At 70.5% G+C, this 57,671-nt stretch carries 36 protein-coding genes (1 of these 36 cut by a window edge); 24 read left to right on the top strand and 12 right to left on the bottom strand.

What is annotated here, in order from left to right; genetic code table 11:
- Window positions 1-575: 575 nt before the first annotated feature.
- From WME95_RS40750 to WME95_RS40685, 14 genes are all read left to right on the top strand, one after another.
- Window positions 576-1,952, top strand: a complete 1,377-nt coding sequence (locus tag WME95_RS40750) for a salicylate synthase (protein ID WP_437904656.1) — start codon at window positions 576-578, stop codon at window positions 1,950-1,952.
- Between the two features lie 82 nt (window positions 1,953-2,034).
- Complete coding sequence (locus WME95_RS40745) at window positions 2,035-8,580, top strand: amino acid adenylation domain-containing protein (RefSeq protein ID WP_437904655.1); 6,546 nt, start codon at window positions 2,035-2,037, stop codon at window positions 8,578-8,580.
- Window positions 8,581-8,691: 111 nt separating this feature from the next.
- On the top strand, window positions 8,692-14,232 hold the full coding sequence (locus WME95_RS40740) for an amino acid adenylation domain-containing protein (protein WP_437904654.1): 5,541 nt from the start codon (window positions 8,692-8,694) through the stop codon (window positions 14,230-14,232).
- A complete protein-coding gene (locus WME95_RS40735; RefSeq protein ID WP_437904653.1) occupies window positions 14,229-16,001 on the top strand; it encodes an ABC transporter ATP-binding protein in 1,773 nt (590 codons plus the stop codon). Before WME95_RS40740 ends, WME95_RS40735 begins: the two co-directional genes overlap by 4 nt.
- A complete protein-coding gene (locus tag WME95_RS40730; protein ID WP_437904652.1) occupies window positions 15,998-17,737 on the top strand; it encodes an ABC transporter ATP-binding protein in 1,740 nt (579 codons plus the stop codon). The genes WME95_RS40735 and WME95_RS40730 overlap by 4 nt, the downstream gene beginning before the upstream one ends.
- The gene (locus WME95_RS40725; protein WP_437904651.1) at window positions 17,734-18,843 is read left to right on the top strand and encodes a saccharopine dehydrogenase NADP-binding domain-containing protein; all 1,110 of its coding nucleotides are present in this window, start codon (window positions 17,734-17,736) and stop codon (window positions 18,841-18,843) included. Before WME95_RS40730 ends, WME95_RS40725 begins: the two co-directional genes overlap by 4 nt.
- Window positions 18,840-21,002 carry a methyltransferase gene (locus WME95_RS40720; RefSeq protein ID WP_437904650.1) on the top strand — a complete coding sequence of 721 codons (2,163 nt, stop codon included), beginning with the start codon at window positions 18,840-18,842 and terminating at the stop codon, window positions 21,000-21,002. The genes WME95_RS40725 and WME95_RS40720 overlap by 4 nt, the downstream gene beginning before the upstream one ends.
- Window positions 21,003-21,022: 20 nt before the next feature.
- Window positions 21,023-23,326 carry a methyltransferase gene (locus WME95_RS40715; protein ID WP_437904649.1) on the top strand — a complete coding sequence of 768 codons (2,304 nt, stop codon included), beginning with the start codon at window positions 21,023-21,025 and terminating at the stop codon, window positions 23,324-23,326.
- Window positions 23,323-24,513 carry a cytochrome P450 gene (locus WME95_RS40710; RefSeq protein ID WP_437904648.1) on the top strand — a complete coding sequence of 397 codons (1,191 nt, stop codon included), beginning with the start codon at window positions 23,323-23,325 and terminating at the stop codon, window positions 24,511-24,513. The genes WME95_RS40715 and WME95_RS40710 overlap by 4 nt, the downstream gene beginning before the upstream one ends.
- Window positions 24,510-25,655: a Gfo/Idh/MocA family oxidoreductase gene (locus tag WME95_RS40705; RefSeq protein WP_437904647.1), complete on the top strand. Its 1,146-nt coding sequence runs from the start codon at window positions 24,510-24,512 to the stop codon at window positions 25,653-25,655. Before WME95_RS40710 ends, WME95_RS40705 begins: the two co-directional genes overlap by 4 nt.
- 30 nt (window positions 25,656-25,685) lie before the next feature.
- Window positions 25,686-26,417 (top strand): VOC family protein, encoded by a 732-nt coding sequence (locus WME95_RS40700; protein ID WP_437904646.1) that lies wholly within the window; start codon window positions 25,686-25,688, stop codon window positions 26,415-26,417.
- Window positions 26,418-26,453: 36 nt separating this feature from the next.
- Entirely contained in the window at window positions 26,454-28,070 is a 1,617-nt protein-coding gene (locus WME95_RS40695; protein ID WP_437904645.1) for a (2,3-dihydroxybenzoyl)adenylate synthase, read from the top strand.
- Between the two features lie 66 nt (window positions 28,071-28,136).
- The gene (locus tag WME95_RS40690) at window positions 28,137-28,946 is read left to right on the top strand and encodes a thioesterase II family protein (RefSeq protein ID WP_437904644.1); all 810 of its coding nucleotides are present in this window, start codon (window positions 28,137-28,139) and stop codon (window positions 28,944-28,946) included.
- A 72-nt stretch (window positions 28,947-29,018) separates the two neighbouring features.
- Window positions 29,019-29,708 carry a tRNA-uridine aminocarboxypropyltransferase gene (locus WME95_RS40685; protein ID WP_437904643.1) on the top strand — a complete coding sequence of 230 codons (690 nt, stop codon included), beginning with the start codon at window positions 29,019-29,021 and terminating at the stop codon, window positions 29,706-29,708.
- Window positions 29,709-29,733: 25 nt separating this feature from the next.
- On the opposite strand, the gene WME95_RS40680 is transcribed toward WME95_RS40685, so the two are convergent.
- The 4 genes from WME95_RS40680 to WME95_RS40665 all read right to left on the bottom strand — a co-directional run bounded on the left by WME95_RS40680 (window position 29,734) and on the right by WME95_RS40665 (window position 32,122).
- Entirely contained in the window at window positions 29,734-30,594 is an 861-nt protein-coding gene (locus WME95_RS40680) for a CAP domain-containing protein (protein WP_437904642.1), read from the bottom strand.
- A 75-nt stretch (window positions 30,595-30,669) separates the two neighbouring features.
- Window positions 30,670-31,137: a hypothetical protein gene (locus WME95_RS40675; protein ID WP_437904641.1), complete on the bottom strand. Its 468-nt coding sequence runs from the start codon at window positions 31,135-31,137 to the stop codon at window positions 30,670-30,672.
- A gap of 48 nt (window positions 31,138-31,185) precedes the next feature.
- Window positions 31,186-31,710, bottom strand: coding sequence for a hemerythrin domain-containing protein (locus WME95_RS40670; protein ID WP_437545504.1), 525 nt, complete (start codon window positions 31,708-31,710; stop codon window positions 31,186-31,188).
- 184 nt (window positions 31,711-31,894) lie between these two features.
- Window positions 31,895-32,122: a hypothetical protein gene (locus WME95_RS40665; protein ID WP_437904640.1), complete on the bottom strand. Its 228-nt coding sequence runs from the start codon at window positions 32,120-32,122 to the stop codon at window positions 31,895-31,897.
- 281 nt (window positions 32,123-32,403) lie between these two features.
- On the opposite strand from WME95_RS40665, the gene WME95_RS40660 reads away from it, so the two are divergent.
- Window positions 32,404-33,687: a hypothetical protein gene (locus tag WME95_RS40660; RefSeq protein ID WP_437904639.1), complete on the top strand. Its 1,284-nt coding sequence runs from the start codon at window positions 32,404-32,406 to the stop codon at window positions 33,685-33,687.
- An 18-nt stretch (window positions 33,688-33,705) separates the two neighbouring features.
- On the opposite strand, the gene WME95_RS40655 is transcribed toward WME95_RS40660, so the two are convergent.
- From WME95_RS40655 to WME95_RS40640, 4 genes are all read right to left on the bottom strand, one after another.
- The gene (locus tag WME95_RS40655) at window positions 33,706-34,599 is read right to left on the bottom strand and encodes a class I SAM-dependent methyltransferase (protein ID WP_437904638.1); all 894 of its coding nucleotides are present in this window, start codon (window positions 34,597-34,599) and stop codon (window positions 33,706-33,708) included.
- A gap of 140 nt (window positions 34,600-34,739) precedes the next feature.
- On the bottom strand, window positions 34,740-36,293 hold the full coding sequence (locus WME95_RS40650; protein WP_437904637.1) for an AAA family ATPase: 1,554 nt from the start codon (window positions 36,291-36,293) through the stop codon (window positions 34,740-34,742).
- A gap of 119 nt (window positions 36,294-36,412) precedes the next feature.
- Window positions 36,413-36,922, bottom strand: a complete 510-nt coding sequence (locus tag WME95_RS40645; protein WP_437904636.1) for an AAA family ATPase — start codon at window positions 36,920-36,922, stop codon at window positions 36,413-36,415.
- 246 nt (window positions 36,923-37,168) lie between these two features.
- Entirely contained in the window at window positions 37,169-37,876 is a 708-nt protein-coding gene (locus WME95_RS40640; protein WP_437904635.1) for a TVP38/TMEM64 family protein, read from the bottom strand.
- 68 nt (window positions 37,877-37,944) lie between these two features.
- On the opposite strand from WME95_RS40640, the gene WME95_RS40635 reads away from it, so the two are divergent.
- Window positions 37,945-38,688 carry a TetR/AcrR family transcriptional regulator gene (locus tag WME95_RS40635; protein ID WP_437904634.1) on the top strand — a complete coding sequence of 248 codons (744 nt, stop codon included), beginning with the start codon at window positions 37,945-37,947 and terminating at the stop codon, window positions 38,686-38,688.
- Window positions 38,689-38,727: 39 nt separating this feature from the next.
- On the opposite strand, the gene WME95_RS40630 is transcribed toward WME95_RS40635, so the two are convergent.
- Window positions 38,728-39,000: a DUF2277 domain-containing protein gene (locus WME95_RS40630; protein WP_437295277.1), complete on the bottom strand. Its 273-nt coding sequence runs from the start codon at window positions 38,998-39,000 to the stop codon at window positions 38,728-38,730.
- 353 nt (window positions 39,001-39,353) lie between these two features.
- Between WME95_RS40630 and WME95_RS40625 the strand changes: the two genes are divergently transcribed.
- Complete coding sequence (locus WME95_RS40625) at window positions 39,354-42,128, top strand: hypothetical protein (RefSeq protein WP_437904633.1); 2,775 nt, start codon at window positions 39,354-39,356, stop codon at window positions 42,126-42,128.
- 88 nt (window positions 42,129-42,216) lie between these two features.
- Here WME95_RS40625 and WME95_RS40620 read toward each other — a convergent pair whose 3' ends face one another.
- Window positions 42,217-43,656, bottom strand: a complete 1,440-nt coding sequence (locus tag WME95_RS40620; RefSeq protein WP_437904632.1) for a PAS domain-containing protein — start codon at window positions 43,654-43,656, stop codon at window positions 42,217-42,219.
- A gap of 666 nt (window positions 43,657-44,322) precedes the next feature.
- Here WME95_RS40620 and WME95_RS40615 point away from each other — a divergent pair.
- The 7 genes from WME95_RS40615 to WME95_RS40585 all read left to right on the top strand — a co-directional run bounded on the left by WME95_RS40615 (window position 44,323) and on the right by WME95_RS40585 (window position 53,014).
- Window positions 44,323-45,537, top strand: coding sequence for an ATP-binding protein (locus WME95_RS40615; RefSeq protein ID WP_437904631.1), 1,215 nt, complete (start codon window positions 44,323-44,325; stop codon window positions 45,535-45,537).
- Between the two features lie 461 nt (window positions 45,538-45,998).
- Complete coding sequence (locus WME95_RS40610) at window positions 45,999-47,558, top strand: cation:proton antiporter (protein WP_437904630.1); 1,560 nt, start codon at window positions 45,999-46,001, stop codon at window positions 47,556-47,558.
- A 1-nt stretch (window position 47,559) separates the two neighbouring features.
- The gene (locus WME95_RS40605; protein WP_437904629.1) at window positions 47,560-48,264 is read left to right on the top strand and encodes a potassium channel family protein; all 705 of its coding nucleotides are present in this window, start codon (window positions 47,560-47,562) and stop codon (window positions 48,262-48,264) included.
- A 17-nt stretch (window positions 48,265-48,281) separates the two neighbouring features.
- Window positions 48,282-49,607, top strand: coding sequence for a monooxygenase (locus tag WME95_RS40600; RefSeq protein WP_437904628.1), 1,326 nt, complete (start codon window positions 48,282-48,284; stop codon window positions 49,605-49,607).
- 82 nt (window positions 49,608-49,689) lie between these two features.
- Window positions 49,690-50,679, top strand: coding sequence for a DUF2169 family type VI secretion system accessory protein (locus WME95_RS40595; RefSeq protein WP_437904627.1), 990 nt, complete (start codon window positions 49,690-49,692; stop codon window positions 50,677-50,679).
- Entirely contained in the window at window positions 50,672-51,940 is a 1,269-nt protein-coding gene (locus WME95_RS40590; RefSeq protein WP_437904626.1) for a hypothetical protein, read from the top strand. The genes WME95_RS40595 and WME95_RS40590 overlap by 8 nt, the downstream gene beginning before the upstream one ends.
- Before the next feature lie 30 nt (window positions 51,941-51,970).
- The gene (locus WME95_RS40585; protein ID WP_437904625.1) at window positions 51,971-53,014 is read left to right on the top strand and encodes a hypothetical protein; all 1,044 of its coding nucleotides are present in this window, start codon (window positions 51,971-51,973) and stop codon (window positions 53,012-53,014) included.
- A gap of 121 nt (window positions 53,015-53,135) precedes the next feature.
- Here the strand turns inward: WME95_RS40585 and WME95_RS40580 are convergent, their stop codons facing one another.
- Window positions 53,136-57,257, bottom strand: a complete 4,122-nt coding sequence (locus WME95_RS40580) for a DUF6531 domain-containing protein (RefSeq protein ID WP_437904624.1) — start codon at window positions 57,255-57,257, stop codon at window positions 53,136-53,138.
- Between the two features lie 34 nt (window positions 57,258-57,291).
- Window positions 57,292-57,671: the 3' portion of a hypothetical protein gene (locus WME95_RS40575; RefSeq protein ID WP_437904623.1), read on the bottom strand. It continues 2,080 nt past the right edge of the window; 380 of the gene's 2,460 nt are visible here — the last part of the coding sequence; its start codon lies beyond the right edge, outside the window; it ends in the stop codon at window positions 57,292-57,294.

Here is a 57,671-nt window from a genome sequence, read left to right as displayed (position 1 = left end):
CGGCGCTCGCGAGGCCACGCTCCACGGGCGTGGTGTCGCGAGCCGGGAGGGGTACATTTGCGATAGCTGTCCATGACAGGTCGGCGTGAGCTCCGACCCGCAGATCGCGGGGGCGGGCGCTGTCGTATTGTCATGTCGTGACGAGAATCTCGTCTGGATGGGTGCGACCGCACAGGCCTGCGAACCCTCGCAGGGCCCGCGGGGCGATGCTGGAAGGCGCGCGAAGAGGAACGCTTCGACCCTCTGCCGCTGGGTCGACGTGTTTACCGTGACGCCTGTTCCCGATTCGAAGGCTCGCCACCCGAGCACGAAGCGGGGGCGCGACCGTGGCTCGCGCCTGGAACACTGCCCGTAGCGAGCGGGGCGTGGGCTGAAGAGCTCACGTGCTCCTCCTGCTCCTCACGTCTCGGTTGCGGCCTCTCGTACCAGAGGTGACCTATGTTGCAAAAGCAACTTTTGTGTAAATACAACAGAAGCGATGCGGGGCGACAGGGTGGATGTGCCATCCTTCGCTCCCCTCGAAGAGATCGAGGCGCAGGCAGCCCGGGACGGCATCACTCACGTGCGGGGCGAGCATGAACATCTCTCATCAACGGCACTACTTCGAGCGCCGCGTCTCGATCGGCGCAGACCCCATCGACCTCGCGGCGGCGCTCGCCAGGTCGGGCTCGCACGCGACGTACTTCGTGTACGAGCGCGACGGCGAGTGGAGCGTCGCCCTCGGCGCGGCCTTCGAGCTCACTGCAGACGTACACGGCGTGCACCGCGTCGACGCGACAGGAAAGCACAGCTGTCCCGGGGACTGCCTCGCCGCGGTCGAGGCGGCGCTCGCGTCGATCCCGCTCCGTGGCTGGCGCGCGTACGGCACGGCTTCGTTCGAGTTCGCGTACCTGCTGCACGGCATCGAGGCGAACCTCGGCACGGAGCCCCTGCTTCACCTGACCATCCCGGAGGTCGAGATCCGCCTCCAGCGCGGCACGGCGCTGGTTCGAGCGCTGACCTCGGACGAGCTCGAGCGGATGGTGGACGTCCTCGCGTCCTCGAGCCGGCGCCATGCGCGCGGGATGAGCGACGTCGCCGGCCTCCCCCCCGTCCCGTTGCCGGAGGTGCTCCCCGCGAGGCTGCTCGAGACGACCGGCGCGGCGAAGTACAAGGAGCTGGTGGCCGCGGCGACGAACGAGATCGCGGCGCGCAAGCTCCACAAGGTCATCGCGTCGCGCGTCGTCCCGGTCGCCGCGCCGGTCGATCTCATCGCGACGTACGTCGCCGGGCGGCGACAGAACACCCCGGCCCGATCGTTCGTCGTCAACTGCCGCGACCTGAAGTTCGCCGGATTCAGCCCGGAGACCGTGCTCGAGGTGACCGCCGAAGGGCAGGTGATGACGCAGCCGCTCGCCGGGACCCGGGCGCTCGTCTCGGACGACGATGAAAACGCGCGCTTGCGGGCCGAGTTGCTCAGCAATTCGAAGGAGCTGGCGGAGCACGCGATGTCCGTGAAGCTGGCGTTCGAGGAGCTCAGCCGCGTCTGCAAGCACGGGAGCGTGACCGTGAACGAGTTCATGGCGATATCCCGCCGCGGGACCGTTCAGCACCTCGCCTCGCGGCTCTCGGGCATGCTCGAGACGGGCAACACGGCCTGGACGGCGTTCCAGGTGCTGTTCCCCGCCATCACCGCGTCCGGGATCCCGAAGAGGGAGGCTGTCGACTGGATCCGGAGGCACGAAGCGGAGAGCCGGGGCCTCTACTCGGGCGCGGTCCTGACGCTGGATCACGACGGCGCGATGGATGCGGCGCTGGTGCTGCGGACGATCTTCCAGCGGGGGAGCAGCGTCTGGCTGCGCGCGGGCGCCGGGATCGTCGCGGAGTCGACGCCCGAGCGAGAGCTGGAGGAGACCTGCGAGAAGCTCCAGAGCGTGGCGCGCCACCTGGTGCCGTCGGAGTTCGCCAGCTAGCCGGTGTGACGCAGCGGACAGGGTGCTCCGGACCTGAGCTTGCCTTTTCACGAGTCAGCCAATGCACGAACAGACACAGCGAATGCACGACGAAGTCGCCTCTTCGGATCTGAGGGAGACGGTCGCGAGCGTGCTCGGCGTGGTGGCCGAGACCGTCCGTGAAGACAGCAACCTGATCGAGCTCGGGATGGACTCGATCACGATGATGCGCCTCGCCGGCAGGTGGCGGCGGCAAGGCATCGAGGTCGACTTCGCCGAGCTCGCGGCGAACCCGCGGGTGTCCGCCTGGAAGGCGCTGATAGGGGAGCGAAGCTGTAGCAAGGGCGAACGCGACGAGCGTTCGCCCGCCGCGGCCACCATCGACGAGGCGGCGCCCTTCGAGCTCGCGCTGATGCAGCACGCGTACTGGGTCGGCCGCGAGCAAGGCCAGCAGCTGGGCGGCGTCGCCGCGCATTTCTACAACGAGTTCGATGGCGAGCGGGTCGACCCCGCGCGGCTGGAATCTGCCGTGCGGGAGCTGCTCGCGCGGCACGGCATGTTGCGCGTGCAGATCCTGAGCGATGGCCGCCAGCAGATCCTGCCCGACAGCCGCGGACGTGGGCTGAAAGTCCACGATCTGCGCGCCCTGTCGGCCGAGGCGGCGCAAGAGGCGCTCGCCGAGCTGCGCCGGACGCTGTCGCATCGGACGCTGGATCTGGCTGCCGGCGAGGTGTTCGATGTCCAGATCTCGCTCCTGCCGGACGCGATCCGCGCGGGCGGCACGCGCCTGCATGTGAACCTGGACATGGTGGCCGCCGACGCGCTCAGCCTGCGGGTGCTGCTGGCCGACCTGGCGCACCTCTATGCCGGCTCGCAGCCGCTGCCTCCGATCAACACGAGCTATCCGCGCTACCTCGCGGAACGCGAGGCCCGCCGCGCGAGCGTCAAGGGCCAGCGGTCGCAGAACGCCGACCGAGCGTACTGGCAAGCTCGCTTGAGCGACCTTCCCGCCGCGCCGGAGCTGCCCGCCGCTCCCTACCACGTGAACGTGGGCGCCACGACGGTTGTGCGGCGCCATCGCTGGCTCGCTCCGGAGCAGGTGCGCGCCTTCGCGTCTCTTGCGGCGCGCCACGGCCTCACGCCGGCCATGGCGATGGCGGCGGTGTTCGCGGAGACGCTGACCGCCTGGAGCGCGGAGCCGCGGTTCTTGATGAACCTGCCGATGTTCGACCGAGAGCCCTTGCACCCGGACGTCGGGATGCTGGTGGGCGACTTCACCTCCTCGGTGCTCCTGGCATGGGATGGCGCGGCGCCCGGCACCTTCGCTGAACGCGCGCAGCGCCTGCAGGCCCAGTTCCACGCGGACGCGGAGCACGTGGGTTATTCGGGCGTCGAGGTGCTGCGCGACCTTTCCCGGCAGCGAGGCGAGCAGGTGCTGGCGCCTGTCGTGTACACGAGCGCGCTCGGCCTGGGCGAGCTGTTCCCGGAGGTGGTGAAGCAGCGCTTCGGGACGGCGTCCTGGATCATCTCCCAGGGGCCGCAGGTGTGGCTGGATGCGCAGGTCACGGAGCTCGACGGCGGCCTGCTGGTCAACCTGGATGCGCGTGAAGACGCGTTTGCGCCGGGCGTGCTGGACGCGATGTTCGACGCGCACGGCCGCCTGCTGGAGCGCCTGCTGGCGTATGAGGAAGCCTGGCGGCAGCCTGTGCCCGCGCTGCTCCCGGGAGAGCAGCTGAAGGTGCGCGTCGCCGCGAACGCGACAAGGACGGCCGTCTCGGGCAAGCGCCTTCACGACGGCTTCTTCGAGCTCGCGAAGCGACAGCCGGAGGCGCCTGCTCTCCTGTGGGGCGAAGGCGGCAGGGTCTCGTACGGGGAGCTCCGGCAGCGCGCGCTGCGCGTGGCGGGCTACCTCCGCGAGCACGGCGTGAGCGCAGGCGACGTGGTGGCGATCCAGCTGCCCAAGGGGCCGAGCCAGATCGTCGCCGTGCTTGGCGTGCTGGCCGCCGGCGCCACGTACCTTCCGATCAGCGTGGATCAACCCGCGCTGCGCCGTCAGCGCATCCTCGACGCTGCCGGCGCCGCCCTCGTGCTCGATGACGTCCCGGAGGGGCAGGCCTCGCTGGCGGAGCCGCTGGCCGGCGAGGACTCGGATCTCGCCTACATCCTGTTCACCTCGGGTTCGACGGGCGAGCCGAAAGGCGTGGAGATCACGCACGCCGCAGCGATGAACACCATCGATGATCTGAACCAGCGCCTTTCGCTGGGCGCGGCCGACCGGACGCTCGCCCTGTCCGCGCTGGAGTTCGATCTGTCGGTGTACGACATCTTCGCGCCGCTGTCGGCCGGCGGCGCCGTGGTCTGCGTCGAGGAGTCGGCGCGTCGCGACGCAGCGGTCTGGGTCGAGCTGCTGCGCCGCCATCGCGTGACCGTCCTCAACTGCGTGCCGGCCCTGCTCGATATCACGCTCGCTGCGGCCGGCGACGGTCCCGGTCCGCTGCCGCTCCGCGCGGTGCTCCTGGGCGGCGACTGGGTGACCCTCGATCTGCCGGGCCGCCTCGCTCAGCGCGCTCCGCGCTGCCGCTTCATCGCGCTGGGCGGCACCACCGAGACAGCCATCCACTCCACGATCTGCGAGGTCACCGAGGTGCCTCCGCACTGGAAGTCGGTGCCGTACGGCAAGCCCCTCGGCAACGTGCAGCTGCGCGTCGTCGATCCTCTGGGGCGCGACTGTCCGGACTTCGTCCCGGGCGAGCTGTGGATCGGCGGCGCCGGCGTGGCGCGCGGCTATCGTGGCGACCGAGAGAAAACGGCGAACAAGTTTCTCCAGGCGGACGGGACGCGCTGGTACCGCACCGGGGACCGCGCGCGTTACTGGGCCGACGGCAGCGTGGAGTTCCTCGGGCGCGCGGACTTCCAGGTGAAGCTGCGCGGGCACCGCATCGAGCTCGGCGAGATCGAGGCCGCGGTCGGAGGTTATCCCGGCGTCAGCCAGGCTGTCGCGGTGCTGGGTGATCGCGGGCTCTATGTGGCCATCACCTCGGATGATCCGAGGATCGATGTGCCCGAGGCAGGCGAGATCATCGATCTGCGGCAACCGCCGCCGGAGCTCGCGGATCTGCGCGAGTTCCTGGTGAACCGCCTCCCCGCCGTGATGGTGCCGGATCACCTGTGGCGCTGCAGGAGCTTGCCGCTCACGCCCAACGGCAAGATCGATCGCAAAGCCTTGCAGCGAGCGGTGAACACCATGGCCCTTCAGGCCAAGGCGACCGTGACCGCGCCGGTCGGCGAGGTGGAACGCCGGGTCGCCGGGGTGTGGGCCGAGCTGCTGAAGGTGCCGGAGGTGGGCCGCGAGGACAACTTCTTCTCCGCGGGCGGCGACTCCCTCCTGGCGACACGCCTCGTGCGCCGGCTGCGCGAGGTCGGCCTCGACGGCGTCAAGCTGGCCGATCTGTTCGCCCGTCCGACGCTGGCCGAGTTCGCTGCCACGTTGTCGCTCGGCGCGGGCGCTCCGGCGCTGCCGGCCCTGGTCGCCGATCCGGAGAACCGCCATCAGCCCTTTCCGCCGACCGAGGTGCAGCGGGCCTACTGGCTGGGTCGTGACGAGAGCTTCACGCTCGGGGGCGTCGCCTGCCAGTTCTACCGCGAGTACGACGTCGTCGATCTCGACGTGTCGCGGCTGGAGGCGGCCGTCAACGTCCTGGTGCGGCGGCACGAGATGTTGCGCGCCGTCTTCGATGAGCAGGGCCAGCAGCGCATCCTCGCGGACGTGCCGCGGTTCACGATAGAGGTCGTCGACGCCGGCGAGGACCCGGCTCAGGCGTACGAGGCGCTGCGGCGCGACTGCTCACACTGGGTCTTCGATCCGACCCGCTGGCCGCTGTTCGGCATGCGGGCGGTGCGGTCGGGCAACCGGACGCGCCTCGGTATCAGCCTCGACAACCTCATCCTCGACGCGCTCAGCATCCTCACTTTCTACTCGGAGCTCACCGCGCTCTACGAGGCTCCCGACGCTGCTTTGCCGCCGGTCGGGCTGTCCTTCCGCGACTACGTGCTGACGTGCACGCCGGGATCGGAGGCGCTCGCCGCCGCGCGGGCGTACTGGGCGAAGAAGCTGCCAGAGCTGCCGCCGGCGCCGCAGCTGCCGCTCGCCAGAGATCCGGCCGAGGTGGGGCGCCCGCGCTTCACGCGCCACGAGGGCAGCGTCGACGCGAGCCGATGGCGCCGCATCGTCGAGCGCGCAGGCGAGCACGGCGTCACGCCGTCCACGGTCCTGCTCACGGCGTTCGCCGAGGTGCTCAGCCGCTGGTGCAGCCGCCCCGACCTCACGCTCAACCTGACGCTCTTCGATCGCCGCGAGGTGCATCCCGACATCCACACGGTCATGGGCGATTTCACGTCGCTCACGTTGATCGGATACCGGCCCGCCGCCGGCGAGAGCTGGGTGACGCGCGCCCGGCGCGTCCAGCAGGAGCTGGGCGACGCGCTCGACCATCGCGACGTCTCGAGCATCTCGCTCGTTCGCGAGCTGGGAAGGCTGAGCGGCGCGCCGAGCCTGACCATGCCGGTGGTGTTCACGAGCGCCCTCGGCGTCCCCGGCGGCACCGCTGCGCCGGCGAGCGGCCCTTTCAGGAAGCAGGTGTGGGGCCTGACGCAGACCCCGCAGGTGTGGCTCGACCATCAGGTGATCGAGGCCGATGGCGGCATCGCCCTGAACTGGGACGTGGTCGAGGACCTGTTCCCGGCGGGCCTTATCGCCACGATGTTCGACGCGTACCTGCGCGAGCTGAGCTGGCTGAGCAGCTCCGAGTGGCACCTGCCCGTGCCCGATCTCCTGCCCGAGCCGCAGCGGCGCGTGCGCGCGCTCGTCAACGCGACCGCCGGAGAGAGCCCACGGCAAAGCCTGCACCGCGCGTTCTTCGACCTGGCGCGCGAGCAGCCGCAGCGGATCGCATTGCGCTGGGGCGAGGCCGACGTGATGCGCTATGGCGAGCTCGCGTCGCGCGCGCTGCGCCTCTCGGCGGCGCTGGCCGAGCAAGGCGTGGCGACAGGCGATGTCGTCGCCGTGAACCTGCCCAAGGGGCCCGATCAGATCGCCGCGGTGCTGGGCGTGCTGGCGGCCGGAGCCGCCTACCTGCCGGTCGGGGTGGATCAACCCGACGCGCGCCGCGACCGGATGCTGGGACAGGCAGGGGTCCGGGTCGTCGTCACCGGCCCGGAGCCGAGGTGCTGGCCCGAGGGCGTTCGTCCGTGTGTGTTCGGACAGGCGATGGCGTCCGCGCCCGCGCCGAGCCCGGCGGCGATCGACGCAGAGCAGCTGGCGTACATCATCTTCACCTCCGGATCGACCGGCGAGCCGAAGGGCGTTGAAATCACCCATCGCGCCGCGCTGAACACGGTGCTGGACATCAATCAACGCTTCGGCGTCGGCCCGGAAGACCGCGTCCTGGCCGTGTCTGCGCTGGATTTCGATCTGTCCGTCTACGATATCTTCGGTCTGCTGTCCGCTGGCGGCTCGCTGGTCTTGGTCGAGGAGGAATCGCGGCGCGATGCGAGGCGCTGGCACGAGCTGGTGTGTCGGCACGAGGTGACGATCTGGAACAGCGTTCCGACCTTGCTCGACATGCTGCTCATCGTCAGCAGCGCGGCGGAGCCCCCGGGCGCCCTCCGCCTGGCGCTCGTCTCGGGCGACTGGATCAGGACGGATCTGCCCGCGCGGCTCGCCGCGCAGCGGCCGGGATGTCGGTTCATCGCGCTCGGCGGCGCCACCGAGGCCTCGATCTGGTCCAACTTCTTCGAGGTGGATGGGGTCCAGCCGTCGTGGCGTTCGATCCCCTACGGCTATCCCTTGCGCAACCAGCTCTTCCGCGTGGTGGACGCGCATGGCCGCGACTGTCCGGACTGGGTGCCGGGCGAGCTGTGGATCGGCGGTCTCGGGGTGGCGCGCGGTTACTGCGCCGCGCCGGATCTGACGGCTCGCAAGTTCGTAGGAGACGGCGCGCGGTGGTATCGCACGGGCGACGTCGGGCGTTACTGGCCTGACGGCGCGCTGGAGTTCCTCGGCCGCACCGACACCCAGGTCAAGATCCGCGGGCATCGCATCGAGCTCGGCGAGGTGGAAGCCGCTCTGAGGTCGCACCCCGGCGTGCGGAACGCGGTGGCCGTGGCGGCCTCCGGGCGCCTCGCCGCCGCCGTGGTCCCCGCTGCCGCGGAGCTCAGCGCGGAGCAGCTGCGCGACCATGTCACCCTGAGCTTGCCGATTCACATGGTGCCAGAGAGGATCGTGGTGCTGGCCCAGCTGCCGCTCAGCGCGAACGGCAAGGTCAACCATGCCGAGATCGTCAGGCTGATCTCGGCGGAAGCCGAGCCCGACGCCCGGGAGGTCGAGCCCCCGCAGGGTGAATGGGAGCATGCCGTCGCGGCGCTCTGGAGCGAGCTCCTGGCCGTCGCCAGCGTCGGCCGCCATCAGAGCTTCTTCCAGCTGGGCGGCGACAGCCTGCTCGCGACGCGCTTCATCGAGGCCGTGAATCAGCGCCACGCCATCATGTTGCCGCTGAGGCGCCTGTTCAACGGACCGACGCTGCGCGAGGTCGCAGCGGCGCTCGCCGCCGAGCAGGAGGCCCGCCAGGAGATCGAGGAGGGCGTGCTCTAGCGGCGTCCGCCGCGGTGGCGCGCCGGAGCCGGCGCGCGGGAGAGCGCTTCGCCGGAGAGTTCATCGTCTGATGTGACGCTTGTCGTCCACAAGCTACAGGAGCTTACGTCCATGCCCGTTGCCGGGATCATCGAAGAGCTGAAGACGCTGGGTGTCGATCTGTGGACGGAATCGGGGCAGCTCCGGTTCCGTGCGCCCAAAGGTTTGCTCACGGAAGACAAGATGACGGTGCTGCGCACGCACAAGGCGCAGATCATCGATTTTCTGGCAGCGAACCAGGGGGTGGTCGTCGCCGCGGACGAGCAGGCGCGTCATGAGCCGTTCCCGCTCACCGACGTGCAGACGGCCTACCTGCTGGGGCGCCAGAGCTCCTTCGGTTACGGCGGCGTCGCCTGCCACGGGTACCTGGAGGTGACGTATCCAGAGCTCGATCCCGCGCGCCTCGCCGACGCCTGGAACCTGCTGATCGAGCGGCATGAGATGCTGCGCGCCGTCATCGAGCAGGACGGCTACCAGCGCGTCCTGCCCACGGTGCCTCGGTACCGCATCCAGTCGACGGACCTCCGCGGCGCGTCCGCCGCCGAGGTGGAGCGCGCGCTATGCGGCATCCGCGCCGAGATGGACCACCGGATGTACGAGACCACCGCGTGGCCGCTGTTCGAGCTGCGGCATACCCGCACCAGCGGCGGCGACGTCGTGCACTTCTCGCTCGACTCGCTGATCGCCGACTGGGCGAGCGCCGGGATCTTCTTCGAGGAGCTCGATCTCATCCTCGCCGGACGCAGCGACGAGCTGCGACCGCTGGACCTCCGCTTTCGCGATTACATCTTCGCGGAGCGGCGGCTGCGCGAGACCGGGCGTTATCAGCGTGACCGCCAGTACTGGCTCTCGCGCGTCAACGATCTGCCCCCCGCGCCCGAGCTCCCGACGCTTCCACCGGCCGCGGAAGCCGGGCCCGTGCGCTTCCGCCGCCACCACGGCCGCCTGTCCGCCGAGCGCTGGGAGCGCCTCCGGCAGCGCGCCGGCGAGCGAGGTCTCACGGCCTCGATCGCCGTGCTGGGCGCCTATGCGGCGGTGCTGCAGCGCTGGAGCCGCCGTCAACGGTTCAGCCTCAACCTCACGCTGCTCAACCGCCTGCCGCTGCACCCGCACGTCGACCGGATCGTCGGAGACTTCACGTCGGTCAGCCTCATGGACGTGCAGGCGGCGTCCGGGCGCAGCTTCAAGGAATGGGCTGCGCGGCTCGGCGATCAGATGTTCGCCGATCTCGACCACCGGCTGTTCACGGGGGTCGAGGTGCTGCGCGAGATGACCCGCCGGCGCGGGCGGGAGGCCGCGCTGATGCCGGTCGTCTTCACCAGCGCCATCGGCCTCGGTTCGCGGCGACGACCCACGAGCGGCCGGCGCTTCGGTCATGGCATCACGCAGACCCCGCAGGTCTACCTCGATTGTCAGGTCATGGATGACGCCGACGGGCTCGAGGTCAACTGGGACGTGCGTCAGGGCATCTTCCCGGACGGCCTCATCGACGACATGTTCGGCGCGCTGCAGCGGCTGCTGGAGGATCTCGCGGAGCGCCCCGAGGCGTGGGAAGCCGTCGAGCCGGTCGCGTTGCCCGGATGGCAGGCGCAGGAGCGAGAGCGGGTCAATCAGACAGGCTGTCCGCTGCCGGATTCCCTCTTGCACCGAGGGTTCCTGGAGCAGGCCGCCCGCGACCCCGGCGCGGTGGCGGTGATCGGCCACGCGGGCAGCTTGACGTACCGCGACCTCGCGATGAGGGCGGCGTCCGTCGCGCAGGCGCTGCGGGACGGCGGCTGTACCGCGGGCGATCGCGTCGCCGTCGTCATGAACAAGGGGATCGAGCAGGTCGTCGCGGTGCTGGGCGTGCTTCTCGCCGGCGGGGCCTACCTGCCGCTGGACGCCACGCAGCCACGGCTGCGCATCGAGAAGGTGCTGTCGAACGCGGCGGTGCGACAGGTCCTGACCCAGTCGTGGATCTCCGCGGCGGCCAAGCTGCCGGACGGCCTGCGCGTGATCGACGTGGACACGCTGGCGCCTGCGCAGACCTTCCCCGAAGCGCCGGTGGGCGACCCCGACGCGCTGGCGTACGTGATCTACACCTCCGGCTCCACGGGTGACCCGAAGGGGGTCATGATCACCCACCGGGCGGCGCTGAACACGATCGACGACATCAACCGTCGCTTCGGGGTGACCGGATCGGACCGGGTGCTGGGCCTCGCCCAGCTCGGCTTCGACCTGTCCGTGTACGACATCTTCGGAACCCTCGCCCTCGGCGGGACGCTCGTCCTCCCGGACCCCGACCGCGGCGCCGATCCCTCCCACTGGGCGGATCTCCTCGTGAAGCATGAGGTGACCCTGTGGAACTCCGTGCCTGCGCAGCTTCAGATGCTGGCGAGCTACCTGCAGACGGAGCCGGTCGCGATTCGCTCGTTGCGCATGGCGCTGCTGTCCGGCGACTGGATCCCCGTCACGCTGCCGGACCAGATCCGCCGGTTCATTCCTGACCTGACGCTCATCGGGCTCGGGGGCGCGACCGAGGCGGCCATCTGGTCGAATTACCATCGCATCGACCGCGTCGACCCGGCCTGGACGAGCATCCCCTACGGGGTGCCGCTCGCCAACCAGGGCTTCCGCGTCCTCGACGAGTCGCTCCGCGACGCGCCGGTGTGGGTCCCTGGAGAGCTGTACATCACCGGGCACGGCCTTGCGGCGGGGTACCTGGGCGATCCGGAGCTCACGGCAGCGCGCTTCTTCAACCATCCCGTCGATGGACAGCGCCTCTACAGGACCGGAGATCTCGGGCGCTATCTCCCCGGCGGATCCATCGAGTTCCTCGGACGCGAGGACAGCCAGGTCAAGATTCGCGGGCACCGGATCGAGCTCGGCGAGATCGAGGCCGCGCTGCTCGCGCATCCGGCGGTCGGCGCCGCCGCGGCCGTGGCGGCCGGCAAGGACTCCACGGATCGCGCGCTGCTCGGCTTTGTCGAGCTCGCGCGGCGCAGCGCGCCTGCGGACGAGGATCTGGCCACGTCGCAGGCCCGTGTCGTGTCTGCGGCGCGGCAGTTCGCCGACAAGGAGGTCCGCGGCGTGACCGCGGCCCAGGTGGCCGAGGCGACCCGAGCGCTGCGCGACGCCTCGTTCGCGTCCATGATGAACGCGTTCTCCGAGCGCGGGCTCTTCGCCGGTCCGCGCGACACGCACTCGGCCGAGGAGATCCTGCGCGAGGCGCGCGTCCACGACCGCCATCACTGGCTCGTTCGCCGCTGGCTGGGGCTCCTTTCGGAGGCGGGATGGCTCACGTACCACGAGGAGAGCCGCCGTTACGCGCAGCGCAGGGCCGCCGACGCGGCGGCGGTCCACGACGCCTGGCGGCGGTTCGAGGAGCTTTCGTCGCCGTCCGGGCTGTGTACGCCCGAGTTCGTTCAGTACCACAGAGCGCACGTGGAGCGGCTGCACGCCTTGCTCGAGAACCAGCAGAACCCGTTCGAGCTGCTGTTCCCGCAAGGGAAGCACGACGTGGCGCTCTCGGTGTACCGCGACGACGCGATCGCGCGTTACAACAACCATGCGATCGCGGCGCTCCTGTACCGGATCGCCGCCGCGCATACGGACGGCGCCCCCCTGCGGGTGATCGAGATCGGCGCCGGCACGGGGGCCACCACCGGCGTGGTCCTCCCGATGCTCGACGGCCATGACGTCGACTACCTGTTCACGGACCTGACAGCCTTCTTCCTGGCCGACGCGCGCGAGCGGTTCCGGGAGCGCCCGTGGGTCCGATTCGGGCAGCTCGATCTGAACGAGGATTACCGCGCCCAGGGCCTGCTGCCGAACTCCGCGGACGTCGTGCTGTGCGCCGGAATGCTGAACAGCACCCGCAACGTCGAGGCCGCGGTGGCGGCCGCGGTGGAGCTGCTCGGGCCGTCGGGGTGGCTCGTGTTCACCGAGCCCACCGCCGATCACCCGCACGTCCTGCTCACCCAGGGCTTCATGATGGACCCCTCGGGCGCGGACCGGGAACGCGGCACCACCAAGTTCCTGTCCACCGAGCAGTGGCAAGGCCTGATCGCGAAGAGCGGCGGTGAGCTGGTGCTCCGCCTGCCGGACGACGACCATCCGATGGCGGCCTATGGCATGCACATGTTCGCTGCGCGCTTCAAGACCGACCGGGCCCGGGTCGGGACCGACGAGCTCACGAGCTTCCTCGGGCAGCGGCTGCCAGCGCACATGGTGCCTGCTCATCTGCAGGTCGTCGACCGGCTGCCGCTCACGGCGAACGGCAAGGTCAACCGCAAGGCGCTCGCCGCCCTGCGGCCCGCGGCGTTCATCGACAGCGCCGGGAAGGAGGCCGATGCGACGCTGGACGAGCTGGAGAGCCGGCTGTGTGCGCTCTGGGCGAGCGCGCTCGGCATCGCGCGGATCGGCAAGGGAGAGAACTTCTACGACCGCGGCGCCGACTCGCTGATCCTCGCCAGGGTGGCAGGTCGACTGCGCGAGGAGGTGCCGGAAGCGGCGCCGTTCGCCTACGACACGCTCCTGCGGCAGATGCTCAATGAGCCGACGGTCGACGCGCTCGCGCGCGCGCTGCGCAGGCAAGACGGCGCAGCGCACGCGCCGGGCGGCGCTGGGCCGGGCGCGGAGGCGTCCTCCAGCGGCGGCAAGACCGCGCAGGTCGCGCAGCGCCGCGAGGGCAGCAATTCGTTGATCCTCTCGTTCGGCGGCGGGGACGGGCCTGCGCGCGTGATGTTCCACGCGGCGCTGGGCACCATGGATTACTTCCAGCACCTGGGGCGGGCGCTCGCCGCCCAGAACCTGGGGCCCGTCCTGGGCTTCGCCGTCGCCGACCCCGAGCTGTACCTCGCGATCCCCCCGAAGGAGCTCGTCGCGCGCGTGTCCGACGATTACGCGCAGCGGCTCATCGATGAAGGCTTCACGCGGTTTCAGCTCATCGGCTACTGCCTCGGCGGGCTGCTCGCCACCGAGGTGGCCCGTCGGCTGCTCGAGCGCGGCATGTCGGTGGACCTGGCGCTCGTCGACAGCATCCCGATGTTCATCGAGACCGACGAGGAGCTCGCCTTCGAGGCGATCTTCGCCCCGAATTTGAACCTGGATCCGGTGAAGGCCGTCTTCGGCGACGACGTCGACAGCGCCGACGTGTACCGCGCCATCGAGAAGCTGATGGTCGAGTACAATCGCAAGATTCCAGCCGGCGCAATGGCCCGGCTTGGCGGAGACCCCGGGCTGGAATCGGTCGCCGCCGCGGTGCGCAGGCAGTCCGCGCGCAGCCAGGACGAGCGCCTGGCCAGCTATGCGAAGGCGGCGGCCGCTCAGGCCGGGGTGCCCGTCGGACCCGAGCTCATCCCGGCGCTGTTCCGGACCTGCAGGCATAGCATGCGCGCCGCGCGGTTCGATCCCGAGCCGTACGTCGGCGATATGACGTTCTTGCGGTGCGACGAGGAGCAATCCTTCGGCATCACCGCGGGCGTCGGGCACCTGACGGCGCCGTTCTGGGAAGGCGTCTGCCTCGGCGAGTTCAAGCTGATCGACGTACCGGGCAACCATTTCAGCGTCATCGAGCCGCCGCATGTGAATGTCGTGGCCGAGCACCTCGCGGTATCGTTGCGCCACACATGAGAGAGAATCAGCAGAAGGACGGGGCGCTCCGCGAGCTGCGCCGCCCGATAGCAGGGCTGTCGCGGCTCGGGATCTTCCTGGGCGGCGTCGGGGCGCTGACGACGCTCGTCCCGTTTATCGGGATCGCCGAGCTCGCGCGGATCCTCGTCGCGTCAGGCCCGATCGACAGCGCGAAGGTGGCCTGGGTCGCGCTGACCATCGTGGTCGGCCTCGGCGTCGGATGGACATGCACCGGAATCGCGCTGTGGGTGACTCACCTGGCGGACCACCGGCTTCAGGCCATCCTGCGGCGCGCGCTGGTGCGCAAGCTGGGTGAGGTGCCGCTGGGGTGGTATTCCGACAAGACGTCAGGGGTGGTCCGCAAAGCGGTCCAGGACGACCTGGAGGACCTGCACCACCTCGTCGCGCACCACGATGTCGAGCTCGTCTCGGCGATCGTCCTTCCGCTCGGCGGCCTCCTGTACCTGTTCTGGCTGGACGTTCGGCTGGCGCTGCTCGCGATCGCCACCCTGCCCATCTACATCGTCGCTTACGCATGGATGATGCGGGGATTCGCCGAGAAGATGATGCAGCTCGACGCGAGCTTCGCCAGGGTGAGCGCCGCGATCGTCGAGTTCGTGCACGGCATCGCGGTCGTGAAGGCGTTCGGCCAGACGGGCCGCGCTCACCAGAGCTACCAGCGCGCCGTCAGCGATTTCAGCGACCGGTATGCCGGCTGGGTGCGGCCGCTGCTCCGGCTCGAGGCGCTGACCTCGATGGCCCTCTCGGTGCCCGTGATCATGCTGGTGAGCCTGACGGTCGGCGCCTGGTTCATCCGAGAGGGCTGGGTGAGCCCCATCGACCTGCTCGCCGAGACCCTCGTCGCCGTGGTCATCCCGCAGACGGTGCTCACGCTGAACCAGGGGCTCACGGCCCAGCGCAAGGCGGTGGCGGCGGCGGAGCGCGTGTCCTCGCTGCTCGACGAGCCGTCGCTGCCCATCACGACGACGCCAGAGGCGCCGCGCGGGGCGGGGGTGCAGTTCGATCACCTCTCGTTCAGCTACGACGGCTCGAGGAGCGTGCTCTCCGACGTGAGCTTCGCTTGCAAGCCTGGCACGGTGACAGCTCTCGTCGGGACCTCGGGCGCGGGGAAGTCCACTCTCGCAAAGCTGGTGCCCAGGTTTTATGACGTGACCGGCGGCGCTGTTCTGCTCGGCGGCGTCGATATACGAAACATCGCGCCGGACGTGCTCTACCGGAACGTCGGATTCGTTCTGCAGGACGTCCAGCTGGTGCATGGAACGGTCGCCGACAACCTGCGCCTCGGCCGGCCCGAGGCCAGCGACGCAGAGGTCGTCGAAGCCGCGCGCGCCGCGCAGATCCATGACCGGCTCGTCGCGCTTCCCAGGGGATATCGGTCCGTGATCGGCGAGGACGCCATCCTGTCCGGCGGCGAGGCGCAGCGGCTGTCCATCGCGCGCACGCTGCTCGCGGACACCGCCGTGCTGATCCTGGACGAGGCGACGGCGCACGCGGATCCGGAGTCAGAAGCGCAGATCCAGGACGCGCTGTCCGCGGTCGCGCGCGGGCGCACGGTGATCGTCATTGCCCACCGGCTGGCGACGATCACCGGCGTCGACCAGATCGTCGTGCTCGACGAGGGCCGCGTGCGCGAGCGCGGCACGCACTCCGCGCTGCTCGCCGCGGACGGGCTCTACGCCAGGATGTGGCGTGCATACGCCGAGAACGACATGGCGGTTGCCGGCGCAGCGGTGGGGGTGGCCTCATGATCCGGCAACTGACCAAGATCCTGGGACCGCAGCACGCGAGGGCGCTGCACGTCTATTTCGGCTGGCTCATCGTCTACTCCGTCGTTCAGGGGGTGGCGATGGCGTTCCTCGTCCCGGTCCTCAAGGCGCTGCTCGGCGGGGACCTGGGCGAGGCGCTGCGCTGGCTGCTCCTCCTGGCCGCGGTCGTCGCGGTGACGTGCGTCGCCCGTTACCAGCAGACGATGAAGGGCTTCGCGCTCGCGCTGGTCGTCCTGACCACGCTGCACGACCGGCTCGGCAACCACGTCGCCCGCCTGCCGATCGGCTGGTTCTCCTCGGAGAAGGTCGGCCGTCTCTCACGGAGCGCGACGGGCGGCACCATGATGGTCACCAACGTGTTTGCCCACCTCCTGACCCCGGTGGTGAGCGGCATCCTGACGCCCGCGACGATCGCCGTCGCCATGCTGTTCTTCGACTGGCAGCTCGGGTTGACGGCCATCGCCTGCACGCCGCTGATCTACCTGACGCACCGCTGGTCGTCGGCGTGGATCGGCCGCACCGAGGAGCAGGTCGACGCCGCGGGGGCGCTCGCCAGCAACCGGGTCGTCGAGTTCGCGCGCAACCAGCAGGTGCTGCGCGCCTTCGGTCGGGCCACGGGCGGTTATGCGCCGCTGGAGGAGGCGATCGATGGGCAGCGCGCCGCGGGCGGGTCGATGCTGCGTCAGACCTTCCCCAGGTTGCTCGCGGGCGGGCTGTCGGTGCAGCTCGCGTTCGCCGCGCTGATCGCGGTCGGCGTGGTGCGCGCCCTCGATCGGTCGATCGATCCGATCGAGCTCGTCGCGCTGCTGGCGCTGGCCGCCAGGTTCGTGGGGCCGCTGGCCGAGGCCGCGGGGCGGAGCGGGCTCTTGCGGATGGCAGGCAACGATCTGGAGCGGCTGTCCGCCATCTTCGATGAGGCGCCGCTGCCCGAGCCGGAGCGCTCCAAGCCCGTCGCGGCGCCGGGGGAGATCGAGTTCTCCGATGCCCTGTTCGGCTATCAGCCGGGCGCTCCCGTGCTTCGTGATGTGTCTTTCCGGATAGCGCCGAGGACGATGACGGCGATCATCGGGGCATCCGGCTCCGGGAAGACCACGATAACACGGCTGATCGCGCGCTTCTTCGATGTCGACGCGGGCTCGGTGCGGGTGGGCGGCGTGGATGTCCGCGAGCTCTCCACGGAAGACCTGATGACGCAGCTGTCGCTCGTCATGCAGGACGTTTATCTGTTCGATGACACGCTCGAGGCGAACATCCGGGTGGGCCGGCTGGACGCCACGGACGCCGAGGTGCGCGAGGCGGCCCGTCTGGCGGGCGTGGAGGAGATCATCGAGCGCCTCCCGCAGGGCCTGAAGACCCGGGTCGGCGAGGGCGGAGCGTCGCTGTCCGGCGGGGAGCGCCAGCGGGTGTCGGTCGCCCGAGCCGTGCTCAAGGACGCTCCCATCGTGCTGCTGGACGAGGCGACGGCGGCGCTCGACCCGGAGAACGAGCGCTACATCCAGAGCGCGATGCGCACATTGATGAACCGGTCGACCCTGCTGGTCATCGCGCACCGGCTGCCGACCATCGTGTCCGCGGATCAGATCCTCGTGCTCGACGGCGGCCGCATCGTCGAGGCGGGGACGCATCAAGAGCTGTTGGCGCGCAACGGGCGGTACACGGCGTTCTGGAACGAGCGCCGCCGCGCCCACGGATGGCGGCTGGTGGAGGCTGCGGGATGACGATCGGCATCTTGGGAGGTTATGGCGACGTCGGCGCGGAAGCGGCCCGGCGGCTCGTGGCGCTCGGCCTCGGGCCGCTGAGGATCGGCGGGCGAAACCTCGAAGCGGCCCGCCGCTTCGCGACCGAGCTGTCCGTGGGAGCGGTCGAGCACCAGGCGGTCGATGTTCGGGACGACGCGTCGTTGCGTCGCTTCGTCGGTGGGTGTCGGATCGTGCTCAACTGCGCCGGTCCATCTCACGCCATCGCGGACCGCGCGGCGAGGGCAGCCGTGGAAGCCGGCGCCGACTACGTGGACGCCGCCGGCGACGATGCGCTGTTCGCGCTCCTCGACGACGAGGCGTACCGCACCCGCGGGCGCGTGGCCGTGCTCTCGGCGGGGCTGCAGCCTGGCCTCACCGCGCTCTTGCCGCGATGGGCGGCGCAGCGGGCTTTCAGCCAGGTTCACGGCCTGCGCAGCTATTTCGGCGTGCTGGACCGCTTCACCCAGGTCGCCGCGGACGACTACCTCCAGGCCGCCACGGACGGGGTGAGCGAGCCGCTCGCGGCATGGCGAGAGGGGCGTCGCTCCGGGGTGCTGACCCGGACGCGCAACGTGGAAGTCCCGTTCTTCCCCGGTCCGGCGACCTTGCTGCCTTACCTCAACACCGAAGGGGAGCGGCTCGCGGCGTCGCTCCGGCTCGCTCGCGGAGACTGGTATACTGTCATTACCGGCCAGCACATCCTCACGGCCTTCGACCGCGCGCGCAGCCTCGAACGCCGCGAGGCGGTCGCGGCGTTATGCCGGGCCAGCTTGCTCGACCTTGCTGGACGCGAGCCTCACGTCCTTCTCGTCGCGCAGCTCGACGGCCTGCGAGACGGCGCCCCGGTCACGCGCACGCTGGTGATGCGCGGACGGCGCAACGCCGAGCTCACAGGGACCCTGGCCGCGCTCACCACGCTGGCGGTGGACCAGGGCCAGGTGCCCGCTGGGCGCCACTTCGCCGCGGCGGCGCTCGAGCCCCTGTCGACGGTCGGTCGCCTTCGCGAGAGCGGCGCGGTGACAGCGCTCGATCTGCTGGAGACGTCGATCGACGCGCTCGGCGCTACCGAGGAGGGCTCCCTGTGACCGACGGGATGCCTCTCGTGCTGTGCGGCGCCGGGTTCGGTCCTCTGCACCTGACCGCGCTCCAGCGTTTGAATGGGCGCTTTCGCCTCATCGGCCAGCTCGCCGACGACAGCGAGGGCGCCCGGAGGTTCGCCGATCAGGCCAGGATAGCGCTCTGGACCCGGCCGGATCAGGCGCCCCTCGGCGCCGGCGTGAGCTGCTGGGTATCGGCGGCCGGGCACGGCGTGCCGGTGACCGAGCGCGCCGTCGACCTCCTGGGGCGGGGCAGCGCCGTGCTGGCGGAGGCGCCGCTCGAGCACGATGAGCTCGCCGCGTGCCTGCGGCAAGCGCGCCTTTCACGAGCCGCATTCCGGGTGGCAGCGGTCGCCTCTGCCACGCCGGCATCCCGGCGGTTCCTCGGCGCAGCGCAGGTGTTGCGCGCGCGCACGCCGATCAGGTACGTCGCGGCGACGTGCACGAGAGCGTCGATCCAGGCGCTGCTCCGCCTCCTGGGAGACGCGCTCGGCGCCCTGCGCCCCTGGCAGATCCGTGAGCCGATGCCGCTCGGGAGCGGGCTTGTCGTGCTCGGAGGCAGCCTCGCGGGTGTTCCCATCGTCCTGCGCGTGCGCAACGAGGTGTCGACAGAGGCGCAGAGGGTCGTCGAGCTCGCCCTGGGAAGCGACGCCGGCGAGCTGAGGTTGACCGGGGTTCACGGCGACGTCCTCTGGACCGCCCACGCCACGGGATCTGGCGTGCTGCTCGGCGGGACGGACGCGCCGGCCGAGCGCGAGACCGTGAGCTGGCTGCGCGCGACCCGCGGCGAGCTGACGGCGTTCGCCAACGCCGTTGAGAGCCCAGGCGCAGCCGTCAGCGAGGCTCAGGTTCAGCTCACGCTGTGCCGGCTCCGGCACGACGTCCTCGCCGCGCTCGGCTCGGCGACGGCGCGCGCCGACGCGGAGGCCGTCCCGGCCGCGGATCTGGCCGCAGCGGCCGTGGAGGCCGCCGCCGACGACGCCGGCGGTGAGGCGCCCGGCGTGCCGACGGCCGGCGAGACACACGAGGCGGGGCTGAGGCTCACTCGGCTGCTGGAGCCCGCGCCGGGGCGGGATGCCCTGGCGCACCTGCCGGGGGCGATGCAGCGACTCGAGGCGATCAGCCTGCGGGCCCTGGGGGAGCTGCTCGTCGCGAGCGGCGGCGTGCATCCGGGCGGTGAAGCGCGCACCGCGGAGGAGATCGTCTCTGCGCTGGGCGCGGCGCCGCGGCACGCATGGCTCGTCCGGCGGTGGCTCGCCGCGCTGTGCGACCACGGTGTGCTCAGCAACGTGGCGGATAAGTACGTGTGGCGACGGGCCCTGCGGGACGCCGGCGCGGCCGCCGACCTGCCCGACGCGTATGCCGCGCTCGGCTTCCCGCCCGCGATGGCGGAAGTCCACCAGGCCGCGCTGCTCCGCCTGCACGCGCTCGTGCGCGACGAGCTCTCGATTCAGCAGCTCTTGTTTCGCGAGCGGCAGGACCTCTCCACCCTCGCCGCCTACCAGGACAACGTCTTCACCGCTTACCTGAGCGCCGCCGGCGCTCACCTCGTGCGCCGCTGCGCGGAGCTGCGGCACCGGCCGCTGCGCGTGCTCGAGCTCGGCGGAGGCGCCGGGCTCACCACGACAGCCGCGCTGCGGGCCCTCGACGGCGCGCCGGTCGACTACCTGTTCACCGACATCGCGCGCGCGTTCACGGCCGCAGCGCAGGAGCGGTTCGGCCGCCATCGCGGGATGCGTACTGCCGTGCTCGACATCAACATCGATTTCACGGCGCAGGGGGTGGAGCCGCACGCGGCGGACGTCGTGCTCGCGGGCAATGTCCTCCACAACGCCGCGCATACGGGTCGGACGCTGCGCCGCATCCGCCGCGCGCTCGCTCCCGGCGGGTGGCTCATCTTCACGGACTCCACACGAGAGAACTGCGCGATCCTCACGGCGATGCAGTTCCTGCTGTCTCCTGCGGCCGGCTCGCCGCCGCTCGGCAGCGAGGACCGGCGCGCCGGGACCGATCAGGTGTTCGTCGACGCGCCCGGCTGGAATGAGGAGCTCCTGGCCGCTGCCTTCGTGCCGCGGTTCGTCCTTCCTTCGCTCGAATCACCCCTGGCCGTGGCAGGCCAGCACCTGTTCTTCGCCACCGCCTGCTGACGACCACCCGAGGAGGTGCCATGACCGTGAGACAGATCATCGATGGGCTGGAGCGCCTCGGGAGCCGAGCGGCGCTGGTGTCGAGCGGGCGCGAGTGGGCCGGAGCAGAGGTGCTCGACGCGACGTACCGCGCTGTCACGGCGCTGCGCCAGCGCGGCGCCGTCGCGGGCCGCACGCTGAGCTGGAGCGCCGGAGACAGGCCTCAGGCCTTGCCGGTCCGGCTGGCCGCGATGCTGCTCGGCGCGCGGTTCTCCGCCGAGCAACCAGCGATCGACGGCGGCGATGTCCTGAGGATCACCGACGCTGACCTGTCCGCGCTCGACGGGGCAAGCGCCTGTGAGCCGCGCCTGGTGGACGACGCGCCCTTCTCCGTGGTTCGCGGATCGTTCGTGTGGTCGAGAGCGGTGTTCTGCGACTCGGTGGCTGCCCTGCGCGACGCGCTGGGCCCTTCGCCTGCGCGCACGGCGGTGCTCTCGCCGCTGGCCGGGTTCGGCGGGGATGCGGTGTTCGCGAGCTGGAGCGCGGGCGCCGCCGTCCACCATCACGTGGTGGACGCGAGCGCCGTCAGCCCGGCCAAGGCCCTTTCGTTCCTCGAGCGAGCGGCCCCGGACTGCGCGATCGTCTCAGCGACGCTGCTGCGCAGCCTCCTGGCCCACCCGGCGGTCGCGCTCGCCGACCTCGGGACCCTGCGGCGCATCGTGGTCGACGCCGGCGCAGGCGCCGGTGGAGTGCTGTCCGCCGAGTCCTCCGCGGCCGTGCGGCGCGTCTTCGGCGCAGAGCTCGTGGACAGGATCGCCGGTGAAGCCGGGCTCGTACCGGTGGAGCGCGAGCTGCGCAGAGCCGAGCAAGAAGCGGCGCGCATCGCGGAGCTCGTGATGAGCCATCCGGGCGTGGCGGCGGCGGCGGTGATCCCCTCCGACGGCGACGGCTGGGCCGTCTTTGCCGTCCCCGCGAAGCGTGCCAGCGACGATGCCGACGGGGACGCGAGCGGACAGCGCTTGATCGCCAAGGCGACCGCCGCGCTGGACGCCGAGCTCGCCGGGACCGACCTGAACCGGGCGATCGCGGCCGTGGAGCGGCTGGGACAGACAGCGCTGCTGTCGATGCTCAACGCGCTGGGCCGCAGCGGCCTGTTTACCGACACGGCCGCCGCCCACACCGTGGACGAGGTGCTCGCGCGGGCGCGGGTCGCCGCCGCGCATCGGCCCCTCATCCGTCGCTGGCTCAGGGTGCTCACGGAGCAGAAGCTGCTGCGCCGGGACGGAGATCGGCTGAGCGCCGTGGGCCCGGCCTGCGACTTCTCGGACGCCGCGCTGGCGCGCGCATGGGACGAGCTGAAGGGCGAGTGGCTGGCCACGGTCGGCGCGGCCGGCACGATCGACTACGCGGTCCGCAACGCCGACCGATTGCCCGACCTGATCTCCGGCGCGGTGCGGGCCGTCCACCTGTTGTTCCCGGAAGGGCGCACCGACCTCGCCAGGGCCTTGTATCGCGAGAGCATCGCCGCCCGGTACCAGCACCGCGCCGTCAGCCTCCTCGTGAGCAGGATTGCCAGGGAATGGCCCGGGCAGCGGCCGATCCGGCTGCTCGAGGTCGGCGCCGGCACGGGGGCGACCTCCGAGTCGCTCCTGCCGGAGCTCTCGGGCGCCGAGGTCGACTACCTCTACACCGACGTCTCCAGGTACTTCCTTGATCAGGCCGCCCCGCGGCTCGCCGGGCACCGGTGCGTGCGCTTCGGCCTCTACGACATCAACGTCGCGCCGAGAGACCAGGGCTTCGTCCCGAACTCGTTCGACGTGATCGTCGGCGGGGGCGTGCTCAACGCCGCGCGGAACACGGATGCCTCCCTCCGCTGGCTCAACGAGCTGCTCGGCCCCGGCGGCTGGCTCGTCCTGACCGAGCCCACGGTCGAAGAGTTCTGGGTCATGGCCTCCCAGGCCTTCATGCTGGACGACGCCAGCGACGGCAGGGCCGAGACGGAGTCGACGTTCCTCACGCTGCCTCAGTGGAACGCGGCGCTGGACGGCGCCGGCCTCCAGCGCGTCCTCGGGCTGCCCCGGGACGGCCACCCGCTGGAGCGGCTCGGCCATCGTGTGTTCGCGGCCCGGACCAAGATGGATCGGGCGCTGCTGACCTCGGAGCGCCTCTCCGAGCATCTCGGCGAGCGCATGGGCGCCTTCGCCAGCATCGAGATCGTGGATGAGCTGCCGCTCGCCGCAGGCGGCGCCCTCGACCGCGAGCGGCTGCGCGACTGGGCGGCGCGCCGCCGGCGCTTCGATTCCCGCCCGCTTTCCACGGCGGCATCACAAGGACGAACGCAATGACCACCGCGACGAATCCCCCCATCCAGTATCCGTTCAATCTCTTCGACGGCATCGCGCTCGCCTCTGCGTACTCCCGCGCTCAGCAGACGCCGGGGCTGCTCAAGGTCAAGCTGCCTTACGGCGAGCCGGCGTGGCTCGCGACCCGCTACGAGGACGTCCGCTTCGTGCTGTCCGACCGCCGGTTCAGCCGTGAGGAGGCCACGAAGCGCGCGGACGCCCCGAGGGCGCTCCCGCGCATCGCCGGCGGGATCGTCATGATGGACCCGCCCGAGCTGACCCGCATCCGCAACCTGGTCACCCAGGCGTTCACCAACCGGCGCGTGGAGCAGCTGCGCCCGCACGTCCGCGACCTCGCCAACGAGCTGATCGACAAGATGGTGGCCAAAGGCCCCCCTGCGGATCTCGTGCGGGACTACGCGCTGCCGATCCCGATGTCCGTGATCTGCGAGCTCCTGGGCGTTCCGGTGGCGGATCAGTCCAGGTTCAAGGAGTGGAACGACTCTCTGCTCTCGACCAACACGCAGACCGCGGAGCAGACGCAGCGGAACCTCGGCGAACTATCCCAGTACATCATGGGGCTGATCCGCCTGCGCCGGGCCGAGCCGGGCGACGACCTGATGAGCGCGCTCATCGAGGCGCACGACGTGAATGACCGCCTGAACGAGCGCGAGCTGGTCCAGCTCTGCATCGCCATCCTGATCGCGGGCTACGAGGCCACGTCCTCGCAGATCCCGAACTTCATCTACACGCTCCTGACCCATCAGGAGCAGCTGGCGCGCCTCAGGTCGGATCCTGGCCTCGTGGCGCAGGCGGTCGAGGAGCTGCTCCGTTTCGTGCCGCTCGCGTCCGCCGCGATGTTTCCGCACTACGCCGCCGAGGACGTCCAGGTGGGCGACACGCTGGTGCGCGCGGGTGAGCCCGTGTTTGCGTCGGTCGGCGCGGCCAACCACGACCCGCGCAAGTTCTCCGATCCACACCGGCTCGACCTCGATCGAGACGCGCGGGCGCACTTCGCGTTTGGCTGTGGGATGCATTATTGCATCGGCGCGTCGCTGGCCCGGGTCGAGCTCCAGGAAGCGTTGAGAGCGCTCGTGACCCGCTTGCCGGATCTGCGCCTCGACGCCGACGTCCAGTGGAAGACCGCGACGTTCTTCCGCGGGCCGCTCACGATGCAGGTGACCTGGTGAGCGCCGGCGGTGGCAAGAAGAAGCGCGTCGTCGTGGCCGGCACCGCCTTCGGGCGCATCTACCTCGATGCGGTCGCGTCGGCGCAGGAGTCATTCACGCTCGCCGGCGTGCTCGGGCGTGGCAGCGAGTTCTCCAGGAAGTGCGCCGAGCGCTACGGAGCGCCGCTTTACACCAGGGTGGAGGACATCCCCGGCGACATCGACATCGTCTGCGTGGTGGTGCGCTCGGGGGCGACCGGCGGCCCAGGCTCCGATCTGGCCAGGACGCTGCTCGAGCGCGGGATCCACGTCCTGCAGGAGCACCCCGTGCACGCCGCGGAGATCACCGCGTGCCTGAAGGCCGCGAAGCGGGGGGGCGCTGCGTACGCGGTCAACACGCTGTACCCGAACGTGCGCCCGATCCGGCAGTTCCTTGCGGCGGCCGAGTACATCAGGAAGCGCCAGCGCATCCAGTTCATCGACGCCGCTTGCAACAGCCAGGTCGCCTATCCGTTGCTCGACGTGATCGGCCGTGCTGCAGGCGACTTGCGCCCATGGTCGTTCTCCGAATGCGCGCCGCGAGGTGGCCGGCCGTCGCCGGTTGCGGACCAGCCGTTCCAGAGCCTGAGCGCGACCCTCGGCGGCGTGCCCGTGACGCTCCGCGTGCAGAACCAGGTCCACCCCGAGGATCCCGACAATCACTCCCTGCTCATGCACCGGATCTCGCTCGGATGCGACGCCGGCGTGCTGACCCTGGCCGACACCCACGGACCCGTCCTCTGGAATCCGCGCATGCACTCGCCGCGCGACCCGACCGGGCGCCTGATCATGAGCGGCCCCGGCACGGACCGCCTCGCCGTGGAGAGCACGTTGATCCTCGGCGACCAGCACACGCGCAGCTATCACGACGTGTTCGCGCGGACGTGGCCCGATGCTGTGGTCGTCGCCTTGCACGACCTGTGTTGCGACATCGCCGACCCGCCCCGCCGTATCCGCAGCGGCCAGTGGGCCCTGGGCGTGTCGCTCGCGTGGCGTGATCTGACGGAGCGGATCGGGATGCCCGAGCTCATCCGTCCGGAGACCCCGGAGCCGCTCCCTGTCGACGAGCTGCGTGCGGCGGCGCGCGCTGCGGCCTTCGATGCAGCCGGGAGCGGCGCGCGTTGATCGAGCGCCTGGCGCTCGGGAGAACTGAACATGGCGACTTCTTGCAGCCACGTCTTGGTATGGGTGCGCGACATTCATCAAGCCGTGCGTGATTACAGAGAGCTCGGGTTCAAGGTGGACTACGCGACACCCGAGCGAAAAGCCCAGCACGCGCACATCTGGTTCACGGAAGGCCCCATCGTCGAGCTGCTCACGACGCCGCGCAGCGCGCGGTGGTTCAAGTGGCCGATCGAGCTGATGGCCGGGCGCGGCTCGGGCAAGCGGATGATCCGCTGGTCCGAGCATGGTGAGGGCTTCTGCGACGTGGCGGTCGTGGTGGACACGCACGCTCTCGACCGTGAGCTCGTCGCGCTGCGGGAGGCAGGGGTCCCCGTCGGCAGGGCCATCGGGTGGCGGCGGACGAAGCCCGATGGCCAGGAGATCCGCTTCAAGTTTGCCTACCCGGCGAACGATCGTCTCCCGTTCATCGTGACCCCCTACGATCCGCCTCAACATCCGAGAGAGAACCGCCATCCGAACGGGGCCAGGAGGCTCAGCCGGGTGCGCATGGGTGTCCGCGCCGAGCATCGAGAGGCGGTGCGCCGGATCATCGGCGACGACCCCACCTTCGCGCTCGAGCCCGCCGAGGTGACGGGGGTTCGCGCCATCGAGATCGCCGGCCTGACCGCCGATCTCGACCCGACCCTCCTGCACGGCGCGGCCGTGCTGCCCGCCCGCCCGAACGCTGACCCGGGCCGCGCGCATCGAAGCGCAGGACAGTGAGCGCCGACGAACGTCGGTGAAAGCGAGGGAGCTCCCATGTTGAGTGGATGTGTCGATTGGCCCGCTGAGTTCGTGGATCGTTATCGGGAAGCGGGGTACTGGCGAGGCGAGCGCCTGGGCGAGATGCTGCGCACGCGGGCCCGAGCGACGCCGGCGCGCGTGGCCGTCGTCGACGGAGCGCGTCGCTGGACGTACCAGGAGCTCGACGAGCGCGCGGATCGCATGGCCGCGGGGCTGCGCCGGCTCGGCATCGCGCAGGAGCAGCGCGTCCTGGTTCAGCTGCCCAACATCGCCGAGTTTCTGCCCCTGTGCTTCGCGCTGTTCCGGATCGGGGCCATCCCGGTGCTGGCGCTGCCGGCGCATCGAGAGACCGAGATCGTGCATCTGGCAGAGCTCTCCCAGTCGGTCGCCTACGTGATCGCCGACCTGCATGTCGGCTTCGATTACCGGGCCCTCGCCCGTTCGGTATGCAAGCGGGTGGCGAGCCTCCGGCATGTCCTCGTGGTGGGCGACGCAGAGGAGTTCGTGCCGCTCTCCGAGGTGGACGCGCCGCCGGAGATCCTGGCCGGGCCGGACGCGCGCGATGTCGCCCTGCTCTTGCTGTCGGGCGGCACGACCGGCGCTCCCAAGCTGATCCCACGTACCCACGACGACTATGTTTGCAACGTCCGCCTCAGCGCCGATGTGACAGGCCTGGACACGAGCACCCGGTACCTGGTGAGCCTCCCCATCGCGCACAACTTCGCCCTGGGGTGCCCGGGCGCCCTCGGCACCCTCTACGCCGGCGGCACCGTGGTGTTCTGCAAGGACCCGAGCCCCGAGGCGGCGTTTCGGCTGATCGAGCAGGAGAAGATCACCGTGACCGCCCTCATCCCGCCGCTCGTCCTGCTGTGGCTCGAGGCGGCGGAGTGGGTGCAGGCCGATCTGAGCAGCTTGAAGTGGATCCAGGCGGGAGGCGCTCGCCTCAAGGCCGAGACGGCGGCGCGCGTACGGCCCGTCCTTGGCTGCGGGCTGCAGCAGGTCTACGGCATGGCGGAAGGGCTGCTCAACTTCACGCGGCTCGACGACCCCGAGTCCGCCGTGATCGACACGCAAGGCCGCCCGATGGCCGAGGACGACGAGGTGAGGATCGTCGACGCCTCGGATGTCGAGGTGGCGGACGGCGAGGTCGGCGAGCTTCAGGTCCGAGGCCCCTACACAATCCGCGGATATTATCGCGCGGAGGAGTACAATCGCCGGGCGTTCACCGCCGACGGCTTCTACCGGAGCGGGGATCTGGTGCGTCGGCTCCCCGGCGGGCATCTGGTGGTGGAAGGCCGGAGCAAGGACGTGATCAACCGGGGAGGGGAGAAGGTCCCGGTCGAGGAGCTCGAGAACTACCTCATGGCTCACCCGGCGATCCGTGACGTCGCCATCGTCGGCGTCCCGGACGCCACGATGGGAGAGCGCACCTGTGCCTGCATCATCGCGCGCGGCGAAGCGCCCACGCTCGCCGAGGTGAACGCCTATCTCAGCCGCCTGGGGGTGGCTGCGTTCAAGCTGCCCGATCGTTTGAAGGTCCTGGAGAGCTTTCCGCAGACGAGCGTGGGCAAGGTCAACAAGCGGGCCCTGGTGAAGCAGGTCTGTGGCGCCTCGCCGGCGATGCCCATGTAGTGGACCGCTTAGCCTCGGTTCAGATGCCGATCGTTCCTCGATACATCAACACCGACCCGAGTAGCCATGAGCAGTTCTACACGAAGTCTGCGCCGCCTCTTGAGCGCGCCTGCACCGTCCAGCCCGCACCTGATCGTGTGCCCCTTCGGTGGTGGGAGCCATAGCGCCTTCCGCAGCTGGAAGGCGCTGTCGCAGGTGGACGTCTCGGCGTCCCTCGTGACCTACCCGGGGCGCGACCATCGTCTGCACGAGCCCGGCATGCGGAGCGTTCAGCACAGCGCGTCCGAGCTGGCGCACGAGCTGTGCGCGGAGCCACCCAGCGGCCAGTGGCTTCTGATAGGCCACAGCGTGGGGGCGCAGATCGCGTTCGAAGCCTGCCGATTGCTCGAGCAGTGGGGCCGGGCGCCAGCCGGCCTCGTCCTGTCCGCTTGCCACGCTCCCCATCTGATCCCACGCCGCATGCTCAGCCCGCTCGATGACGACGGGTTCGTCGAGGAGCTGATCCGCCTGGGAGGGTGTCCCGCGGAATTCCGCACCGACGTGCAGCTCAGAGAGGTGTTCCTGCCGATGCTGCGCGGCGATTTCCTCGCCTCGGAGAGCTACCGCCTTTCGCTGGACCGCTGTACCAAGCGTCTCCGGACGCCGACCCTCTTGCTCCACGGATCGGCCGACGACGAGGCCCGTCTGGACGAAGTGGAGGCGTGGAAGCACTGGTTGGAAGGGAGGGTCGAGCTGCGCGTGATGGCTGGCGATCACTTCTACATCACGCAGGATCCAGGGGCGTTCGTCTCGGAGGTGCTACGCGTGTTCCGGCTCCCTTCCAGGTCGACGGCTCCCCTCGGACAGGCGCAGATGCCCTGGAGCTATTTCCCCTGAGATCCCACTGTCCGGTGCGGGGCCGTTTGACCGGAACGGCCGGCGCGTGGGAGAACGCCCGGCCCGGACGCGATGACGTTCCTCCCGCTGCAGCCGCCCGATCTGCCCCCCATCCGCGCGCGCGGGACGCCGCGCTGCCGCGGCTGCGGCTTGCCGCAGGCGATGTGCCTCTGCGGCGCGCTGCCCCGGCTCTCCGTGCGCACGCGCGTCGTGCTGCTCACCCACCGGATCGAGCGCACGAGGAGCACCAACACGGGCCGGCTCGTCGCGCGCCTGCTCGAGGGCGCGGAGGTGCGCGTGCGCGGCGAGATCGCGCCGCAGCCGCGCCCGCCGCTGCCGGAGGGGCGCCGGCTCGTGCTCTTCCCGTCGCCCGAGGCGCGCGCCCTCACGCCCGACGACGCGCGCGGCGAGCCGGTGGTGCTGCTCGTTCCTGACGGCAACTGGAACCAGGCGCGCCGTGCGGTCCACCGGGACGCCGACGCGCGCGGCGCCGAGCCGGTCACGCTGCCCGAGGGCGCGCCGAGCCGCTACGGCTTGCGCCGCGCGCCGCACGAGGGCGCCCTGTCGACGCTGGAGGCCGTCGCGCGCGCGCTCGGCCTGATCGAGGGCGCGGCCATCGAGCGGCGCATGATGGAGGCGTTCGACGTGTGGGTGCACCGCGCGACGCGCGTGCGGCTCACCGGCAAGCTCGAGGAGGGCGCGGCGGTCCTGGGAGAAGATGAATCCGCCGGTGCCCGCGGGGGCACGGCGCCCTACGGATGAGGTCCGTGAGCGCTCGCCGCGCCCGTCACCGGAAGTTCTGCACCGCCCAGACGCTGCCGTCCGGGAAGGTGTGGAACCCGCAAGCCACCTTCGTGAAGCGGGTGCTGCTCATGTTGATGTAGTGGCCGTGCTTCTCGAAATCCTCGCCCGGCCCCTCGTCCCACATGACCTGCAAACAGTCGGTGATCATCGATTCTGGTGGGCCTCCCCACCCGGGGCACTCGTTCTGGGCGCTCTCCTTGCAAAGGCCGAACGCGCCGTGAAACTCGCCGGTGTTCCCGTCGGACTCGGCCTCTTCATCGGAGCACGACTCCGCCTCGACCCAGCGCGCGAGGGGCGGCAAGTTGAGCGTGGCGCGGTGCTGGTTGATCGTATCGACGCACAGCTGCGCCGCGCCGGTGGCGCCGCCCGAGCCGCCTGCGCCGCTCCCGGAACCCTCGCCGCTCGAGCCCCCGGTGCCGGCCGTGGTCGAGGCCGTGGCCGAGCCCCCAGCGCCCTGCGCGGAGGAGCCGCCGGCGCCCGCCGTGGCCGAGCCCCCAGCGCCGCCGGTGCCCTGCGCAGCCGAGCCGCCGGCGCCCTCGGCCGACGAGCCGCCTGCGCCTACCGTGGCCGAGCCACCGGTGCCCTGGGCAGACGAGCCGCCGGCGCCCCCGGTCGTCGCAGTGGACGAGCCGCCGGTGCCCGCCGTGGTCGAGCCGCCGCTGCTGGTGCTCGGCCCGCTGCCTGAGTCTCCCGGCTGGATCACGGCGCCGGCGCCGCTCGACGGCCCGCCGCCTTCGCCATCGAGCGACCCGTCGCCCACCTCACCGACGCAGCCCGACAGCACAGCACCGATGAACGTCGCGGCGAGCGCGACGGCGCATGAAGGAGTCCGAGTGTTAAGCATCCGTCGAGTCTATGCGGCATTCGACGCATGCTCAACATCGACCGATCCTGCTTCACTTTTGCATGCTTGATCGGTTCAGGCTCGATTGGCGGGCTTCCCGCGTGTCTGTGCGGAGAGAAGCGCGCGTGTCGCATGAATGTGTGTTCGTTTGCTTCGAATTCCACTCGTGCGAGACAGGACAGCCAGCGCACCGCGACCGGCCTTCGGATGTCGCGCCCGCGGGCCGGCGGCCCGTGGAAACTTGAACGCTCGCCGGGCCCTGGCCTCGTCTTCCGAAGGCGGAGGCGCGCGGCGCTTCCGCTGGAGATAGACGATCGTCGCGCCGGCGAGCGCGTTCGCGACCATGAGCGAGTTCGTCGCCACGAACACCCAGCTCTCGAGCATCCAGCTGTAGAGGACGAACCCGATCGACGCGGCCAGCTGGCCGACGAAGAGCCACTTGGAGATGCCCTGGCTCGTCTTGCTCCTCCACTGCTTGTAGACCTGATTGCCGATCGTCAGCACGAGGATGCCAGAGCTGATCCAGCCGATCGCGTCTTTCATGTCTCACCGCCGGACGGCCGCTCGACCTCTCTGCTCGATCAAGCCTCGTCAGGCCCGGGCCGCGCCGTTCGCGTGGCTCTCGTGGATCACGTGGCTCGCCTGGTCCGCGGACGTCTTCTTGTAGCCCGCCGGCAGGAGCGTCTCGTAGCCCTCGGCCAGCCGCTGCTCGAACTCCGCCTTCATCGACCTGCCGAGCTCGCTGAGGCGCTTCTCGTCCACGGCCTTCTCGACCGCCGGGAAGAGCTCCTTCTCCTCCTCCTCGACGTGGTGCTGGATGAGCTCCTTCAGCGTCGTCACGCGCGCCTTGAACGAGACATCCTCCGGGGAGGTGGAGAGCAGCCGCTTCAGCGCGAGCTCGGCGATGGCGTGCTCCTCGAAGCTCTCGAGGATCACGTCCTCCTTGATCTGCTGCACCGCGGGATAGAACGTCTCCTGCTCGATCGCCATGTGCGCGGCGAGCTCGTTGGCGAGCTCGGCGAGCACGAGCGCCGGATCCGACCTGCCGCTCTCGAGCTGCTTGAAGAGGGACTCCACCTTGCGATGCTGCTTCTCGAGCAATGACGTCGCTTTCATCTTCCTTCCTCCATGGTGCGCCGCGCCTCGGCGCGGCCGGGGTCGTTCGGGGTTCATCGCCGGCCGGGGCGATCTCGCGCGCGAGGCGCTCCGGCCAGCCTTGCTCACGGTTCGAGGCGCAGCGAGGGGCGAGCGTCCGGGCTCGCCCCTCGCCACGCGAACGGCCCGAGATCGCTCGGGGCCGCTAGTCGGTCTTGTCCTCGATCTTGTCCCCCGCCTTCTCGGCGGCGTCGCCCGTCGACTCCGCGGCGTCCTTCGCCTCGTCCTTGACGTCGCGCGCGGCGTCGTCCACGGCCTCGCCCGCCTTCTCGGCCGGTCCCTCCGGCTGAGGCTTGCTGCCTCCGCAACCGATCACACCGACGCAACCGATGACCATGCTGCCCAGGAGCAGCGATCGAATCCCTGTTTTCACGGTATCTTGTCCTCCGCGCTCGACCATGTCAGCAATGCCCGGGCCAAACCGCGCCGAGCGCCCGCGCGTGCTCCTCGCCACCACTCCCTCGGATCCGAGATCGCGCCCCTGAGACACATCGCCTCGACCGTGGCGTCCTGCGACGCGCAATGGCCGCCCCGCCCAGGATCCGGGAGGAGGGCGCTCGTGGCGCAGGGGCAGGGGAGGCCCCGCGCCGCGACGCGGGCGCCTCCGCTTGGCCTCCGCGGCGATCGGAGCAAGACTCCGCCCGGAACCGCGACATGACCCACGACTTCGCCAGCGCGCTCAGCGCCATCTTCACGGGCGAGCGAGCCCGCCTGCTGCACGTGATCGTGCCGGCACACGTCCACGGCCACACGCTGGCGCTGCTGCGGGCGCTCGGTGAAGCAGGCCCGGCGCCCCGTCCCGTCTGGGTCCTGGCCGATCCGGTCTACGGGCCCAGCCGCGGCTGGGCGGCCCGAGAGCGCTCGCTGTCGCGCGAGCTCGGCGCCCCGGCGGCGCTCGCGACGCCCGAGGACGGCCCGCTGCGCGAGCCGCTCGACACCTTCGCCAGCGCCCTCGCGGCGCACGTCGCCGCCGGCGCCCCGGACGGGACCGCGGTCGTCGTGCTGGCGCCGCAGCACATCGACGACCCGCGCGCCTATGCCCGCGACCTCTTCTGGCTAGCGCATTGCCCCGACCTCGCGCTCGTGCGCTGGGTCCTCGTCGACCCTGTCCACTCGAGCGTCGGCGATCTGCTCGCGCGCCTCGGCGAGGGCGCTTCCCGCGTCGTGTGGCCGGAGGCCGACGGCGCGGCCATCGCCGAGCTCGAGCGCGTGATCACCGATCTCTCGGCGCGCGGGCGGCGCCTCCCCGCCGATCTGGAGGTGCGCATCGCCGCCGAGTCGCCCCTCCGCGCGCCGGAGCTGCTCCCCGCGCGGCGCCTCCTGCACGAGGCGGACACGTGTTTTCACGCGGGGCGGCACGCCGAGGCCGCGCAGCTCCAGCAGCAAGCCGAGGAGATGCTGGCGAGCCGGGGGCTGGGCGAGGAGGCCGTCCACATCGCCATGCAGCGCGCGCGCTCGCTGATCGCGGCGGGCGTCGTCGAGGAGGGGCATCGGGTGTTCGTCGCCGCGCTGAAGGAGGCGGAGCGGCGCGGCCTGTTCGCGATCGTGCCCGAGGCCTACGCCTCGCTCGGCAGCCTGCACAGCAAGCAGCGCCGCTTCCTGGACGCGTCGGAGGCGTACGCGCGCGCGGGGGAGCTCGCGAACCGCCGCGGGAGCCACGAGTTCGCGGCGGACATGCACCGCTGCTCCGGCCACGCGGCGCTCAACGCCGACATGCCGGACGCCGCGGCGATGGCGTGGCGGCGGGCGTTCGAGCTGCTCGGCTCCGTGGCCCCGACGGTCGGCGCGCTGGAGAAGCCCCAGCAGATCGTCGTGCTCGGGCTCTCCCTTGCCGACGTCTTCGAGGAGCACGGCAACCTCCCGGCCGCGCGCGGGCTGCGGGGGCACGCCGAGGCCATCGAGACCCGCCACCCGCGGCGCGCCGCGACGTGGAGCTGAGGCGCGGCGCCGGCCGGGTCAGGCCGGCGGGCGAGCGGGCGGCGGGGCAGCGCCCGGGCCGGGCCGCTCGGCGACGAGGAGCCGCGTGTTCCTGGCCGGGTTGGACGGCGCGAACGGGGCGCCGAGCTGCCGTGCCCAGTCCGCTGCGCCCGTGTCGCGCAGCGCTCGGAACCCGGCCCGCTCGACCTCCGCGAGCATCACCTCGCGCCGGCGCAGGCCGATGAGCGGCTCGCTCCAGAGCCACGTGAGCAGGCGCAAGATGCGCTGCGCCCGGCGCGGTTCGGGGGGTTCCATGTAGTACACGAGGAGGAAGCTGCCCGGCGCCGAGGCGTCGGCGAGCGCCCGCAGCGTCGACCGCAGCGCCTCGTCCGACAGGTACATCACCACCCCCTCCCAGACCCACGCGGTCGGCTCGTCGGATCGATGGCCTGCCGCCGAGAGGCACGCGGCGAGCGCGTCGCGCTCGAAGTTGACGGGCACGTAGGTCAGCTGCTCCACGAGCGGCGGCAGCCCCGCCGCCTTGCGCCGCTTGAAGGCCTGCGTCGCCGGGTGATCGATCTCGAAGAACCGGGTCGTCGAGAGCGCCTTCATCCGGAAAGCGCGCGTGTCGAGCCCCGCCCCCAGGCTCGCGACCTGGCGGCACCCGAGCGCCACCGCGCGCTCGAGCTCGATGTCGATGGCCATCACGCGCAGCGGGACCGCGGAGAGCCGGCCGAGGGCGCGCGCGCGCTTCGCGGGGTCCAGGCCCCGGAGCCGGCGCGCGAACAGCGCCAGGGCGGCGCTCCACCCGCGCGACAAGAGCCGGTGGACGACCGGATCCTCGAAGCCCGGGACATCGGTCAGGCCCTGGTCCGCGAGCGCCCGGATGAGGGCGACGATGGATGCCGTCTGGCTGGGGCGACGCTCACGCATGCCTCGTGCATAGCCTCCGGCGGCGGGCTTTCAACGCGCGAGGCCCTGGGCAGCCCGACCCGGCAGCTCCGAGCGGCGCCGTCGCCGTCCCGGCCGGACACGGGGTGGAGCGGCTGGGCGGTCATCACGCCGGCGCGGCCTCAACACCCCACGAGGCGGACCGTCTTTCCCCCGTGCGCCACCTCGCGCACGAACAGCTTCTCTGCCCACGATCGCTCCTTGCGCAGGTCGAACATCACGAGCCACCCCTCGGCGAGCCCTGCGTGCTCCAGGTACCGCGCCACCTGATCGAGCGCCTCGGCCTCGGCCTCGGTGTCGCGGCGGACCTTCACCTCGATGGCGTGGCGCTCCTCGCGCCAGCAGATCATCAGGTCGAGCGCCCCGCGCCCGAGCCCGTACTCGCGCTCCACCCGTCCACCGCCGGTCACGACCCGCTGCAAGAAGGCCATCAGCATCAGGTGCGGCCCGGCCTCGCGGTAGCCGAACCCCTCGGCGGCGAGGTGGCCGTCCTTGCGCCAGAACGCTTGCCAGTCGATGAAGAGCTTGCCCATGTCGAGCGAGCCGTCCGGGTGCACGTAAGCGGCGGGCTCGGCCGGGATCTGCGCCTGGCGAATGAAGGTGAGCGCGCGAGGGACGACCTCGCGGTAAATGGGGTTTGCGATCTCGAAGCGCCCGCCGTGGAGCCGGATCAGGCCCAGGCCGAGGACGTAGAAGAAATCGTCGTCGAGCACGTCGCTGTCCGTCAGCGTGCCGGCCAGCATGGGATCGAGCACGCGCCGCACCCGGGGCTCGCGCAGCCGGGCGATGAGCGAGTCGATGTGCGACCGGCGCTCCAGGATGAGCGTCTCCTTGGCCGCGTCGACGTGGGTTGTCGTGATCGGGACGGCGCGGTCCTCCACGTCGCGGCGGACGATCTGGTCGGCCATCGCGCTGGTCAGCCACGGGTGGCCCTGTCCCAGCTCCCAGATCCGCCGCACCGCCTCGGGCTCGAAGCGCTGTCCGGTCGCGGCGGTGTGCTGCGCGAGCAGCTCGGCGACCTCGGCCTCGGTGAAGGGGCCGAGCGTCGTCGCCTCGGCGGTGATGTTGAACGGCGACGTCGTGCCCAGCCACGCGACCGCGCGCCGCTCCTCCAGGGCGAGCGCGTAGTCGCGCACCTGGCGCTGGCCGATGAGGGCCAGGCTGGAGGGGAACGGGATCCGGCTCCGGTCGAGGTAGCCCTGCCGGAGCTGGGTCAGGAACGAGACCATCGCCGCCCCCACGAGCCCGTCCGCCTCGTCGAAGAGCAGGACCAGCGGCCTGTCGCTGCGCGCGGCGAGATCGCGCAGGTAGCGCAGGATGAAGGTGCTCGCGGGATCGACGCGGCGGACGTCGTCCGCGGGGCGGCCGAGGTCGGGCAGGTCGCGGTCGATCGCGGTGTCGAGCGCGTAGAGGACGGCCTCGAAGGCCTTCGCCGGATCGGGCTCTTCGCGGGCGATCTGGACGTCGACCCAGACCGCGCCGAGGTCGCCTTTGCGGTTCAGGTGCTCGACGAGCCAGCGGGCGCTGGTGGTCTTGCCCGTCTGGCGGCCGGCGTGCAGCGTGAAGTACCTGCGTTCCTCGATCGCATCGAGCACCGGCCCGAGCCGGCGCTCGGGCGGCAGCATGTAGTGCTCGCCGGGGATGCAGGGGCCAGCGATGTTGAACGAGAGCTTCACGGGCAAAAGCTACCACGCGAGGGGCGGCCCCGCGGTCAGGCCGCGAGGCCGAATCGCCTCCGGTCGAGCCGCCGCCCTCGCTCGCGCCGCCCGTGGCGGCCGGGACTCCCGTCCTTGGATCAGCCGTCCGTGGTGTCGATGAACCGCATGTCGCGCCCGCTGCGCTCGGGCTCCTCGGGCGGCTCCCACATGTCGCTCGCCAGCTCGAACATGTCCGGTGGAACCACCATGGAGAACGTCTCGCCCTTCTCGCGGTTGCGCTGCTCGACCCGCTCGCGACGCAGTTCGCGGGGCGCGTCGAGCACGTAGACGGTGAGCTCGTACCCCGCGGTGTCCACCCGCTTGTACAGCCGCTCGCGGTCGCGCCGGCGGATCAGGCCGATCTCCAGCACGACGTTCGTACCCACGTCGATCGCGCTCCTCGTCAGGCTCCAGATCTGCTCGATGCAGCGCGCGGTGCGCTCGTGATACCACTCGATGATCCCCGTCTCGGGCCGATCGGGTCGGAACAGCCGCGCCATCCATTCATCCAGGTTCAGCCGGAGGGCGGCGTGGTCGCGGTAGAGCCGCTGTGCGAACGTCGATTTCCCTGCGCCCACGGGGCCGATGATCAGGTGGATTCGCGCCATTCCCCGACGCTATCCCGCCGCGCCGGCGGCGAGCAAGCGGCGCGCACGTTCCGCCCATCACAGGCGCCAGCATCTTCATGAGGGGACGCTGAAGCATCCCGTCGATTTTTTCGGGAAGATTCACAGGGAGGCGGGGAGACGGGGAGTAAAAATCCCATGAATCTCCCCGTCTCCCCGCCTCCCTGTTCAATTTCTCTCTCTCTCTCTCTCTCTCTCTCTCTCAAATGACGATAAAGGAGAGATTCGTTAGGAAGGGACGACACCGCGCCTGGAGCAGCGCCTGGCGAGCCAACCAAGGACCATGACGGCCGCCGCGGCGGCCCCCATTCCGGCCCACGCCGACGGGGGCGCGTCGCGCAGGGCGTCGAAGACCCGTTGGCCGAAATAGGCAGTCGCCAGGAGCGGCAGGGCGTACCCGGCCAGCGAGCCCCAGAAATGCGTCCAGAAGCGCACCCCGGAGACGCCGAAGAAGACGTGGAGCATGGGCGGCATCCAGAGGACGAGGCGCAGCAAGAACACCGTCACGAACGCCCGCCGCTTCAGGGCCTCGTCGTAGGCGCGGAAGCGCGCCGGCACACGCGCGGCGACCCAGTCGCGGGCGACGAAGCGCGCGAACGAGAAGCCCACGACGCTCGCCGCCATGGTGCCCGCCATCGAGAGCGCGAACGCCACCGGCCACGGCCAGATGAGCGGCGCCGCCAGGATGAACACCGTGCCCGGCACGCCGAACGGCTGGAGCGCGGCGTAGGCAAGGACGAACGCGACATACCCCCACGGCCCGAGCGAGAGCAGCGCCTGCTTGATGCGCGCCGGCTCGCCGAAGATCTCGAACAGCCCCATGCGCTGCGCGACGACGAGGAGCGCGGCGGCCGCGGCGACCACGCCGATCTTCACCCCCCGGCGGGCGCGGAAGGGAGAGAGCGCGGGATCGGCCGGAGAGGCGGGCTGGCGCACCCGACGTACCTGACAGCCCACCTGCGCACCGTCAAGGTTCCTGTTGACAATTTGGTCTATTATTGTCAATGCTGACCATCGTGAACGAGGGCGGCCCGAGCTCCACCGACAGACCCGCCGAGGATCTGCGCCGCCGCAAGCTGATGGACGCGGCGTTCACGGTGTTCCTGCGCTTCGGCTTCCGGAAGACGTCGATGGACGAGGTCGCGCGCGCGGCGGGCGTCTCGCGGCAGGGCCTCTACCTCCACTTCGCCACGAAGGAGGAGCTCTTTCGCGCGTCCGTGGGGTATTTCCTCGACACCGCGCTCGCCGCGGCCGCGACCGCGCTCGCCGACGCGGAGCGCCCCCTGGAGGAGCGGCTCGTGGCCGCGTTCGACGCGTGGATCGGCCGGTTCGTCGGCGCGCTCGGGGCCGACGCGGCCGATCTCTCGACCGCCGCGAACGAGCTCGTCGGCCCCCTCGTCGCCGAGCACGAGGGGCGGTTCGTCGAGGCCGTGGCCGAGGCCCTGCGCGCCTCCGGGCTCGCGGCCGCCTACGAGCCCGCGGGGGTCACCGGGCGCCAGCTGGCGGACACCCTGGTCTCCTCGGCGCGCGGCCTGAAGCACGGCGCCGCGACGCGTGAGGCCTTCCTCGAGGGCATGGCCATCGCCGCGCGCGTCGTGTGCTTGCCGGAGCGGCGCGCCCGGGAGGCGAGGGCGGGGCAATCGCTGCAGGCGGCGCCACCACGGCAAGGAGAGCCGCCCGCGCCGGGCCCTCGCCGCGAGGGCAAGGGGCGCGGCACGGCGCGCAAGGCGCGCGGCACGGCGCGATAGCCGGAGGGCCACCCGCGCTCGGCGCGGCGGCCCCGCGCCTCAGCCCCGGCTGAAGCGTAGCCGCGAGCGCTCGCGCGCCTTGGTCGCCTCGACCTCGCGGTCCCGCGGCGCGGCGGTCGTGGACAGCGACGCCATCAGCACGCGCGCCGCGGCCGCGACGTCCTCCACGGCCTGCGCGAACGCCGCTTCGTTGGCCTGCGACGGCCGGTTGAAGCCGCTCAGCTTCCGCACGAACTGCAGCGACGCCGCCCGGATCTCCTCCTCCGTCGCCGGCGGCTCGAAGTTGAACAGCGTCCTGATGTTCCGGCACATGGCGATCTCCCGAGGTTCGATGTGTACGGGGAACGATCCTAGTCTCGATCCACGCCGGCGCACACCACAGTCGTTGACGCGGCCACCGTGTAGGCAATTCGCGCATATGCGCGGCGAGACACACGACGTGACACACGACGAGAGACGCGGCGAGATACGTGGCGAGATACGTGGCGAGATACGTGGCGAGATACGTGACAAACGCGACACGGCCGCATCACGACATCACCCATGTTGGCTGCCCAACAGGGAGCACACCAACGGCATCAGGAAGTTCTTGATTCCTCAAGGATAACCGTGCACTTCTACACTGAGGAGTCCTTTTGCCAAAGCCCCCTGGCAAGGAGGTCGGTATGCGCCCACATCGTGCACTGCGCTCCCAGAATCGCCTGCTCTTCACCGCCGCCACGCTCGTTTGCCTCGCTGTCGGAGCAAGCGCGGAGGCGGCTCCGTCGTACACCCTCTTCGAGAGCGGTCAGGTCCGACCGCTCGCGCTCTCACCAAGCCGAAACCTGCTCTTCGCGGCCAATACACCCGACAACCGTCTGGAGATCTTCTACGTCTCGTCGGGTGGTCTGACACACATTTCATCCGTGACCGTCGGCCTGGAGCCCGTCGCCGTCGCCGCGCGCAACGACGGCGAGGTATGGGTCGTCAATCACCTCTCCGATAGCGTCAGCGTCGTCGACGTCTCGTTCCCCTTGCGGCCTCGGGTCGTGCGCACGCTGCTCGTCGGGGACGAGCCGCGGGACATCGTCTTCGGCGGTCCCGGGCGGTCGCGCGCGTTCATCACCGCCGCCCACCGCGGCCAGAACGCGCCGTTCGACCCGCAGCTGACGACGCCCGGGGTCGGCCGCGCCGACGTGTGGGTGTTCAACGCGAACGCCGTCGCGACCCAACCATCGCTCGGGGGCACCCCCCTCACCATCCTCTCCTTCTTCACCGACACGCCGAGGGCGCTCGCGGTCAGCCCGGATGGGAGCTCGGTGTACGCCGCCGGCTTCCACACCGGCAACCGCACGACCGCCGTGCACCGCGCGATCGTGGAGGACGAAGGCGGGATGCTGCCGCCGTTCACGAACTACCTCGGGGAGCCGCAGCTGACGACGTCGCTCATCGTCCAGCACGACGGGACCCACTGGGTCGACGCCGGGGGCAACCCCTGGGACGACTCGGTCATGTTCTCGCTGCCCGACAAGGACGTCTTCGTCATCGACGCCACGGCCAATCCCCCTGTCCAGCGGCCCGGCAGCGCGGGCTTCTTCACCGGCGTCGGGACCGTCCTCTACAACATGGTCGTCAACCCGGCGAACGGGAAGGTCTACGTCTCCAACACCGAGGCGTTCAACCTCGATCGCTTCGAGGGCCCGGGCACCTTCGCCGGCACGAGCGTCCGGGGGCACCTGCACGAGAGCCGGATCTCCGTGCTCGGCAGCGGCGGCTCGGTCCTGCCGCGGCACCTGAACAAACACATCGATTACTCGACGTGCTGCGCGCCGGTGCCCAACGCCGAGAACGCGAAGAGCCTGGCCACGCCGGTCGACATGGCGGTGACGAGCGACGGATCGAAGCTCTACGTCGCCGCGTTCGGGTCGAGCAAGGTCGGGGTCTTCCAGACGGCCCAGATCGAGAATGACACCTTCACGCCGAGCCTCGCGAGCCAGATCCAGGTCACCGGCGGCGGGCCGAGCGGGCTCGCGCTCGACCAGCCGCGCGGCCGCCTGTACGTGCTCACGCGCTTCGACAACTCCATCTCGATCGTCAACACGACCACGAACGCCGAGACGGCGCACATCGCCCTCCACAACCCCGAGCCGGAGAGCGTGGTCCGCGGGCGGAGGTTCCTCCATGACGCGAGCTTCTCGTCGGCCCACGGCGACTCGTCGTGCGCGAGCTGCCACGTCTTCGGCGACGTCGACAGCCTGGCATGGGACCTCGGCAACCCCGACGGGGACACCGTGACGAACCCCGGGCCGTTCACGAACATCAACCCGCCGTTCCCCGCCGATACCTCGCTGAAGCCCATGAAAGGGCCGATGACGACCCAGAGCCTGCGCGGCATGGCCAACCATGGCCCGATGCACTGGCGCGGCGACCGCACGGGCGGCAACGACGCGTCCACCGCGCAGCCGGACAGCGGGGCCTTTGACGAGCGCGCGGCGTTCGAGAAATTCCAGGGCGGCTTCACCAACCTGCTCGGCCGGCACGCGCCCATCCCCGACGAGGACATGGAGGCGTTCACGGACTTCATCCTCCAGCTCTCGTATCCGCCGAACCCGATCCGGAACCTGGACAACTCGCTGAACACCGATCAACAGGCCGGGCGCGATCACTTCTTCCGCGAAGGCGGCGCCGGGACCTTCTCGTGCAATTCCTGCCATACCCTGGACCCGGACGGGAACGCCGGTTCCAGCGATTTCCCCGGCTTCTTCGGGACGGACGGCGCGAGCATCGGCCAGGAGAACGGCCAGAGCTTCAAGATCCCCCACCTGCGCAACATGTACCAGAAGATCGGCATGTTCGGCATGGCCCCCGTCCCGAGCCTCTTCCACCTGGGAGACAACGACTTCAAGGGCGAGCAGATCCGCGGCTTCGGGTTCATGCACGATGGCGTGATGGACACGCTCTTCCGCTTCCACCAGGCGATCGGGTTCGAGCAGAGCGTCTTCTCGCCGAACGGCTTCCCGCCCGGCGCGCCCGGCGAGCTCCTCCGCGAGCAGGCCGTGGAGTACATGCTCGCGTTCGACACGAACCTCGCCCCCATCGTCGGGCAGCAGGTCACGCTCGGCTCGCACAACGCCACGGCGGCCTGGCCGCGCATCGACCTGCTCCGCCAGCGCGCCGAGGTCGGGGAGTGCGACCTCGTGGCGAAGCTCCCGTTCCTCCTCGAGGAGACCGGCCTCCTCTATGTCGGAGGTGGCCAGTTCACCGCGGCGCGGGCCGCTGCCCCGCCCTTGAGCGATCTCGTCCTGCGCTCGCTCGCCGCGCTCACCGGGCACCCGGTGACGTACACCTGCGTGCCGCCGGGCTCGGGCACGCGCATCGCCATCGACCGCGACGGCGACGGGTTCCTCGACGGTGATGAGTGCGACGCGGGCACGGATCCCGCGGATCCGACGAGCCACTGAGTCGAGCCAGCGCCGCGCCGCGCCGCCCTCCGTGCGGTGCGGCCGGCGCGGCGCCTCAGCCGCGCTCCACCCGGTACGGCGCGGCGCCTCAGCGGCGGCGCGCGCCCATGCACCAGCGCAGCGCTTCCTTCAGGCTGCGCAGCGTCTTGACCTGCGAGAGATCGAAGCCGAGGCCGACCATCGTCTGCGCGACCGGCGGGCGGATGCCGGTGACCACGCCCTTGCAGCCGAGCAGCGTCAATCCATTGATGATCTTGATGAGGTGCTGCGCCGTCGTCGTGTCGACCGAATCGAGCCCGGTGAGGTCGAGGATGGCGAAGGCGGATTGCTTCTCCACCACGCTCGCGAGCAGCGACTCCATCACCATCGCCGCGCGATCCGCGTCGACCGAGCCGATCAAGGGGACGATGAGCACGTCCTGCCAGACCTCGATGATGGGGCTCGACAGCCGCGCGATCGACTCCTGCTGATCCTGCGTCAACCGCAGCTGCTCCCGCAGCTGCTTCTCGACCCGGAGCTGCTGCGTGATGTCCTCGCAGATGGCGCCGACGCCGGTCGTCTCCCCGAGGACGTCCTTCTGGGGAACGAACCTCGTCCGCCAGATCCTGTCTCGCCGGACCTGCTCGACCTGCGCGATCTCCCCGGAGAGGGCGTGCTCGAAGGCCGCGCGCACGTCCTCGGTGTCGCCGCACAGCTCGCGCATGTGCTTGCCCAGCTCGCCTCGCTCCGTACAACCGATCTGCGCGAGCGCCCCGCCCTGCGCGATCACGCAGAGGCCGGCCCTGTCGAACGCCAGGATGGCGATGGGCATGCTGTCGATGCACGCGCGGAGCATCTCCCCCTGCACGGCGAGCCGGACGTCGTCGGCCAGGTTGATGCCGAACGTCTGGACGCCCACGATCTCGCCGTCATCGTCCCGGCGGGGCGCGTAGTGCACGATCCAGTGCACGCCCCCGGCCACGGTGTCCGTGCGGACCGGCTCCCCCTCGAGGACGCGCTTGGTCAGGCCCATGATCTCCGCGTCCGCTCCGTAGAGATCGAACATGTTCATTCCGACGAGCTGATGTCGTTTGAGCCCCATGCTCTCGAGCCCTTTGCCGTCGGAGACATGGAGCGTGCCCGCCCGATCGCACCACCAGACGATCGCATCCATCGTCTGGAACACGTCGACGAGGATGCGCGCCTGGTCCTCCCACACCTTGCGATCGGGCTTCACGGCAGCCCAGAGCGCCGTGTCGTCGGCCCGCCACAGCGTCCAGTGGAGCGGGACGCTCTCCCCGCGGGCGCCCACGACGCGCGCCGCGGCGGAGACGCTGCCCGCGGCGGCGCGCGCGCCGGTGATCCGGGCCGACAGCTCGCCCCGATCGTCCTCGTGAACGCGCTCCAGGAGCCGACCGGACGGGCCGACGCAGCGCTCCCAGGCCGCGTTGCAGGCCACCACCTCCCCGGCGCTGGAGAGCAACGCCAGCGGTGTGGGTGTGCCGTCAAGCAGTGTCTTACACGAGAGCGAAGCGAGCCTGTCGTCCATTGAATCCTTGCAACGGGCCAGAAGCGACGACCCTCGGCGCGCCAGCCCCAGGCCTCTCACGGTGGGTGAACAAACGCGCTGTGGGCGCCGTCACGACACCTGGTGCGAAGAGGTGGGATGCTGCTCGGATTCTCGGCGCTGGGGTCATCGAGCCTGGCACCATGGCGAACCGTAACGTGGTGATATCATTTGAGGGCGCCGAGGCGCCAGCCTCATCGCTAGACGCGCCGCGGCGCATCGACGCCCGCGCGACCTCGCGCCGGATGGCGAGCGCCCGCTGCCCCACCACATCGCCCCTCGGCGCTCGGCATGAAGCGATGGCCGACAGCGGTTCTGGCGGAGGGAGGGTTCTGCTGCTTGTGCGAGGACGCGAGCGGGCGCGGCGCTCGGGGTGGCGCGCGTGCATCCGCCGAGAGGTCGGCCTCGGGCTCGCCGCGTGGAACGGAGAACGGCCGCCGCTGCACGGCCGCCGAGCGCGAGGCGGGCGCGCGGACACTGGCGGTGACGTGCGCTGGGGGACGTCGTTTAACGCGTCGCGCTCGCCTTGTCGTGCGCGCAAGCGCGCGTTAGAGACCCCTCCACATGGAACCCGAGGGCCACGAGAGATGCGCTGACTCGGACCCGAGTTTCCGACATCTCCATCCTTGCGAGCGCCTCATCAGCGTCGTGCAGGACCTCTCGCTGGCCCGCGACCTCCAGGCGATCATGCAGATTGTCGATCGGGCCGCCCGCGACCTCACGGGCGCCGACGGCGCTTCCTTCGTGCTCCGCGACGGCGACCTCTGTTACTACGCGCAGGAAGACTCGATCGCCCCGCTCTGGCAGGGGAAGCGGTTTCCGATGTCGGCGTGCGTCAGCGGTTGGGTGATGCTGAATCGGAGGCCGGCGGTCATCGGCGACATCACGCGCGATCCCCGCGTCCCGATCGACGCCTATCGGCCGACCTACGTGCGGAGCATGGCCATGGTGCCGATCCGCGCGCGCGCCCCGCTCGGGGCGATCGGGACCTACTGGAGCTCCCCACGAGAGATCCCGCAGCGCGAGGTGTCGCTGCTCCAGGCGCTCGCCGGCAGCGCCGCCGTGGCCCTGGAGAACGTCGCGCTCCACGACGGCCTGGAGAAGGGCAAGGCGAGGGCGCGCGAGGTCGAGGCGGCGAACCGCGATCTCGAGGAGAGGCAAAAGGCCCTGGAGGAGCTCCACCGGCAGAACGAGGCGCTGAGCGAGTTCCTCGCGCACGATCTCAGGAGCCCCGCCGCCGGCATCATCCTCGCCGCGCAGGCGCGCCTGAAAAAGCAGGATCTCCCGGATCCGGAGCGGCGCCGATGGAATGCCGTCCTCACCTCGGCCGAGGTAATTCAGCGCACCGCGCTGAACCTGCTCGACGTCGCGAGCCGCCAGCACGGGATGTTCGTGCTGCGGCCCGCCGAGCTCGACCCGGCGTCGCTGTTCGAAGGTGTCGCCAAGATCCTGGAGCCGCTCGCCGCGTCGCGCGGGCAGCGAATCGAGCTCTGCCCCGCCATGCCGAGCTGTCTTCTCCGCGCCGATGAGGAGCTCGTGCGGCGCGTGCTGCTGAACCTCGTCGACAATGCGCTCCGTCATAGCCCGCCCCGGGCCGCGGTGCGCCTCGAGGCGCGGTGGCTCGACCCGGGCTGGGTCGAGCTCAACGTGTGTGATGAGGGCCTGGGGATCCCGGCCCACCTGCGCGACCGCATCTTCGACAAGTATGCGCGGCTCGCCGACGGGGGCGCGATCTCTGCGACCGGCCGCGGCCTCGGGCTGACGTTCTGCCGGCTGGTCGTCGAGGCGCACGGCGGCAGGATCGACGTGAGGGACAACGAGGGGCGCGGGAGCCGATTCTGCGTTCAGCTGCCGGCAGGCTGACAGAAGCGCATCGAGCGCGCTGAGAGCCGGTGTCGGGGGCCGCTCCTGAAGCATTCCTCGAGTTCATCGGGAGAATTCACAGGGAGACGGGGAGGCGGGGAGTAAAATCGCACCCGTCTCCCCGTCTCCCCGTCTCCCTGTTCAAATTCCCCTTCTCTGTTCGAGTTCCCGCCAAAGATGCCAGCAAGATGAGGGCATTGCTCCACGACGACGAAGCGATGATGTCGTCTCATGTGATCTATCAATACCCCACCTCTTCCCGGGCGGCCGAGCGAGAGGCGCGCGGGCGCGCGCGTGCCTCTCGCTCGACCGCCCGGCGACGCCGCTCGCGTCTTGCGATTCCTGAGGCGATCAGGTAGCGCAAGATCCACGGTGAGCTCTCCTGCGGACCCCGTGCACATCGCGACGCGCCCGCCGCGGGCGCCCTCCCTCGTGCTCGCGCCGCGGCCGCGAGGTGCCTCATGAGGGAGCGGCTCGAGAGCCTGCTCCTCGTCCTGGCCGTCGGCTCGGCGGTCGCGATCGGGGCGAAGCGCGTCTCGATTCCCTACAACGTCGCGCTCGTGCTCGTGGGGCTGCTGCTCGTCGTCGTCGACGTGCTCCCGAAGGCGCCGATGGACCCGGAGGTCATCCTCATCGCGTTCCTCCCGGTGCTCGTGTTCGAGGGCGCCCTGTTCGCGGACGCGGACAGCCTGAGGGGCGCGAGCCGGCCGATCCTCGCGCTCGCCGTGCCGGGCGTGCTCATCTCGCTGCTCGGCACCGCCGCGGTGGCGACGCAGCTGCTCGCGCTCCCGTTCGCCGCGGCGCTCCTCCTCGGCGCGCTGCTCTCGATCACCGACACCGTGAGCGTGCTGCTCGCCTTCCGCAGCGTCCGCGTGCCGCACCGGCTCGCGGCCATCATGGAAGGCGAGAGCCTCTTCAACGACGGCACGGCGCTCGTGCTCGTGGTGCTCGCGTCGCAGGTCCTCGCGAGCGGCACCTTCGACGGCGCCGAGAGCTTCCGCGCGCTCACCCTGGCCATGGTCGGTGGCGCGGCCGTCGGGGGCGCGTTCGGCGCCGTCGGCGCGTCCCTCCTCCGCCGCACGCCGGATCACCTGACCGCGATCCTCGCCTCCATCGTGCTCGTGTTCGCCACGGCCCTGCTCGCCGAGCGGCTCCACGCCTCGCCGGTCATCGCCGTCGTGGTCCTCGGGGTGATCGTCGGCAGGGCCGCGCGCCGCATCCTCGAGCCCTCGCGCGTGCTCGCGCTCCAGGGCTTCTGGGAGACGAGCGGCTTCTGCCTCAACGTGGTGCTCTTCGAGCTCGTCGGCATGCAGATCCAGGCGGACATGCTCGTGCGCGAGGCGGCGTCCATCGGCCTCGCGCTGATCGCCCTGCACGGGGGCAGGGCGGTGGCCGTCTACGGCTGCTTCGGCGTGCTCCGGGCGCTCACGGGCGAGGTCGTGCCCTTCCGCTGGCAGCACGTGATGCTGGTCGGCAACATCAAGGGCGCGCTGTCGATGGCGGCGGTCCTCAGCCTCCCGAGCGGCCTGCCGTACCGCGACCGCCTGATCACGATCGTCTTCGGCGTCACCTTCGTCACGCTGGTCGCGCAGGCGCTGCCGTTCGCTCGGCTGCTCAGGTTCCTGCGGGTCGCGATCCCGACCGCGGACGCCGCGCTCGACGCCGCGAAGGCCACGCTCATCGCGGCGCGGCGCGGCCAGTCCGAGCTCGACGATCTGCTCGCGGCGGGCCTCGTGTCCCGCAAGGAGCACGCAGAGCGCCGCGCCGCGTTCCAGCGGCAGGTCATCCACGCGGAGGTGGCGCTCCAGACGCCGCAGGGCGAGGTGGTCCGCGACCACCTCACCGATCTCGCCCTCCTCTCGGCGCAGAAGGCGGCGGTGCTCGACGCGGCGAGGCGGGGCCTCATCGCCGCCGACACCGCGCACGCCCACGTGAACCGGATCGACAGGGCCATGGTGGAGCTCCCCGGCGGACACGCGGCGCCCGGCGCGCACCCTCACGAGCACGAAGGAGAGAGCTGACATGCGCGTTCTCATCGCGGGCGCCGGGCGCGCAGGGCTGAGCGTCGCGGTCCACCTCGCGAAGATGGGCCACGACGTGACGACCGTCGATCGCGACGAGGCGATCGCCAACAGCGCCTTCGAGCGGCACGGCCTCGTCTCGCTCGTGGGCGACGCGACCGACGCCGGGCTCCTCCAGGAGGCCGAGGTGGCGCGCGCCGACGTGGTGGTGGCGATGCTCCGCCGCGACGCCGACAACCTCGCCGTGGCGCTCCTCGCGCAGGCCGGGGGGGCCAAGCGCGTCATGGTGCGCATGCGGGACCCCGCCTACCGGGGCGTGTACATCCGCGCGGGCGTGGACCAGATCCTCTCCGAGATCGACGTCTTCATCGGCGCGATGGCCACCGCCATCGAGCACCCGGGCGTCCGCCACGCGATGGTGCTCGGCGCCGGCGAGTCGGTCGCGTTCGAGCTCGACGTCCCGGTCGACTCGGTGATCGCGGGCCGCACGGTGAGCACCATCGCGGGCAGCGCCAGCTTCCCTTCGTCGTGCGTCTTCGCCGGCGTCTACCGCCCGGATGGCCGCGTCGAGGCGCCGCGCGGCTCCTCCGTCGTCGCGGGGGGCGCCACGGTGCTCCTCGTGGCCGCGCGCGACGAGCTCGCCGAGGTCATCGCGTTCTTCCTCCGGCGCGAGCCCGCGAGCGGCGGGGCCCACGAGCGCCGCTGACACGAGGCAGGTGTTCTATGATGAGGTGCGCGGGGATCACGGGCTCATGGGCATGCCTTGCGGCGGCGCTGGCCGCCCTCTCTGCCTGCGGCCGCGATGACGCCGGGGCCGCGGCGGGCGGCGGCGTCCAGGCCGTCGTCACGTACTACCGGGACGTCAAACCCATCCTCGACGCGCGGTGCGCGGGGTGCCACAGCGACGGCGGCGTCGCGCCGTTCTCGCTCGAGGGCCACGAGACCGCGGCGTCCTGGGCCGCGCCCATCAAGCGGGCCGTCGTCGAGCGCACGATGCCCCCCTGGCCGGCCGACAACGGCTGCGCCGAGTACGTGGGCGACCGCTCCCTGTCCGAGCAGCAGATCCAGACCATCGCCGCGTGGGTCGACGGCGGCGCGGCCCTGGGTGATCCGGCGGACGAGGGCCCGCCGATCGATCCGCCGGCGAGCGCCGCGCTCGCGCGTGTGGACCGGACGCTCGAGATGCCTGTCGAGTACACCCCGCAGACGGGGCCCGACGAGTACCGCTGCTTCGTGATCGACTGGCCGGAGGAGGCCGTGCGGTACGTCACGGGCTTCGGGATCAGGCCCGGCGAGCAGCGCGTCGTCCACCACGTGATCGCCTTCATCGCGGCGCCGGACCAGCTCGCCGAGCTCGACGTCCTCGACGCGGCCGACCCGGGCCCGGGTTATCCCTGCTACGGCGGCCCTGGGCTCAAGCCGCGCTGGCTCGGCGGCTGGGTGCCCGGCGGCGGGAGCATGATCTTCCCGCCGGGCGCGGGCACCCGGATCGAGCCTGGCTCCAGGCTGATCATGCAGGTCCACTACAACACGCTGACGGCGGGCAAGCTGCCCGATCGCACGGCGATCGACGTGACGCTGGAGAGCTCGGTCGAGCGGGAGGGCACGATGCAGCCGTGGGCGAACCCGGCCTGGCTCAGCGGCGACTCCATGCTGATCCCTGCCCTGGAGAGCGACGTCGTCCACCGCTGGGGGGCCGACCCCTCCCGTGCGCTCGCGGGCAGCGCGCCGATCGAGATCCACTGGGTGGGCCTCCACATGCACACGCTCGGCACGCGCGCGCGCCTCGAGATCGAGCGCGCCGGCGGCGGCTCGGAGTGTGTGCTCGACATCCCGCGCTGGGACTTCCACTGGCAGGGAAACTACAAGCTCGCCGAGCCCAAGGTGCTCGAGCCGGGCGACAAGCTGTCGATCGAGTGCCACTGGGACAACACGCCCGAGAAGCAGCCGATCATCGACGGACAGCCGCGGGTCCCCGGGGATGTCGTCTGGGGAGAGGGCACGACCGACGAGATGTGCCTCGGCACGTTCTACATGACCGGGCGCTGAGCGCAGGTTTGCCTGACGTGATCTTCGGGGATCGCGGCGTGCCTGCGTATAGGATGCAAGACCAACCGTCGGATCTTCGTCCGTGAGCATCGCGAACCAGACCCCCTTCGCCGTCCAGCCCGTGCCGCTCCTCGATCGCGAGGGCAACGATGTCCTGGTTGCCATCGTCAAGGGCACGTTCGTCCTCGATCGGAGCGGGGGCTCGAGGCTCGCCGACGACCCCGCGCCGGTCCGTGTCGCCGACGAGCCCTGGGAGCCCGAGAGTCCGCGGAGCAGCCTCCGTTTCCCGTCGGATCTCGGCGTCGCCAAGCTGGGCACGGACGTGGTGGTGACCGGCGACGCGATCGCCCCCGAGAAGGTGAGGGTGCTCGACGTCGCGGTGCGGGTCAGGCAGCGGCTCACGCCCCTGCGCGTCCACGGGCAGCGCTTCTTCTTCAAGGGCGTCCTCGGCGTCGGGATCGGGCCTGCTGCGCCGTTCGAGCGGGTGCCGATCGTCTACGAGCGGGCGTATGGCGGCATGTCGGAGGACCTCTCGGTGGTCGATCTCCGGAACCCGGCCGGCGTCGGCGCGGCGAGGAGCGCGGCGGACCTCGTGGACACGAGAGCTCCGCAGATCGAGCACCCGGAGCGGCCCCACGTGTCCGCCTCGGATCGCCATGTGCCGGTGGGCTTCGGCGCGATCATGATGCACTGGTCGCCGCGCCTCGAGCACGCTGGCACGTTCGACGAGCGGTGGAAGGCGGCGCGGATGCCGCTCCCGCCGGAGGATCAGGACATCCGCTTTGGCAACGTCGCCCACCCTTCGCTCCAGTTCGAGGAGCACCTCGCGCCCGGGGATCCGGTGGGCATCGTCGGCATGTCGCTCGAGCCGGTCGTCTTCGCGCTACCGGCGTTTCCGGTGGTGGCGAGCGCGCGTTACGACACGGGGGAGCGCGTGGTCGTGCGGCCGCCGATCGACACGGTGCTGATCCAGCCCGAGGCGCGGCGGGTGGAGCTCGTGGCGCGCGCCGTGTTCCCGATCGGCAGGGGCCGGCGGGTCCTGCGCGAGGTCGTGGTGCGCGGCGATGGGTGACGCGGCGGGCGGCGCTGGGGAGCCTGTGGATCCCGAGATCGCGGGCGTGCCGCTCTCGGCCTATGCGGCGGTGCTGGCGTACACGGCCGAGGGCGTCTCGCTCGAGGCGAGCCTGGAGCACGCCGCGATCGCCGCCGGAGCCTGGCCGCCTGCGGAGGAGGCCTGGTCGGAGCGCCTCGCCGGGAGCGCGATGGGGGACGGGGCGCTGCTCGCGGCGTGCGACGAGCATCGCCTCGCGGCGCAGGCGCATGTGGAGCGCAAGGTGCCTCCGCTCGACACGGACCTGCGCGCCTGGCTCGATTTCTTCCGTGCGTTCACGGCGTCGGAGGATCCGCTCGGGTTCCTCGAGGCGCGCGGGCTCGGCGAGGGCGACGTGTTCCGGCTGTTGGGCGCCTGGCAGGAGCGGATCGTGGCCGAGGGGGGCGTGCGCGCCGAGGCGACGGCGATCCTCGCCGCCGCGCCCGGGCCGGTGCCGGAGGTGCGGCCTGAGGCGCCGGTGCTGAGGGCGTCGACGCGGAGGCCACGTGGCGGCGGAGCGGCGGCCGTGAAGAAGGCGCGGGCGGTGGTGGGGATGCCGCTCGAGACGGCGGATCTGCCGCGGGATCTATCGAAGCTGATCTTGCCGTTCGTGAAGCAGCCGGGGGGCGCGCAGAGGGCGGAGCCGCCTGCGCCGGCGGCGAGGTCGGGGCCCGGGCTTTTGCCGGCACTGGCTGTTCCGGAGCTGCCGAAGCCGGTGCTCGCGCAGAAGGAGATCGCCGAGACGGCGCCGGCGTTCCCGGCGCCGAGCCGGCCGGCGCTGCCGTTTGGCGCGCGCGCGGGGGAGGGCGTCGAGGTGAGCTCCGGGTTGCCGGCTGCGGGGCTGCCGCCGTTGCGTGAAGGGGCGTTGGAGGAGTCGATTGCCGGGACGCCAGGCGTCGGGACGGCGCCTGTGATGTTCGAGGCCGTGAAGCCGGCGCTTCCGTTCGCCCCGTCGCCCGGGGGGCCGTCGTCGGCCGCCCCGCCGTCGTCGGGCGGCAGCGCGCGCTCGCCGGCGGCCGATGGTCCCCGGCTCTCGCTGGAGGACTACGCTGCGATGCTCGCGGAGATCGCGGCGAGCCCTGCGACTGCGACGGCGGCGATCGCGCGTTACGGGCTCACCCGCGAGGCGAAGAGCGCCGAGGACGCGGCGTGGCAGGCCAGGTTCGCGGCGGAGCCCGGGCTGCGGATGAAGTGGATGCGGGCGCTGGTCGAGGCGGGCGAGCGGGTTCGCGGGAAGCGGTGAGGGAGCGAGGGAGGAGGAGTCGAGCACGGTATGTTCAGGGCCATCGCATCATCGCCGCAGCCCATCCGGTTGCACAGGCTGCGTGGGGCGATCCTCGCCTCTACCGGGTTTCACGTCGCGCGGGCTCAGGGGGGCCAGCTCCACGAGATGCGGAAGCTGGAGTTGCCGGGGGCTCCGGACGCTCAGCCGCAGTTCGCGCGGTCTGTCCCGCCGCAGATCACCAGCATGGTGGGCCGGTGGCCTGACCAGGTCTGGGCTCTTGTCTATGCAGGGCAGGGGATGCGCGCCATCGAGGGGCCGATGCCTGGTGCCACGCTCTGGATCCAAGTCAGCAGGAATGTGGTGGTTCGTTGGGACGACGCCTCTGGTTGCTGGGTGGAACACCCCGAGAACGAGTGGGTTGGTGAGTGGGCTGAGCGGGTGATCGTCACGGGATCCGACGGCAGGTTCAGATGGGCGGACGGCGCAGACACACCGATCGATCCCGTGCTCACTCAGGGTATTTTTGCATACAATCCTTATGTGACCAGGGCCGGCGAGGTCATCCTTCGCGTCATACAATCCCCGCAGTACGAGCCTGGCTGGTGGATCTTTCGGCGAGGAGAGCGCGAGCCAAAGCGGTTCGAGTGGCCACCTGGAGTGGATGAGCAGAGCGCGGCGATCTTCATCGACTATCGGTCGAACGGGCTCTTCGCCTCAGGTATGCTGACGTCGGCGGAGAAATTTGTCGCACACCGTGTCCAGGGAGAATGGAAGTTGCTGCCGCCCTTCCGCGAGAGCCACGAAGTGCAGGGCATCTTGACCACATCCTCGGGGCAAGTCTTTCTGTGTGCACATGCGTACTCCATGCCAGTGCGCATTTACCGTCTGACGGCCGGAGGGGACTGGGAGAGTGTTTCGGTGCCGTTTCATACGAAGTGCAGCGGCGCTTCTTTGTTTGAGCTTGATGCTGCGAGGGTCGGTGGCTGTCCTCCGTATCAGCTCATGGCCAGCGAGAACGATGAGCTGTGGCTCACCGCCGACTTCGCAGTTGACGACGTGCATCGCGCCGTCCTTTACCATGCCTCTGTCTAGCTCGCGGGTGTTGAGATGGCTCTCGGACATGTCCGCGAACGAGCTCCGCGGTACCTGTGATCTGCTCCGCGGATGACGCAGGATTGATGAAGGATATGCTCACAGACTCATTGAACACCCATTAGCCCGACGGAGGGCGTCGAAAGGGCAGTCCATTGTCCGGTCGGGCAACGTCGAGCGGCTGCGTGTTCGAGCCTGGCTTGACGTTGAGCGGCTGCGTGTTTGAGCCCGGTTTGATCTGGTCGGGCAGCGTCGTGTATTGGTCGTGTCGGTTGCCCTGACGGGGCATGCCATTATAGAACGAGTTCCACTGTCCGGGGCGCGTGTAGTCTGGCGGAGGCTCGGGCTTGCCAGGCTTGGGTACATACGTCGCGCTATTGGCGACTCCGACTGGAGGTCCGATGTAGAGGCCGAGGTTCCAGACTACATCACTCGGACCGTAAACGTACCGGTTCGGAAAGGAGCGAGATATCTGCTGGGCCACGCCGTCTGGCATGCGACCCACGTTGCACGAGTTGAGGACGATGTTTCCTGCGCTGTTGTAGTTCCCGACAGCGCCGATCATCTCCAGGAGCTGGCGCGGCGTATGGTGGGTCGTCATCCCGTTCGCGTCTCGCACCGCCACGTGGTGGGCGGTCCCGTGCACCGCGATCACGTACTTGCTCGGGTCCGGCTTGACCTCGGTCATGCACACGGCGATGAACCCGTCATGCGCCGGGTTGCCGATGATGACGCAGGAGAGTCCCAGCGGATCGACATGGGTGGTGGGGCTGCCGTCGAAGGCGAACAGATTGCGGCTTCCGAGCAGCTCGAGCGGATCCGGCGTCAAGAAGCGCGCGGTCTTCGGGTCGAAGTAGCGGTAGCGGACATAACAGAGCCCGGTCTCCTCGTCGTGGTATTGGCCGAGCAGCCGGAAGGGAGACGCCACGGATGCGCCGTCCTCACGTCGCGCGGTCTCGACGATGAGGCCGAAGGCCGCGTGGCGCGCTGACCACGCGACGTCACCCTTCACGCCGATGAGCTCGGTCGGGGTGCCGAGATGGTCGGTGATGACCGCATGGACCGCGGCGCCCTCCTGCTGGAGAAGCGGGCACATCGTCCCCGGCTCATGCACGAAGATGCGCGCGCCGCGCTCGGAGTCGAGCTCTGCAGCGAGGCAGAGGCCGTCCCATAGGTACTCGACAACGCGGGGTTTCGGCGCCTCCGCCATCGCCAGCGCGCCCGGTGAGGAGGGCGGGATGATCTCCTTCCTGATCCTGCGGCTGAACGCGTCGTAGCTGAAGAGCACACGCGTGCCGTCGCGGAGCTGGGCTTCGCGGAGCTGGCCGCGACAGTCCCAAAGGTACTGCGTCTCGCCGTCCGATCGAGCCTCGCGAATTCGCCGGTTCGCGCTGTCGTAAGCGTAGGTGGCCTCTTCGGTGCGTAACAAGAGTCCGCCCGGCCCCATCTCCCAGGCCGAGCTCGCGGGCTTCAGCGAGCCTCCTGCGTCGTACACGAAGGACTCGCGCCCCTTCGGAGAGCTCGCCTCGAGCAGCATCCCGAGCCGATCGTAGCCGTAGCGTGTGAGCCCCCAGCGCAGATCGTTGCGCTCGACGAGCGCGCCAGAGGGATCGTAAGCGTAGCGGCGATCCACGAGCGTGCGGTCGGCGACGCCGACCCAGTCGCGGATGGGGCGCGCCATCGGGTCGAGCTCGCGCCGCGCCTCCACGCCCGCACCAACGAAGACCTTGCGGACCACCGAACCTGCGAGATCGCGCTGGATCTCCACGCGATAGCCGTCGTGATCGAGCGACGAGACGTTGCCTTCCTCATCGTAGGCATAACGAGTCACGTGCCCCGTCGGGAGGTGGCGAGCGATGCAGCGGTTCTGACCGTCGTACTCGTAGCGGATCGTCCGGCCGTTCTGAGTCTCTCTTACGACGCGGCCGAGCGTGTCGTGCTCGACGGAGAGACGGATTTCACCGCTCGGATCGTCGACGATGTAGTCGACGACGCGGTCCTCGGGCGTCTCGACCCTGATCGCTCCGTGCGGCGTCTCTTCCGCGAGGAGCCTGCCTGCCCCGTCATAGCGGAGCGCGCGGAAGGTGCCGTCAGGGTTCTCCACGCGCGCAAGGCGACCGTTCTTGCCGTGCTGCGCGCGGGAGACGCGGCCGTCATACGAACGGTGTTCGCGGAGGTTGCCGGCGCGATCATAGCGGAAATCGAAGGTCTCGCCCTTCGGGTTCTTCACCTGCTGCAGGCGCTCGTTGAGGTCATACGATAAGGACCAGACCGAGCCATCGGGCAGGATCGCCTCGATGGGAGATTTCAGGCCGGCGTAGCGGAACGCTTCGACGCGCCCGAGCGCATCCGTGCGGCGGGTCAGGCGGCCGAGCGCATCGTGCTCGAAGCGCAGCGAGGTCCCGTCCGGTAAGTGCAGCGCGGCCGGCCGACCGAGGGCGTCGAGCTCGCGGCGCGTCACCCTTCCCAAAGGATCGATGTAGGCGACCGGGCGCCCGAGCGCGTCGTGGCGCCAGCGGCGGATCCCTCCGCGAGGCGTGCGCTCCTCGATGGCGTTGTGCTGCTCGTCGTAGATGAAGGCGCCGCGAAGCCCGTCCGGTCCGTGCACCTCGGCGAGGCGCCCCTGTTCGTCGTACTTCAGCGCGAGAAAGGCGCCGGACGCGTACTTTATCGAGATAAGTCGATTCCGGTGGTCATAGCCGAAATCGGTGCACACGCCACCCACGCGGCGCCGCACGAGCAGATCCTCCGCATAGTCAAGCTCGACGAGCGGGCCGAGTGGATCGGCCATCCGCGTGATGTTGCCTCGCGCGTCACGGGTGAGCGTCAGCGTGTCACCTGCCGCGTTTTTGGCCTTGAGCAGCAGGCCATCGGCATCGAACTCGAGATCGCGCACGGAGAGGCCGTCGGTCGAGGCCTCGCGCACCACCGAGCCGTCTTCGGGCCGCCACTTGAAGACGCGGGGTTCGGGGTTGCCGGTGAAGTGCGTGGTCCCCTGGTCGAGATCGTAGGTGAGATCGCCGGCATGGAGATCGCCGTCGCCCCAGGAGCGGACGCAGCGACCTGTCTCGGCATCGTAGAGGTAGTGGAAAGAGAGGCCGGTCGGGAGCGTCTTCCGATTGAGGCGGCGCTGCTCGTCGTAGCCGTACGTCTCGGTATGGCCTAACGCATCGGTCACCTGCGCGAGCTCGCCAGCATCGTTGTACGCGAACGAGACGGCGTGGATCGGGGCGCGCCCTTCGCCGCCTGGGGCGAAGACATCGAGACGCACGATGTGGCCGTTGCCATCGTGCTTGAGCGTGATCGTGCGGCGCGCGGTGTCGACGACCCGCGCGAGCCCCTCCACGTCGTACTCGAGGATAACCTTGTGTCCGGATTCGTTGGTGATCTCGCGGAGGACTGCGCGTCCGCCGCCGCTCGGGCGAAACGTGCGGGTGAGGCGTGTATCGAGCGAGAAGACGGTGGCTCCGCCGCCTGTGTCGCGGGTGATGACGAGGCGCTTGCCGCGGTGAAAGGCCGGCTCGCGTGGCTTGGTGGCACGCACGGTGACAGTGGAGCCATCTGCCTCGCGTAGGCGCAGCGCGTCGCCGTCGATCTCGATCCACTGGTGGTATGTGTGGGTCCAGCCGCCTCGACCGAGCGGCGTGTGCTCGCGGGTGCGCGCCGAGCTGTACAGGCGCTTCCACTCGATCGGGATGAGGCCAGGGATCGATAGATCCAACGTCTCGTCGATCACGTCGCCGGACGCGACGGAGATCGGATCCAGGACTACCATCACGTTTACAGAGGCGCCGACGTACGTGGTGGCCTGGATGATGTCCGCCGCCAGGAGCACCCCGCTCAGCTGGGAGAGCTTTGCCGTCGCGCCAGCTGCGTTGAGCCACACATGGTCACCGGTACAGGCGATCCCACGAGCACCGCACGTGACAGTTGTTGTCGAGGTGAAGACATTGCACGCTTTGTTCACGACGTGCGACACGACGTCGCCGCCGGTCCCTTGGCAAGGGATGTTACCCGGCTCGCGGACGTCCATCGTGCTGCCATCCAGGAGCACCGGCGCGCCCCCAATCTCGATCCGCTCGCCTGTATCCGTCGCACTCGACGAGAGCGCGACGTACACGAACGGGCTTGGCACCGGCCCGGTCGGAGCCGGTGGCGGCGCTGTGCTGATGGCCGGGACAGGGCCAGGACAGAAGTGATTGCTCCGCGTCGTCGCGATATATTTGTAATTGATCGTCGCCACGGCGTTCTCTCCCTCTCCCGCTCGCCCCCAGCGCTCAGCCCCGGCTCCGCGCCACCTTCAGGAACGCCGCCAGGTTCGCCTCCGCCCTCGCCCAGAAGCCGCTCACGTCGACTGCATCGGGCAGCCGCAGCCGTGCGCGCAGCTCATCAACGCGCGCCTCCACGGCGAGACGCGACAGCCTCTTCGACGCGCACTCCTCCACCGCCACCGCGATCGAGAGCGCTCGCCCCCCGCGGTAGCGCCCCCTCGGATCGAGCCGCTGCGCCGCGATCGCCTCCCGCCAGGCCCCGGCCTCCAGCTCCCGCGCCTCCTCGACGATCGGCCCGAACAGCGTGCGCAGCGCCTCCGCTGCATCATCCGCGAGCGCCTCGTCGTCGAGCTGCTGGATCATCCACCCGGCGCTCGCCGGGCAGC

It is taken from the genome of Sorangium sp. So ce327, assembly GCF_051530205.1.
Taxonomy (GTDB): Bacteria; Myxococcota_A; Polyangia; order Polyangiales; family Polyangiaceae; genus Sorangium; species Sorangium cellulosum_B.
Note: the sequence above shows the minus strand (reverse complement) of the source record. Positions and strands in the feature narration are given on the sequence as shown.

Coding starts and splice junctions, on each gene's coding strand:
- WME95_RS40750 (WP_437904656.1), top strand. CDS start 576: ATGAACATCTCTCATCAACGGCACTACTTCGAGCGCCGCGTCTCGATC.
- WME95_RS40745 (WP_437904655.1), top strand. CDS start 2,035: ATGCACGACGAAGTCGCCTCTTCGGATCTGAGGGAGACGGTCGCGAGC.
- WME95_RS40740 (WP_437904654.1), top strand. CDS start 8,692: ATGCCCGTTGCCGGGATCATCGAAGAGCTGAAGACGCTGGGTGTCGAT.
- WME95_RS40735 (WP_437904653.1), top strand. CDS start 14,229: ATGAGAGAGAATCAGCAGAAGGACGGGGCGCTCCGCGAGCTGCGCCGC.
- WME95_RS40730 (WP_437904652.1), top strand. CDS start 15,998: ATGATCCGGCAACTGACCAAGATCCTGGGACCGCAGCACGCGAGGGCG.
- WME95_RS40725 (WP_437904651.1), top strand. CDS start 17,734: ATGACGATCGGCATCTTGGGAGGTTATGGCGACGTCGGCGCGGAAGCG.
- WME95_RS40715 (WP_437904649.1), top strand. CDS start 21,023: ATGACCGTGAGACAGATCATCGATGGGCTGGAGCGCCTCGGGAGCCGA.
- WME95_RS40710 (WP_437904648.1), top strand. CDS start 23,323: ATGACCACCGCGACGAATCCCCCCATCCAGTATCCGTTCAATCTCTTC.
- WME95_RS40700 (WP_437904646.1), top strand. CDS start 25,686: ATGGCGACTTCTTGCAGCCACGTCTTGGTATGGGTGCGCGACATTCAT.
- WME95_RS40695 (WP_437904645.1), top strand. CDS start 26,454: ATGTTGAGTGGATGTGTCGATTGGCCCGCTGAGTTCGTGGATCGTTAT.
- WME95_RS40690 (WP_437904644.1), top strand. CDS start 28,137: ATGAGCAGTTCTACACGAAGTCTGCGCCGCCTCTTGAGCGCGCCTGCA.
- WME95_RS40685 (WP_437904643.1), top strand. CDS start 29,019: ATGACGTTCCTCCCGCTGCAGCCGCCCGATCTGCCCCCCATCCGCGCG.
- WME95_RS40680 (WP_437904642.1), bottom strand. CDS start 30,594: ATGCTTAACACTCGGACTCCTTCATGCGCCGTCGCGCTCGCCGCGACG.
- WME95_RS40675 (WP_437904641.1), bottom strand. CDS start 31,137: ATGAAAGACGCGATCGGCTGGATCAGCTCTGGCATCCTCGTGCTGACG.
- WME95_RS40670 (WP_437545504.1), bottom strand. CDS start 31,710: ATGAAAGCGACGTCATTGCTCGAGAAGCAGCATCGCAAGGTGGAGTCC.
- WME95_RS40660 (WP_437904639.1), top strand. CDS start 32,404: ATGACCCACGACTTCGCCAGCGCGCTCAGCGCCATCTTCACGGGCGAG.
- WME95_RS40655 (WP_437904638.1), bottom strand. CDS start 34,599: ATGCGTGAGCGTCGCCCCAGCCAGACGGCATCCATCGTCGCCCTCATC.
- WME95_RS40645 (WP_437904636.1), bottom strand. CDS start 36,922: ATGGCGCGAATCCACCTGATCATCGGCCCCGTGGGCGCAGGGAAATCG.
- WME95_RS40635 (WP_437904634.1), top strand. CDS start 37,945: ATGCTGACCATCGTGAACGAGGGCGGCCCGAGCTCCACCGACAGACCC.
- WME95_RS40630 (WP_437295277.1), bottom strand. CDS start 39,000: ATGTGCCGGAACATCAGGACGCTGTTCAACTTCGAGCCGCCGGCGACG.
- WME95_RS40625 (WP_437904633.1), top strand. CDS start 39,354: ATGCGCCCACATCGTGCACTGCGCTCCCAGAATCGCCTGCTCTTCACC.
- WME95_RS40620 (WP_437904632.1), bottom strand. CDS start 43,656: ATGGACGACAGGCTCGCTTCGCTCTCGTGTAAGACACTGCTTGACGGC.
- WME95_RS40610 (WP_437904630.1), top strand. CDS start 45,999: ATGAGGGAGCGGCTCGAGAGCCTGCTCCTCGTCCTGGCCGTCGGCTCG.
- WME95_RS40605 (WP_437904629.1), top strand. CDS start 47,560: ATGCGCGTTCTCATCGCGGGCGCCGGGCGCGCAGGGCTGAGCGTCGCG.
- WME95_RS40600 (WP_437904628.1), top strand. CDS start 48,282: ATGATGAGGTGCGCGGGGATCACGGGCTCATGGGCATGCCTTGCGGCG.
- WME95_RS40590 (WP_437904626.1), top strand. CDS start 50,672: ATGGGTGACGCGGCGGGCGGCGCTGGGGAGCCTGTGGATCCCGAGATC.
- WME95_RS40585 (WP_437904625.1), top strand. CDS start 51,971: ATGTTCAGGGCCATCGCATCATCGCCGCAGCCCATCCGGTTGCACAGG.